54 protein-coding genes, 1 tRNA gene and 1 pseudogene (2 of these 56 running past the window's edge) are annotated in these 55969 nt (G+C 72.1%); 39 read left to right on the top strand and 17 right to left on the bottom strand.

The features are described from left to right. Window positions 1-3497, top strand: partial view of a DNA polymerase III subunit alpha gene (dnaE, locus tag ACIP37_RS21875; protein ID WP_363582849.1) — the 3' portion only. The gene continues 37 nt to the left of window position 1, outside the view; the window shows 3497 of its 3534 coding nt (coding positions 38-3534); the start codon falls outside the window, past its left edge; it ends in the stop codon at window positions 3495-3497. A 38-nt stretch (window positions 3498-3535) separates the two neighbouring features. On the opposite strand, the gene ACIP37_RS21870 is transcribed toward dnaE, so the two are convergent. Further along, entirely contained in the window at window positions 3536-4423 is an 888-nt protein-coding gene (locus tag ACIP37_RS21870; RefSeq protein ID WP_350885762.1) for a LysR family transcriptional regulator, read from the bottom strand. 72 nt (window positions 4424-4495) lie between these two features. On the opposite strand from ACIP37_RS21870, the gene ACIP37_RS21865 reads away from it, so the two are divergent. From ACIP37_RS21865 to ACIP37_RS21840, 6 genes are all read left to right on the top strand, one after another. Beyond that, a complete protein-coding gene (locus ACIP37_RS21865) occupies window positions 4496-5386 on the top strand; it encodes a dihydrodipicolinate synthase family protein (RefSeq protein WP_363582847.1) in 891 nt (296 codons plus the stop codon). A gap of 101 nt (window positions 5387-5487) precedes the next feature. Continuing rightward, entirely contained in the window at window positions 5488-6534 is a 1047-nt protein-coding gene (locus ACIP37_RS21860) for an aspartate-semialdehyde dehydrogenase (protein ID WP_363582845.1), read from the top strand. Between the two features lie 296 nt (window positions 6535-6830). Next, complete coding sequence (locus ACIP37_RS21855; protein ID WP_400811965.1) at window positions 6831-8303, top strand: NYN domain-containing protein; 1473 nt, start codon at window positions 6831-6833, stop codon at window positions 8301-8303. Window positions 8304-8415: 112 nt separating this feature from the next. Next, on the top strand, window positions 8416-9414 hold the full coding sequence (locus tag ACIP37_RS21850; RefSeq protein ID WP_400811967.1) for an ABC transporter ATP-binding protein: 999 nt from the start codon (window positions 8416-8418) through the stop codon (window positions 9412-9414). After that, window positions 9411-10226, top strand: coding sequence for an ABC transporter permease (locus ACIP37_RS21845; protein ID WP_400811969.1), 816 nt, complete (start codon window positions 9411-9413; stop codon window positions 10224-10226). Before ACIP37_RS21850 ends, ACIP37_RS21845 begins: the two co-directional genes overlap by 4 nt. A 154-nt stretch (window positions 10227-10380) precedes the next feature. After that, the gene (locus tag ACIP37_RS21840; protein ID WP_400811970.1) at window positions 10381-11220 is read left to right on the top strand and encodes a hypothetical protein; all 840 of its coding nucleotides are present in this window, start codon (window positions 10381-10383) and stop codon (window positions 11218-11220) included. A gap of 86 nt (window positions 11221-11306) precedes the next feature. Here the strand turns inward: ACIP37_RS21840 and ybaK are convergent, their stop codons facing one another. From ybaK to ACIP37_RS21825, 3 genes are all read right to left on the bottom strand, one after another. Beyond that, on the bottom strand, window positions 11307-11801 hold the full coding sequence (ybaK, locus tag ACIP37_RS21835) for a Cys-tRNA(Pro) deacylase (protein ID WP_063347187.1): 495 nt from the start codon (window positions 11799-11801) through the stop codon (window positions 11307-11309). Between the two features lie 77 nt (window positions 11802-11878). After that, window positions 11879-12607, bottom strand: coding sequence for an LON peptidase substrate-binding domain-containing protein (locus ACIP37_RS21830; RefSeq protein ID WP_363582835.1), 729 nt, complete (start codon window positions 12605-12607; stop codon window positions 11879-11881). Window positions 12608-12679: 72 nt separating this feature from the next. Next, window positions 12680-14257, bottom strand: a complete 1578-nt coding sequence (locus ACIP37_RS21825) for an oxidoreductase (RefSeq protein WP_400811971.1) — start codon at window positions 14255-14257, stop codon at window positions 12680-12682. A gap of 91 nt (window positions 14258-14348) precedes the next feature. Between ACIP37_RS21825 and hisD the strand changes: the two genes are divergently transcribed. Genes hisD through hisF form a run of 8 tightly spaced genes read left to right on the top strand, consistent with a single transcriptional unit; the run spans window position 14349 to window position 20152 of the window. After that, window positions 14349-15656 (top strand): histidinol dehydrogenase, encoded by a 1308-nt coding sequence (hisD, locus tag ACIP37_RS21820; RefSeq protein ID WP_400811973.1) that lies wholly within the window; start codon window positions 14349-14351, stop codon window positions 15654-15656. 41 nt (window positions 15657-15697) lie between these two features. After that, window positions 15698-16798, top strand: coding sequence for a histidinol-phosphate transaminase (locus ACIP37_RS21815; RefSeq protein WP_363582829.1), 1101 nt, complete (start codon window positions 15698-15700; stop codon window positions 16796-16798). A gap of 5 nt (window positions 16799-16803) precedes the next feature. After that, window positions 16804-17397 carry an imidazoleglycerol-phosphate dehydratase HisB gene (gene hisB / locus ACIP37_RS21810; protein WP_063347182.1) on the top strand — a complete coding sequence of 198 codons (594 nt, stop codon included), beginning with the start codon at window positions 16804-16806 and terminating at the stop codon, window positions 17395-17397. Beyond that, complete coding sequence (locus ACIP37_RS21805) at window positions 17394-17546, top strand: hypothetical protein (RefSeq protein WP_350885740.1); 153 nt, start codon at window positions 17394-17396, stop codon at window positions 17544-17546. Before hisB ends, ACIP37_RS21805 begins: the two co-directional genes overlap by 4 nt. A 30-nt stretch (window positions 17547-17576) precedes the next feature. After that, window positions 17577-18212, top strand: coding sequence for an imidazole glycerol phosphate synthase subunit HisH (gene hisH / locus ACIP37_RS21800; RefSeq protein ID WP_063347181.1), 636 nt, complete (start codon window positions 17577-17579; stop codon window positions 18210-18212). A 19-nt stretch (window positions 18213-18231) separates the two neighbouring features. Next, complete coding sequence (gene priA, locus ACIP37_RS21795; protein WP_350885736.1) at window positions 18232-18957, top strand: bifunctional 1-(5-phosphoribosyl)-5-((5-phosphoribosylamino)methylideneamino)imidazole-4-carboxamide isomerase/phosphoribosylanthranilate isomerase PriA; 726 nt, start codon at window positions 18232-18234, stop codon at window positions 18955-18957. Continuing rightward, complete coding sequence (locus tag ACIP37_RS21790; protein ID WP_363582826.1) at window positions 18954-19385, top strand: RidA family protein; 432 nt, start codon at window positions 18954-18956, stop codon at window positions 19383-19385. The genes priA and ACIP37_RS21790 overlap by 4 nt, the downstream gene beginning before the upstream one ends. Continuing rightward, complete coding sequence (gene hisF, locus ACIP37_RS21785) at window positions 19382-20152, top strand: imidazole glycerol phosphate synthase subunit HisF (protein ID WP_363582824.1); 771 nt, start codon at window positions 19382-19384, stop codon at window positions 20150-20152. Before ACIP37_RS21790 ends, hisF begins: the two co-directional genes overlap by 4 nt. 60 nt (window positions 20153-20212) lie before the next feature. On the opposite strand, the gene ACIP37_RS21780 is transcribed toward hisF, so the two are convergent. From ACIP37_RS21780 to ACIP37_RS21770, 3 genes are all read right to left on the bottom strand, one after another. Beyond that, window positions 20213-20998 (bottom strand): VOC family protein, encoded by a 786-nt coding sequence (locus ACIP37_RS21780; protein ID WP_400811977.1) that lies wholly within the window; start codon window positions 20996-20998, stop codon window positions 20213-20215. 132 nt (window positions 20999-21130) lie between these two features. Then, the gene (locus tag ACIP37_RS21775) at window positions 21131-21940 is read right to left on the bottom strand and encodes an aminoglycoside phosphotransferase (protein WP_400811979.1); all 810 of its coding nucleotides are present in this window, start codon (window positions 21938-21940) and stop codon (window positions 21131-21133) included. 151 nt (window positions 21941-22091) lie between these two features. Beyond that, window positions 22092-22505: a GNAT family N-acetyltransferase gene (locus tag ACIP37_RS21770; RefSeq protein WP_400811981.1), complete on the bottom strand. Its 414-nt coding sequence runs from the start codon at window positions 22503-22505 to the stop codon at window positions 22092-22094. Between the two features lie 83 nt (window positions 22506-22588). Between ACIP37_RS21770 and ACIP37_RS21765 the strand changes: the two genes are divergently transcribed. Beyond that, window positions 22589-22909: a hypothetical protein gene (locus ACIP37_RS21765; protein WP_400811983.1), complete on the top strand. Its 321-nt coding sequence runs from the start codon at window positions 22589-22591 to the stop codon at window positions 22907-22909. Here ACIP37_RS21765 and ACIP37_RS21760 read toward each other — a convergent pair. From ACIP37_RS21760 to ACIP37_RS21750, 3 genes and pseudogenes are all read right to left on the bottom strand, one after another. After that, a pseudogene (locus ACIP37_RS21760) lies at window positions 22910-23442 on the bottom strand (NUDIX domain-containing protein). Between the two features lie 267 nt (window positions 23443-23709). Next, entirely contained in the window at window positions 23710-24354 is a 645-nt protein-coding gene (locus ACIP37_RS21755) for a TIGR03085 family metal-binding protein (RefSeq protein ID WP_400811985.1), read from the bottom strand. A gap of 19 nt (window positions 24355-24373) precedes the next feature. After that, window positions 24374-24943 carry a hypothetical protein gene (locus ACIP37_RS21750; protein WP_400811987.1) on the bottom strand — a complete coding sequence of 190 codons (570 nt, stop codon included), beginning with the start codon at window positions 24941-24943 and terminating at the stop codon, window positions 24374-24376. Window positions 24944-25159: 216 nt separating this feature from the next. On the opposite strand from ACIP37_RS21750, the gene hisI reads away from it, so the two are divergent. The 19 genes from hisI (at window position 25160) to ACIP37_RS21655 (ending at window position 46299) form a co-directional block, all read left to right on the top strand. Further along, a complete protein-coding gene (gene hisI, locus ACIP37_RS21745; RefSeq protein WP_063347172.1) occupies window positions 25160-25531 on the top strand; it encodes a phosphoribosyl-AMP cyclohydrolase in 372 nt (123 codons plus the stop codon). A gap of 48 nt (window positions 25532-25579) precedes the next feature. Then, a complete protein-coding gene (locus tag ACIP37_RS21740; protein WP_363582808.1) occupies window positions 25580-27103 on the top strand; it encodes an anthranilate synthase component I in 1524 nt (507 codons plus the stop codon). A gap of 52 nt (window positions 27104-27155) precedes the next feature. Further along, window positions 27156-27656, top strand: coding sequence for a Uma2 family endonuclease (locus ACIP37_RS21735; RefSeq protein WP_363582806.1), 501 nt, complete (start codon window positions 27156-27158; stop codon window positions 27654-27656). After that, window positions 27653-28255, top strand: coding sequence for a TIGR02234 family membrane protein (locus ACIP37_RS21730; protein WP_363582804.1), 603 nt, complete (start codon window positions 27653-27655; stop codon window positions 28253-28255). The genes ACIP37_RS21735 and ACIP37_RS21730 overlap by 4 nt, the downstream gene beginning before the upstream one ends. 235 nt (window positions 28256-28490) lie before the next feature. Then, window positions 28491-28745 (top strand): HGxxPAAW family protein, encoded by a 255-nt coding sequence (locus ACIP37_RS21725; RefSeq protein WP_063347169.1) that lies wholly within the window; start codon window positions 28491-28493, stop codon window positions 28743-28745. A gap of 105 nt (window positions 28746-28850) precedes the next feature. Further along, complete coding sequence (locus ACIP37_RS21720) at window positions 28851-29294, top strand: DUF2752 domain-containing protein (RefSeq protein ID WP_363582802.1); 444 nt, start codon at window positions 28851-28853, stop codon at window positions 29292-29294. A 347-nt stretch (window positions 29295-29641) separates the two neighbouring features. Then, entirely contained in the window at window positions 29642-30448 is an 807-nt protein-coding gene (trpC, locus tag ACIP37_RS21715; protein ID WP_400811990.1) for an indole-3-glycerol phosphate synthase TrpC, read from the top strand. A 9-nt stretch (window positions 30449-30457) separates the two neighbouring features. Beyond that, window positions 30458-30607 carry a tryptophan biosynthesis modulator TrpM gene (gene trpM, locus ACIP37_RS21710; protein WP_167745855.1) on the top strand — a complete coding sequence of 50 codons (150 nt, stop codon included), beginning with the start codon at window positions 30458-30460 and terminating at the stop codon, window positions 30605-30607. 47 nt (window positions 30608-30654) lie between these two features. After that, window positions 30655-31926 (top strand): tryptophan synthase subunit beta, encoded by a 1272-nt coding sequence (trpB, locus tag ACIP37_RS21705; protein ID WP_363582798.1) that lies wholly within the window; start codon window positions 30655-30657, stop codon window positions 31924-31926. Window positions 31927-31928: 2 nt separating this feature from the next. After that, window positions 31929-32738, top strand: coding sequence for a tryptophan synthase subunit alpha (trpA, locus tag ACIP37_RS21700; protein ID WP_400811993.1), 810 nt, complete (start codon window positions 31929-31931; stop codon window positions 32736-32738). Between the two features lie 215 nt (window positions 32739-32953). Then, the gene (locus ACIP37_RS21695; protein ID WP_350885697.1) at window positions 32954-33202 is read left to right on the top strand and encodes a hypothetical protein; all 249 of its coding nucleotides are present in this window, start codon (window positions 32954-32956) and stop codon (window positions 33200-33202) included. Between the two features lie 224 nt (window positions 33203-33426). Further along, window positions 33427-33945, top strand: a complete 519-nt coding sequence (locus ACIP37_RS21690; RefSeq protein ID WP_363582794.1) for a MauE/DoxX family redox-associated membrane protein — start codon at window positions 33427-33429, stop codon at window positions 33943-33945. 67 nt (window positions 33946-34012) lie between these two features. After that, window positions 34013-34876 carry a thioredoxin domain-containing protein gene (locus ACIP37_RS21685; protein ID WP_363582792.1) on the top strand — a complete coding sequence of 288 codons (864 nt, stop codon included), beginning with the start codon at window positions 34013-34015 and terminating at the stop codon, window positions 34874-34876. Between the two features lie 143 nt (window positions 34877-35019). After that, complete coding sequence (lgt, locus tag ACIP37_RS21680) at window positions 35020-36129, top strand: prolipoprotein diacylglyceryl transferase (RefSeq protein ID WP_400811996.1); 1110 nt, start codon at window positions 35020-35022, stop codon at window positions 36127-36129. A 160-nt stretch (window positions 36130-36289) separates the two neighbouring features. Beyond that, window positions 36290-37012 carry a VIT1/CCC1 transporter family protein gene (locus ACIP37_RS21675; RefSeq protein WP_363583022.1) on the top strand — a complete coding sequence of 241 codons (723 nt, stop codon included), beginning with the start codon at window positions 36290-36292 and terminating at the stop codon, window positions 37010-37012. A gap of 450 nt (window positions 37013-37462) precedes the next feature. Further along, the gene (gene gltB / locus ACIP37_RS21670) at window positions 37463-42064 is read left to right on the top strand and encodes a glutamate synthase large subunit (protein WP_400812013.1); all 4602 of its coding nucleotides are present in this window, start codon (window positions 37463-37465) and stop codon (window positions 42062-42064) included. Then, entirely contained in the window at window positions 42057-43535 is a 1479-nt protein-coding gene (locus ACIP37_RS21665) for a glutamate synthase subunit beta (protein WP_363582788.1), read from the top strand. The genes gltB and ACIP37_RS21665 overlap by 8 nt, the downstream gene beginning before the upstream one ends. 355 nt (window positions 43536-43890) lie before the next feature. Then, window positions 43891-44757 (top strand): helix-turn-helix transcriptional regulator, encoded by an 867-nt coding sequence (locus ACIP37_RS21660; RefSeq protein WP_363368552.1) that lies wholly within the window; start codon window positions 43891-43893, stop codon window positions 44755-44757. Window positions 44758-44841: 84 nt separating this feature from the next. After that, window positions 44842-46299, top strand: a complete 1458-nt coding sequence (locus ACIP37_RS21655) for an aldehyde dehydrogenase family protein (protein ID WP_363582786.1) — start codon at window positions 44842-44844, stop codon at window positions 46297-46299. 103 nt (window positions 46300-46402) lie between these two features. Here the strand turns inward: ACIP37_RS21655 and ACIP37_RS21650 are convergent, their stop codons facing one another. From ACIP37_RS21650 to ACIP37_RS21630, 5 genes are all read right to left on the bottom strand, one after another. Further along, window positions 46403-46972, bottom strand: a complete 570-nt coding sequence (locus ACIP37_RS21650) for a Uma2 family endonuclease (RefSeq protein ID WP_363633378.1) — start codon at window positions 46970-46972, stop codon at window positions 46403-46405. An 84-nt stretch (window positions 46973-47056) separates the two neighbouring features. Then, window positions 47057-48889 (bottom strand): 5'-nucleotidase C-terminal domain-containing protein, encoded by a 1833-nt coding sequence (locus ACIP37_RS21645; RefSeq protein ID WP_363588921.1) that lies wholly within the window; start codon window positions 48887-48889, stop codon window positions 47057-47059. 267 nt (window positions 48890-49156) lie between these two features. Then, the gene (locus tag ACIP37_RS21640) at window positions 49157-49750 is read right to left on the bottom strand and encodes a hypothetical protein (protein ID WP_400812000.1); all 594 of its coding nucleotides are present in this window, start codon (window positions 49748-49750) and stop codon (window positions 49157-49159) included. Continuing rightward, entirely contained in the window at window positions 49737-51368 is a 1632-nt protein-coding gene (locus tag ACIP37_RS21635; protein ID WP_400812002.1) for a VWA domain-containing protein, read from the bottom strand. Before ACIP37_RS21635 ends, ACIP37_RS21640 begins: the two co-directional genes overlap by 14 nt. Before the next feature lie 8 nt (window positions 51369-51376). After that, a complete protein-coding gene (locus tag ACIP37_RS21630; RefSeq protein ID WP_063347154.1) occupies window positions 51377-52453 on the bottom strand; it encodes a hypothetical protein in 1077 nt (358 codons plus the stop codon). Window positions 52454-52734: 281 nt separating this feature from the next. On the opposite strand from ACIP37_RS21630, the gene pyk reads away from it, so the two are divergent. From pyk to ACIP37_RS21615, 3 genes are all read left to right on the top strand, one after another. Beyond that, a complete protein-coding gene (gene pyk / locus ACIP37_RS21625; RefSeq protein ID WP_363588915.1) occupies window positions 52735-54165 on the top strand; it encodes a pyruvate kinase in 1431 nt (476 codons plus the stop codon). Window positions 54166-54275: 110 nt separating this feature from the next. Then, window positions 54276-54635, top strand: a complete 360-nt coding sequence (locus ACIP37_RS21620; protein WP_363588913.1) for a type II toxin-antitoxin system RelE/ParE family toxin — start codon at window positions 54276-54278, stop codon at window positions 54633-54635. Then, a complete protein-coding gene (locus ACIP37_RS21615) occupies window positions 54632-54931 on the top strand; it encodes a helix-turn-helix transcriptional regulator (RefSeq protein ID WP_350881736.1) in 300 nt (99 codons plus the stop codon). The genes ACIP37_RS21620 and ACIP37_RS21615 overlap by 4 nt, the downstream gene beginning before the upstream one ends. Window positions 54932-55013: 82 nt before the next feature. Here the strand turns inward: ACIP37_RS21615 and ACIP37_RS21610 are convergent. Continuing rightward, window positions 55014-55096: transfer RNA gene (locus tag ACIP37_RS21610), tRNA-Leu, on the bottom strand. Between the two features lie 94 nt (window positions 55097-55190). On the opposite strand from ACIP37_RS21610, the gene ACIP37_RS21605 reads away from it, so the two are divergent. Then, on the top strand, window positions 55191-55847 hold the full coding sequence (locus tag ACIP37_RS21605; protein WP_063347151.1) for an ANTAR domain-containing response regulator: 657 nt from the start codon (window positions 55191-55193) through the stop codon (window positions 55845-55847). A 66-nt stretch (window positions 55848-55913) separates the two neighbouring features. On the opposite strand, the gene ACIP37_RS21600 is transcribed toward ACIP37_RS21605, so the two are convergent. Next, window positions 55914-55969 carry the 3' portion of an ABC transporter ATP-binding protein gene (locus tag ACIP37_RS21600; protein ID WP_350881732.1) on the bottom strand. The gene runs 661 nt beyond the window's last position, so the window shows 56 of its 717 coding nt (coding positions 662-717); its start codon lies beyond the right edge, outside the window; the stop codon is at window positions 55914-55916.

The raw sequence follows: 55969 nt of genomic DNA, 5'->3' as shown, positions 1-55969 counted from the left end.
CCGAGTACTCGATGCTGGACGGTGCCGCCCGGCTGAAGCAGATGTTCAAGGAGGTCGAGCGGCTGGGCCAGACCCACGTCGCGATGACCGACCACGGGAACATGTACGGCGCCGCCGAGTTCCACAAGCAGGCGACCGCCGCCGGGATCACCCCGGTGATCGGCATCGAGGCGTACGTCGCGCCGGAGTCCCGCTCCAACACCAAGCGCATCCTGTGGGGCCAGCCGCACCAGAAGCGGGACGACGTCTCCGCCTCCGGCGCCTACACCCACAAGACCATCTGGGCCCGTAACAAGGAGGGCCTGCACAACCTCTTCAAGCTGACCTCGCGCTCCTACGCCGAGGGCTGGCTGGTGAAGTGGCCCCGGATGGACAAGGAGCTGATCTCCGACCTGTCCGGCGGCCTGATGGCCACCACCGGCTGCCCGTCCGGCGAGGTGCAGACCCGGCTGCGCCTGGGCCAGTTCGACGAGGCGGTGAAGTCGGCCGCCGACTACCAGGACATCTTCGGCAAGGAGAACTACTTCCTGGAGCTGATGGACCACGGCCTCGACATCGAGAAGCGGGTCCGCGACGGGCTGCTGGAGATCAGCAAGAAGCTGAACATCCCCCCGGTCGTCACCAACGACTCGCACTACACCACCGAGGCCGACGCCGGGGCGCACGACCTGCTGCTCTGCGTGCAGACCGGCAAGAACCTCTCCGACCCGGACCGCTTCCGCTTCGACGGCACCGGCTACTACATCAAGTCGGCCGCCGAGATGTACGCCCTGGACTCCTCGGACGCCTGGCAGGAGGGCTGCCGCAACAGCCAGCTCCTCGTCGCCTCCCGGGTCGACACCGAGGGCATGTTCAAGTTCCGCAACCTCATGCCGCGCTTCCCGATCCCGGAGGGCTTCGAGTCCGAGGCGGACTTCTTCAAGTCCCAGGTGTGGAAGGGCATGGACTGGCGCTTCCCGGGCGGGTACGACGAGGAGCACAAGAAGCTCGCCGAGTACGAGATGGACACCATCATCCAGATGGGGTTCCCGGCGTACTTCCTCGTGGTCGCCGACTTCATCATGTGGGCCAAGGAGCAGGGCATCGCGGTGGGCCCCGGCCGTGGTTCGGCGGCCGGCTCGCTGGTCGCGTACGCGATGGGCATCACCGACCTCGACCCCATCCCGCACGGCCTGATCTTCGAGCGCTTCCTCAACCCCGAGCGCATCTCCATGCCCGATGTCGACATCGACTTCGACGAGCGCCGGCGCGGTGACGTGATCCGGTACGTGACCGAGAAGTGGGGATCCGACAAGGTCGCCATGATCGTCACGTACGGCACCATCAAGGCGAAGGCCGCCATCAAGGACTCCTCGCGCGTCCTCGGTTACCCGTACGCGATGGGCGACCGGATCACCAAGGCGATGCCGCCGGACGTGATGGGCAAGGGCATCCCGCTGTCCGGCATCACGGACAGCAGCCACCCGCGCTACAGCGAGGCCGGCGAGATCCGGGGGCTGTACGAGACCGACCCGGACGTGAAGAAGGTCATCGACACCGCGCGCGGCATCGAGGGCCTGATCCGCCAGCCCGGCGTGCACGCGGCCGGCGTCATCATGTCCGCCGAGCCGCTGACCGACCACATCCCGGTCTGGACCCGGCACACCGACGGCGTCACCATCACGCAGTTCGACTACCCCACCTGCGAGGGCCTCGGCCTTCTCAAGATGGACTTCCTCGGCCTGCGCAACCTGACGATCATGGACGACGCCGTCAAGGCGATCGAGAAGAACAAGGGCATCAAGATCAACCTGCTTGATCTGCCCCTGGACGACAAGCCGACCTACGAACTGCTGGCGCGCGGCGACACGCTCGGCGTCTTCCAGCTCGACGGCGGCCCCATGCGCTCGCTGCTGCGGCTGATGAAGCCCGACAACTTCGAAGACATCTCCGCCGTCCTCGCGCTGTACCGACCGGGCCCGATGGGCGTCAACTCGCACACCAACTACGCGCTGCGCAAGAACGGCCAGCAGGAGATCACCCCGATCCACCCGGAGCTGGAGAAGCCCCTGGAGGAGATCCTCAAGCCGACGTACGGCCTGATCGTCTACCAGGAGCAGGTGCAGAAGGCCGCCCAGATCCTCGCCGGCTACTCGCTCGGCCAGGCCGACCTGCTGCGCCGGGCCATGGGCAAGAAGAAGAAGGAGATCCTGGAGGCCGAGTTCGTGCCCTTCCAGAAGGGCTGCCGGGACCACGGCTACTCGGACGCGGCGATCCAGGCGGTGTGGGACGTCCTGGTCCCCTTCTCCGGCTACGCGTTCAACAAGGCGCACACCGCCGGGTACGGGCTGGTCTCGTACTGGACGGCCTACCTCAAGGCGAACTACCCGGCCGAGTACATGTCCGGCCTGCTGACGTCCGTCAAGGACGACAAGGACAAGTCGGCGATCTACCTCAACGAGTGCCGCAAGATGGGCATCCAGGTGCTGCCGCCGGACGTCAACGAGTCGGACTCGGACTTCACCCCGCACGGTGACACGCTCGTCCGGTTCGGCCTCACCGCGATCCGCAACGTCGGCGGCCCCGTCGTCGACTCGATGATCCGCACCCGCAAGTCGAAGGGGAAGTTCAGCTCCTTCCCGGACTTCCTCGACAAGGTGGAGTCGGTGGTCTGCAACAAGCGGACCGTCGAATCGCTGATCAAGGCGGGCTCCTTCGACTCGCTCGGGCACACCCGCAAGGGCCTCAGCGCGCAGTTCGAGCCGATGATCGACAACGTCGTCGGGGTCAAGCGCAAGGAGGCCGAGGGCCAGTTCGACCTGTTCGGCGGGGACGCCGTCTCCGACGAGCCCAGCTTCGGCCTCGACGTCGTCTTCTCCGAGGAGGAGTGGGAGAAGTCCTTCCTGCTCACCCAGGAGCGCGAGATGCTCGGCCTGTACGTCTCCTCGCACCCGCTGCACGGCATCGAGCACGTGCTCGCCGACAAGGCGGACTGCGCGGTGGCCGACCTCGCCGAACGGCCCGACGGCACCATCGTCACCATCGGCGGCATCATCTCGGGCCTCCAGCGCAAGATGACCAAGCAGGGCAACGCCTGGGCGATCGCGACCGTCGAGGACCTCGCGGGCTCGATCGACTGCATGTTCTTCCCCGCCAGCTACCAGCTGGTCTCGGCCCAACTCGTCGAGGACGCCGTGGTGTTCGTGCGCGGCAAGCTGGACAAGCGGGAGGACGTGCCGCGACTGATGGGGATGGAGCTGTCCGTCCCGGACCTGTCGAACGCGCACGCCGAGGCGCCGATCGTCATCAACATCCCGAGCGTGAAGATCACCCCGCCGCTGATCGCCCGGCTCGGCGAGGTGCTGGGCAGCCACCGGGGCACTACGGAGGTCCGGGTGCGGCTGGAGGGCCGGAACAAGACGACCGTGCTGCGGCTGGACCGGCACCGGGTGAAGTCGGACCCGGCGCTGTTCGGGGACCTCAAGCAGCTGCTCGGGCCGAGCTGCCTGGCGGGCTGAGCCGGTGACCGATCCCCCGGGGGTGCGCCCCCGGGGGATCAGCCGTGCCCGCCCAGGCCCGGGGGGACGGCCGTGTGCAGGGCGGAGACGAAGGCCGAGATGGCCGGGTGCGAGCCGGCGCCCGCGCGGAAGGCGGCCCGGGTGCGGCGGTACATCGGCAGCCGGGTGAGGACCACGCCGGGCGGGGGCTGCGCGGCGCCCAGCTGCGGGACCAGGGCCACGCCCTGGCCGGCCGCCACCAGGGCCAGGACGGTCGCGAAGTCGTCGATCTGGTGCCGGATCCGGGGCGCGAACCCGGCGGACTCGCAGGCCCGGACGGCCATGCTGTGGCAGAGCGTGCCCGGCGGGGCCATGATCCACGGCGCGCCGCGCTGCTCGGCGACGGTGCCCGGGGCGCGGGCCGCCAGGTACATCGGCTCGGTGAACACCGGACGGGTCACCGCCAGGCCCGGCTCCGGATCGGCCGGGACCAGGTCGTACTCGTGGACCAGGGCGACGTCCAGCTCGCCCGCGCGCAGCGCCGCCGCGACGCCCGCCGGATCCACCTCGGTCACCATCGGCTCCAGGCCCGGATGCCAGGCGGCCAGCTCGCCCAGCACCGCCGGGATGATCGCGCGGGCCGCCGACGGATAGGTGCCGATCCGCAGGGGGCCGGCCAAGCCCCGCCGGGCATGGGCGAGTTCGGCGCCCGCCTGCTCCAGCAGGGCGAGCACCGCCTCGGCGTGCCGGACGAGGTTGCGCCCGGCCGGAGTGAGCGCGACCCGCCGCCCGGTGCGCTCCAGCAGCGGGACGCCCGCCTCCTTCTCCAGGACGGACAGCTGCTGGGACACCGCCGAAGGGCTGAAGGAGAGCGCCTCGGCGACGGCGGCGATGGTGCCGAGGTGGGCGAGTTCGCGCAGCAGGCGCAGGCGTCGGACGTCGAGCATCGGCTCAGCTTACGAGAAGCATCACGAATGTGAACTGGACCTGGGCGATCGGCGGGCCGCAGGATCGTGGCCATGGAACTCACCGGCATCCACGTCCCCCTGATCACGCCCTTCGCCGCGGACGGCACGGTCGCGCTGGACGCCCTCGCCGTGCTCGCCGCCGAACTGCTGGAGGCCGGCGCGGCCGGGCTGGTCGCCCTCGGGACCACCGGCGAGCCCGCCGCGCTGAGCGAGGACGAGCGCTGGGCCGTGGTCGAGACCGCCGCGGCCGCCTGCGCCGCCCGCGGGGCCCTCCTGACCGTCGGCGCGCACGGCGGCGACACCCGCTCCACCGCCGAGTCGCTGGCCGCGCTCGGCAAGCGGGTGCCGCAGGCCGCGGCCGCGCTGGTCACCGTCCCGGCGTTCCTGCGGCCGGGAGAGGCCGGGACGGTCGCGCACTTCCGGGCGCTCGCCGGGAGCAGCCCGCTGCCGCTGGTCGTCTACCACATCCCGTACCGCACCGGGCAGCAGCTGTCCGCCGCCGCGCTGCTCGAACTCGCCGCGCTGGACGGCGTGGCGGGCGTCAAGTACGCGACCGGGGGAGTGGACCAGACGGCGGTGGAACTGCTCGCCGCTGCCCCCGCCGACTTCGCGGTGCTGACCGGGGAGGACGCCTTCCTGTCGCCGTTGCTGGCGCTCGGCGCGGCCGGCGGCATCCTCGCCTCCGCCCATCTGGCCACCGCCCGGTTCGTCGAGCTGACGCGGGCCTGGCAGGCCGGGGACGCCGCCCGGGCCCGGGCGCTCGGGCACCGGCTCACCGGGCTGGCGCTGGCCGCCTTCGCCGCGCCGAACCCGACGGTGATCAAGGGCGTGCTGCACGCCCAGGGCCGGATCCCCACCCCGGACGTCCGGCTGCCGCTGCTGCCGGCCGGGGAGGCGGAGGTCGAGGCGGCGCTGAAGCTGGTGAGTGGTCTGGACCACTAGCCCTCTCTCATAGCGTGGAACACCAGGCCGCCGCACCCGCGTGACAAGGCATGATGGGCAGAGTGCGGCTGTAGACAGCACCATCCAGAGGAGTAGTCGGAATGAAGATCGGCATTGTCGGGGCCACCGGCCAGGTCGGCGGAGTGGTCCGCGAGATCCTGGCGGAGCGCGCTGGTCGTGAAGGCGGACTGGGCCCGGTCGAGCAGCTGCGGCTGTTCGCCTCGGCCCGCTCGGCCGGACGCACCCTGCCGTGGCAGGGCACCGAGGTCACCGTCGAGGACGCGGCCACGGCCGACTACACGGGCCTGGACATCGTGATCTTCTCGGCCGGCGGCTCCACCTCCAAGGCCCTCGCCCCCAAGGCCGCCGCGGCCGGCGCCGTCGTCATCGACAACTCCTCCGCCTGGCGCCGCGACCCCGACGTCCCGCTGGTCGTCTCCGAGGTCAACCCCGGCGCCATCGCCGACCGGCCCAAGGGCATCATCGCCAACCCGAACTGCACCACCATGGCCGCCATGCCCGTGCTGCGCCCGCTGCACGAGGAGGCCGGCCTCGCCGCGCTCGTCGTCTCCACCTACCAGGCCGTCTCCGGCAGCGGCGTGGCCGGCGTGGCCGAACTCCAGGACCAGGCCGCCAAGGTCGTCGACGGCGCCGCCGCGCTCGCCCACGACGGCTCCGCCGTCGAGTTCCCCGAGCCCAAGGTCTACCAGCGCCCGATCGCCTTCAACGTGGTGCCGCTGGCCGGCTCCATCGTCGAGGACGGCTCCAACGAGACCGACGAGGAGCAGAAGCTCCGCCACGAGAGCCGCAAGATCCTCGGCATCCCGGACCTCAAGGTCGCCGGCACCTGCGTGCGCGTCCCGGTCTTCTCCGGCCACTCGCTCCAGATCAACGCCCGCTTCGAGCGCCCGATCAGCCCCGAGCGCGCCGCCGAACTGCTCGCCGCCGCCCCCGGCGTCGAGCTGTCCGACATCCCCACCCCGCTCCAGGCCGCCGGCCGGGACCCGAGCTACGTCGGCCGCATCCGGGCCGACGAGACCGTCGAGCACGGCCTGTCGCTGTTCGTGTCCAACGACAACCTGCGCAAGGGCGCCGCGCTCAACGCCGTCCAGCTGGCCGAGCTGGTCGCCGCCGAGCTCAAGGGCTGACACCCGGCCCCGCCGGGCCGCGGGCGCTCGCACCCCGCGGCGAGCGCCCGCTCGCACCCCCCGGCGTGACCAAGGGCGGGCCCCGTCGTTGAACGGGGCCCGCCTTTGCGTTCCGTTGGGCTTGCCGTTGCGGTACCGCGACATCCGTCGAGGTTCGGCGCGCGAACCAGGGGGAAAAGGTGACCCAACGATCGGGCGGCCACGGGGGCCCCTCACCCCACCACGCCCGGACGACGGGCGGATCCGCGCCCACCCGGCCCGACCCCCACACGAGGGCGAGTGGAAAGAGGTGCGCGATGGACCGCTGTGTCGTCCTGGTGGATGCCGGATACCTGCTGGGCGCCGCCGCCAGCCTGCTCGCCGGTGACCCGTCCCGTTCCAGAGTCACCGTCGACCACACCGCGCTGATCACCGCGCTGCGCGAACGCGCCGAGGCCGAGACCGGACTGCCGCTGCTGCGCATCTACTGGTTCGACGCCGCCCCCGACCGGCGCCCGATGCCCGAACACCGCCGGCTGCGCGTCCTGCCCCGCGTCACCGTGCGGCTCGGCGCCCTCACCCGCGCCGAAGGGCGCTGGGTGCAGAAGGGCGTCGACGCCGCCATGCACGCCGAACTCTCCGAACTCGCCCGCAACCGGGCCTGCGCCGACGTCGTCCTGATCACCGGCGACGGCGACCTGCTGCCCGGCATGATGACCGCCAAGGAACACGGCGTGGCCGTCCACCTGTGGGCGCTCCAGGCCGCCGACGGCGACTTCAACCAGTCCGAGGACCTGGTCGGCGAGGCCGACGAGCGAAGAGTGCTCGACCGCGAGTGGATCGAGGGCTCCTTCAGTCTCCGGGAGAACGCCAGCGTCTTCCCCGCGCCCGGCGCCCGCCAGGAGATCGCCAAGATCCTCGCCGCCCCGCCCGTCGGCCCGCCCGTGGTGGCACCCGCCGCGGCGCCGGTCGTGGCGCCCCCGGTCGTCCAGCCGGCCGCCGTGCCCGCTGCCGCCGTGCCCGCTGCCGTCGGGGCCTCCGCCGTCGGGGCCGTCCCGGGCGCCGTCCCGGGCGCCGTACCAGGGGCGGTTCCAGGGGCGGTTCCAGCGGCGGGGCGGCCCCAGTCGGCCGCCGCGCTCAAGGTCGTCCCCACCCCCAAGGACCTCGCCGGGCGCACCCCCGCCGTCGCCTCGGCCGTCAACGGGCACGGCGGCACCGGACTCGCGAACGGCCACGGCGGCACCGGGCTCGTCAACGGGCACGGCGCCAACGGACAGGGCGCCAACGGGCTCCTGAACGGGCAGGCGAACGGGCACGGCACCAACGGACAGGCCGTCGGCTCGACGGGCGCCGCCGGACAGGCCGGCCCCGTCCTGCGCTGGTCCTCCGACCGCGGCTGGGTCGACCGCCCCGCCCCCGAACCCGCCGTCACCGCCGGCGACAGCCTCCCCACCCTCGCCCACCTCACCACCGCCGAACAGCGCTGGGCCGACCGCGAGGAGGACATCACCTCCATCGGCGGCGACGCCCACGAAGTCGGCCAGGTCTTCGCCCGCCGCTGGAGCGAACGGTTGGGCGACGTCGAACGGCTCACCGTGCTCTGGCCCGACTACCCCCGCATCCCGCACCGGGTCGACGGCGAACTCCTCCGCTACGCCGCCCGCTTCGGACTGCTCGCGCACAAGGACGACCAGATCGACGAACACGACCGCTACGCCATCCGGGCCGGATTCTGGAAGGAACTGGCGGTGCGGGTGCCCGGCGGATCGATGGTGGTCGTGGACGACTGACGGGCGCACGGCCCGGGTTGGACCCGGCGGGACCCGCCGGGCCGCGCGCCGGTTTTCGGTGATCAGGCCCCCTTGTCCGGTTCGCCCGTGCGAACGCGTAAAGTCTTCGGTCGTGAACGAGTCGGCAGGGCGAGCACCCCAGAACACCCCGCCGTGCGTCGCCGTGCGCGACCTCGTGAGGACCTATCGCACCGGGCGCGGAGCCGGCGCCACCGAGATCCGGGCCAACGACGGAATCAGCCTCACCGTCCGCCAGGGCGAGATCTTCGGACTGCTCGGACCCAACGGGGCCGGCAAGTCCACCCTCGTCCGCCAGCTCACCGGCCTGCTGCGGCCGGACTCCGGATCCGTCGAACTCCTCGGCCACGACATCGTCCGCCACCCCGAACGGGCCGCCCGGCTGCTCGGCTACCTCGGCCAGGAATCCAGCGCCCTCGACGAGCTGACCGTCGCGCTCGCCGCCGAGACCACCGGACGGCTGCGCGGCCTCACCCGGGCCCAGGCCCGCGCCGAAAGCGCCGACGTCCTCACCGAACTCGGGCTCGAACCCCTCGCCCAGAGGCCGCTCGCCAAGCTCTCCGGCGGTCAGCGCCGGCTCGCCTGCGTCGCTGCGGCCCTCGTCGGGGAACGGCCGCTGCTCGTCCTCGACGAACCCACCACCGGCATGGACCCCGTCGCCCGGCGGGCCGTCTGGACCGCCGTCGACCGGCGCCGCACCGAACGCGGCGCCACCGTCCTGCTGGTCACCCACAACGTCATCGAGGCCGAGACCGTGCTCGACCGGGTCGCCGTCATCGACGACGGGCAGGTCATCGCCTGCGACACCCCCGGCGGACTCAAGGCCCTCGTCGACGGCGACGTCCGGCTCGACCTGGTCTGGCGGGACGAGGCGCCGCTCGCCGTCCCCGCCGTCGCCGAACTCGCCGAACGGGCCGAACGCACCGGCCGCCGCTGGACCGTCCGCACCACCCCCGAACAGGCCCGCGAACTGGTCGCCGCCGTCACCACCGGCCCGGCCTTCGCCGCCCTCGACGACTTCACCCTCGCCACCCCGAGCCTTGAGGACGCCTACCTCAAGCTCGGGGGCCGCCACGGAGGACTGGCCAAGTGACGCTGCTCTCGGTGCCGCCGCAGGCCACCGCCCCCGCGACCGGCGGCACCCCCGCCCCGCTCGCCCCCGCGGCCCGGCTGCTGCCCGCCCTCGCCGCCGTCTACCGGGCCCAGCTCGCCCGGGCCCGGGTGGCGCGGATCCCGCTGCTGTTCGTCGCCACCTTCCAGTCCGTCGGCATCCTCGTGATGATGCGGGGCGTGGTGGACGCCGGGCAGACCTCGGCCGCGCGGTCCGTGGTCGCCGGGTCCAGCGTGCTGGTGGTGGCGTTCGTCGCCCTCAACCTGCTCGCCCAGTACTTCGGGAAGCTGCGGGCCACCGGCGGACTCGACCACTACGCGACGCTGCCCGTACCCGCCGCCTCCGTGGTGCTCGGCGCGGCCGGCGCCTACGCCTCGTTCACGCTGCCCGGGACGGTCCTCACCGCGGCCTTCGGCGCCGTGATGTTCGGGCTGCCGCTCGGGCAGCTGTGGGTGCTGCTGGCCGTCGTCCCGCTCGCCGGAGCCGCCCTGTCCGGGCTCGGGGCCGCCTGCGGGCTGCTCGCGCCCCGCCAGGAGATCGCCACCATGCTCGGGCAGCTCGGCATGTCGGCGGCCCTGCTGCTCGGCGTGCTGCCCGTCGACCACCTCCCGCAGCCCGTCCTGTGGCTGCGCGACCTGCTGCCCTCCACGTACGGCGTCGAGGCCTTCGCCCGGACCTTCGAACCCGACCCGGACTGGGCGCTGATCGCGGGCGACCTCGCCGTCTGCGCGGGCGTCGGCGTGGTGTCGCTGGCGATCGCCACCTGGGCCTACCGGCGGGCCGTCTCCCGGTAGGGGGTGTCCCGGCGTGTCCCGGGGGCCGGCTCCGGGAGGTGCGGGGCTCGGACTCCGCGCGGTGCGGGGGCCGGCTCCGCGAGGTGCGGGGTTCAGGTTCCGCCAGGTACGGGCGACGGCTCGTCCCGGCCGCGATCGTGAAACGATGGGGTCCGTGACCGTACCGAACACGCCTCCGGACCCCACCCGCGCCGCCGCGGACGCGGTGCCGGACATCACCCCCGATCCGTACGCGCCGCCGCCCGCCCCCGACGCCGGGACCCCGCCGCCGGACGGCCTCGCGGTCGCGCAGTCGCCGGGCCCCACGCTCAAGGAGCGGCTGCTGCCCGAGCTGCGGCTCGGCGCGGGCACGGTACTGGCCTGCATCGTGGTCGGACTGGTGATGGCGGGGCTGTGGGTCTGGCTCGCGCCCAAGGTGCCGCTGGTCGTCGACGGCGACCGCATCCTCTACGCCGACCCCGAGGGCGAACAGCGGGCGGGGGCCGACGCGGTCTTCGCCCTGATCGCGCTCGGCGCCGGCCTCCTGACCGCGCTCGGGGCCTTCCTGGCCACCCGGCAGCGCGGCGGCGGCATCGCGGTCGCGCTCGGACTGGTGGTCGGCGGACTGCTCGGCTCGGTCGGCGCCTGGCGGCTCGGGCGGTGGCTCGGCCCCAGCAACGACCTGATCGCCGAAGCCCGGCGGGTCGGCAACGGCGGGCACTTCGACGCGAGCATCGACCTCGGCGCGCTGGGGGCGCTGCTGGTGTGGCCGATGGCGGCGATGGTGGTGCTGCTGGCGCTGTCGGCGGCGTTCGGCAAGCGCGAGGAGGACCCGCCGCCGTACTGGGCCGGGCCGTACGGGGTGGCCGCGCCGCAGGCCCCTGCGGACGGCGCGGCGCGGCCGCAGGACGCCGTGCGGGCGGACGACGGTGCTCGGCCGGACGGCGCTGCGCGGCCGAACGACGGTGCTCGGCCGGAGGACGCCGCGCGGCCGGGGGAGCGCGGGCAGGGCTGACCGCGTGGGCCCGGGCCCATCTGCGGGTGGGCCCGTCGGCCGGGGTCAGCGGGGGGGCAGCGGGGGTCAGCCGGGGTCAGCCGGGGTCAGCGGGCGATCGGTGCGGTGCGGGCACCGGTCAGGGTGACCAGGTCGGCCGGGGCGAGTTCGACCTCCAGGCCGCGGCGCCCGCCGGAGACGTAGACGGTGGGGTGGGTGAGCGCGCTGGCGTCGACCACGGTCCGCAGCGGGCGGCGCTGGCCGAGCGGGGAGATGCCGCCGAGGACGTAGCCGCTGCTGCGCTCGGCGGCGGCCGGGTCGGCCATGGCGGCGCGCTTGCCGCCGACGGCGGCGGCGAGGGCCTTGAGGTCGAGCTGCCCGGCGACCGGGACCACGCCGACGGTGAGCACGCCGTCCACGTCGGCGACCAGGGTCTTGAAGACCCGCTCGGCGGCGACGCCCAGGACCTCGGCGGCCTCGCCGCCGTAGGAGGCGGCGGCCGGGTCGTGCTCGTAGGCGTGCACGGTGAACGGGACGGCGGCGGTCTCCAGGGCGACGGTGGCGGGGGTGCCCTGCCCGCCCTTCTTCGGCTTCTTCGCCATGTGGGGCTCCTTCTTCGCCGTGCGGGTTCCCCCGGACTTACGTGCGGGTGTCCCGGATTACGTGCGGGTTTTCCGGATCAGTTGGGGCTGAACGACTGGCGGGTGAGGTCGACGGCGGGCAGCGACGGCAGCCAGCTGAGCACGGAGCTCTCGCGGCGCAGCAGGTCGAGTTCGGTGCGCAGCCGCTGGGCGGTGTCGGGGCAGGCCAGCAGCTGCTGCTTGACCGGGGTCTCGAACACCGAGGCGGCGGCGACCAGGTAGGAGAGCACCTGCGGGTCGTCCGGGAGCTCCTGGCGCCCGACGGTGCTGGCCTCGCGGGCCCCGGCGAGGCGCTTCTGGTAGACCCGGAAGGCCCGCTCGACCTCGGCGGCGAGGGCGCCGGAGCCTTCGCCGGGCTGTTCCTCGACGAGTTCGGCCTCGCCGGTCAGGTACGGGCCGGAGACGTCCGCCGAGCGGAGCCGGAACCGGGTGGTGCCGGTGACCAGCAGCTCGTAGCGGCCGTCCGGCTGCTCCTGGACGGAGGCGACGTCGGCGACGCAGCCGATGTGGAACATCGCCTCCAGCGGGTCCCCGGTGGCGGTGCCGAGGCCGTCGAGCGGCCCGGCCGGGCCCTCATCGGGGCGGACCGGGGCGACCTCGCGGCCGTCCTTGATGGCGAGCACGCCGAAGCGGCGCGGCGTGTCGGCCGGTAGTTGGAGCAGGTCGGCGACGAGACGGCGGTAGCGCTCCTCGAAGACGTTCAGGGGCAGCACGAGGCCCGGGTAGAGCACGTTGTTCAGCGGGAAGAGCGGCAGCCGTTCTGTCACGGCGGACAGCGTAGTTCCCCGCGCGGTCGCGGCGCGTCGGGGTTGTGCCCGCGGGCGGGCCCGCCGGGTCGGTCAGCCCCGTTGCAGCATGCGGGTGGCGCCGGCCACGACGGTGGTGGCGAGCAGCCAGCCGACGATCACCAGCCCGGCGGAGACGTACTGGCTGAGGCCCCCGGGGTTCCAGCCCTGCTGGCCGAGTTCGACGACCGGGACCAGCTGGCTGAGCGTGTACAGCACCGGGTTCCAGTGCGGGTGCTCGTCGGCCTTCAGCGGCTCCAGCGGGTGGGTGGCGAACCACACGCTGCCCAGTGCCCAGGCGAGCAGCAGCCACAGGCCGGCCCGGCCGGGGCGGTAGCCGTAGCCGACGGTGGCGTCCTGGACCCGGCCCCAGATCCGGGCGGGCAGCGGGAGGGTCCGGTGGCGGCGGCGCTGCTTGGCGTACAGCACCTCGCGGGCGTCGTCGTCGGCGCCGTCGCGGCGCAGGGCGGCGGCGAGCTGCTCGTAGGACTCGGGCTGGAAGTCCACCGAGGAGCCCTCCAGCCAGGCGATCCGCTGCTGGACGCTGAAGGGGCCGACCGGGCGCAGCACCTCGTAGACGAAGCCGGTCAGGCCCAGGTGGCGCCCGCGCGGCCAGGCGTCCGGGGTGTCGACGAGGTTGCCGACCCGGGCGCGGGAGAGCGAGACGGTGCCGGTGGGGCGGATCCGGCAGGTGAACCGCAGCTCGGGGGTGTGGATGCGGCGCAGCGAGAGCTCGTCGTCACCCTCCAGGTGGAACTCGCCGGAGATCAGGCAGGCGCTCTCGAAGCGGGCGTCGGAGAGCCGGACCCGGCCGTAGGCGCGGAACGGGGTGCTGGGGGCGCCGGGCGGCGGGTTCTGGCCGTAGCCGGAGCCGTAGTAGCTGCGGGAGCCGAACCAGCCGCCGTCGGCGGAGCTGGTCAGGTAGAGGGTGTGGCCGACGGTGAGCCGGACGGCGTTGAGGCAGGTGCGGTTCTGCGGGACGGCGTGCAGCTGGGCGCCGCGCAGCGACAGCCGCCCGCCTATCCGCGCCGTGCGCAGGCTCAACTCGCCCTCCACGTCCACGCGTTCGGCCTCGAAGTCCTGGTGGACGGCCAGGCCGTCGGCGGACAGCGCGCGGCCGTAGCGGTCGCCGCCCAGGACGGTCTGGTTGAGCAGCAGGTCGGTGCCGACCTTGGCGTCGGTGAGCCGTACGCCCTCGGGTATCCGGCAGCGGGCCAGGTGGAGGTCGCCGGTGGTGGTGAGCCGGGAGGCCTCCAGGCGGGGGATCAGGCAGGTGACGAAGCGCAGCGTCGAGGCCGAGGCCTCCGAGATGAGGATCTTGCGCTCGAAACGGCACTCGCGGAGTTCGACGTAGTGGCCGATGGCGCCGCCGGCCAGGTTGAGCGCGCCGGTGACCAGCACGCCGTTGAGCCGCAGCGAGGCGACCCGCCCGGTGGCGGCGGCCGGGCCGGCCAGCAGCAGATGGGCGAGCACCCTGGCCCGGACGGTGCGCCCGGGGCCCCAGGCGGCGTCCCCGAAGGGGTCGTCGGTGGCGGCGTCGCCACTCCGCCGGTCGAAGACGTTGCCGCGACGGAAGGCCTCCCAGAGCTCACGCTCCGTGTCGGTCCAGCCCTCCGGGGCGTGCTCCAGCATGGTTTTCCCCGTCCCCCCGGTCGTCTCGCCTTTCGTATCACGGACTGAAATGCGGGGCCAGGGGTTCCGGCCACTCCTTACACTGGGTGGCGTGATCTCTCGAATCGACCTCCGCGGCTCGCTGGACGACCCGCGTGACCTGCTGCCCCGTGCCGAGTTCGACGTGGCGGCCGCCCTGGAGAAGGTGCGGCCGATCGCCGAGGACGTACGCCATCGCGGGGTCGCGGCCGTGATCGAGATCACCGAGCGCTTCGACGGCGTCCGGCTGGAGTCGACCCGCGTCCCGGCCGAGCAGCTGACCGAGGCCCTGGAGACGCTGGACCCGAAGGTGCGGGCCGCGCTGGAGGAGTCGATCCGCCGGGCCCGCGCCGTGCACGCCGACCAGCGCCGCACCGAGCACACCACCCGGGTGGTGCCGGGCGGCACCGTCACCCAGCGCTGGGTGCCCGTGGAGCGCGTCGGCCTCTACGTGCCGGGCGGGCTGGCGGTCTACCCGTCCTCCGTGGTGATGAACGTGGTGCCGGCCCAGGAGGCGGGCGTCCAGGGCATCGCGGTGACGTCCCCGCCGCAGAAGGAGTTCGACGGCCGCGTCCACCCGACCATCCTGGCGGCCTGCGCGCTGCTCGGCGTGGACGAGGTGTACTCCGTCGGCGGCGCCCAGGCCGTGGCGATGTTCGCGCTGGGCACCGAGGAGTGCGCGCCGGTCAACATGGTCACCGGCCCCGGCAACATCTACGTGGCCGCCGCCAAGCGCCTGTTCGCCGGCCGGATCGGCATCGACTCGGAGGCCGGCCCGACCGAGATCGCCGTCCTCGCCGACGACAGCGCGCTGCCGTCCGACGTGGCCGCCGACCTGATCAGCCAGGCCGAGCACGGACCGACCTCCGGCTCGGTGCTCGTCACCGACTCGCCGGCGCTGGCCGAAGCGGTCGAGGCGGAACTCGCCGTCCAGGTCGCCAGGACCAAGCACAGCGAGCGGGTCGCCGAGGCACTGGGCGGCCGGCAGTCCGGGATCATCCTGGTCGACGACCTGGAGCAGGGCCTCGCCGTGGTCAACGCCTACGCGGCCGAGCACCTGGAGATCCAGACCCGGGACCCGCACGCGGCGGCCGCCAAGGTCGTCAACGCGGGCGCCGTCTTCATCGGCCGCTGGACGCCGGTCTCGCTGGGCGACTACGCGGCCGGCTCCAACCACGTGCTGCCCACCGGCGGCTGCGCCTGCCACTCCTCCGGCCTGTCCGTGCAGACCTTCCTGCGCGGCGTCCAGGTCGTCGAGTACGACCGGGACGCGCTCGCGGACGTCGCCGCGCACGTGGTCAACCTCGCCAACGCGGAGGACCTGCCCGGGCACGGCGACGCGATCAAGGCGCGCTTCGACTGGACGGTGCCGGGATCGTGACTCCTGTGACTCCTGTTACTTCTGAGGTGGGTGCGACGCGGGTGACTCGGATCGACGACCTCCCCATCCGCGACGAGCTGCGCGGCCAGTCCCCGTACGGCGCGCCGCAGCTGGACGTGCCCGTCCAGCTGAACACCAACGAGAACCCGTACCCGCTCCCCGAGGAGCTGGTCGCCCGGATCGCCGAGCGCGTCGCCGAGGCCGCCCGCAACCTCAACCGCTACCCCGACCGGGACGCCGTCGAACTGCGCGAAGGCCTCGCCGCGTACCTCGGCCGGACCACCGGCTTCGCCGTCACCCGGCAGCAGGTCTGGGCCGCCAACGGCTCCAACGAGGTGCTCCAGCAGCTGCTGCAGACCTTCGGCGGCCCCGGCCGCAGCGCGCTCGGCTTCGAGCCCTCCTACTCGATGCACGCGCTGATCTCCCGGGGCACCGGCACCGAGTGGATCTCCGGCCCGCGCAACGACGACTTCACCATCGACCTGGACGCCGCCCTCGGCGCGATCGCCGAGCACCGGCCGAACGTGGTCTTCATCTGCTCGCCGAACAACCCGACCGGCACCGCCGTCGCCGCCGACACCGTGCTGCGGCTGTACGAGGCCGCGCAGGCCGCCGGGCCCAGCCTGGTCGTCGTCGACGAGGCCTACGTCGAGTTCTCGCACAGGGCCTCGCTGCTGCCGCTCATCGAGGGCCGCCCCAACCTGGTGGTCTCCCGCACCATGTCCAAGGCCTTCGGCGCGGCCGGGCTGCGCCTGGGCTACCTGGCCGCCGACCCGGCCGTGGTGGACGCGGTGCAGCTGGTCCGCCTGCCGTACCACCTGTCGTCCGTCACCCAGGCCACCGCGCTGGCCTGCCTGGAGCACACCGACACCCTGCTCGGGTACGTCGGCCGGCTCAAGGAGGAGCGCGACCGGCTGGTCGACGCGCTGCGCGGGCTCGGCCTGGAGGTCACCGACTCGGACGCCAACTTCGTCCAGTTCGGCCGCTTCGCCGACACCCACGCCGTCTGGCAGGCCATCCTCGACCAGGGCGTCCTGGTCCGTGACAACGGCGTCCCCGGGTGGCTGCGCGTCACCGCCGGCACGCCCGCAGAGAACGACGCCTTCCTGGACGCCGTTCGAACAGTGATCAAGGAGCTGTAACCCGTATGTCCCGCATCGGACGCGTCGAACGCACCACCAAGGAGACCGCGGTCCTGGTCGAGATCGACCTCGACGGCACCGGGAAGACCGACATCTCCACGGGCGTCGGGTTCTACGACCACATGCTCGACCAGCTCGGCCGCCACGGTCTCTTCGACCTCACCGTCAAGACCGACGGCGACCTGCACATCGACACCCACCACACCATCGAGGACACCGCCCTCGCGCTCGGCGCCGCCTTCAAGCAGGCGCTCGGCGACAAGGTCGGCATCTACCGCTTCGGCAACTGCACGGTGCCGCTGGACGAATCGCTCGCCCAGGTCACCGTGGACCTCTCCGGCCGGCCGTACCTGGTGCACACCGAGCCCGAGCACATGGCGCCGATGATCGGCTCGTACGACACCACGATGACCCGGCACATCCTGGAGTCCTTCGTGGCCCAGGCGCAGGTCGCCCTGCACGTCCACGTGCCGTACGGGCGCAACGCCCACCACATCGTGGAATGCCAGTTCAAGGCGCTGGCCCGAGCCCTGCGCTACGCCGCCGAGCGCGACCCGCGCGCGGCCGGAATCCTCCCCTCGACCAAGGGTGCACTGTGAGCAAGGCGGCCCTCGCCCTCATCTTCGTCGGCCTCTTCCTGGCCGGCGGCGTGATCTCGTTCTGGAAGCAGAAGCTGCCCAAGGGCGTCATCCTGGTGCTCGCGTTCGGCTCGGTCATGTGCCTGGCCTCCGGCATCATGCGTCTGTAGACCCGCAGTAGAGAGACTGGACACCTGAACATGGGCAAGAACGTCGTCGTCCTCGACTACGGGTCGGGCAACCTCCGCTCCGCGCAGCGCGCGCTCGAACGGACCGGGGCGGACGTCACCGTCACCTCCGACTACGACACCGCGATGAACGCGGACGGCCTGCTCGTCCCCGGCGTCGGCGCCTTCGAGGCCTGCATGCGCGGCCTGAAGTCCGTCCGGGGCGACTGGATCATCGGCCGCCGGCTCGCCGGGGGCCGCCCCGTCATGGGCATCTGCGTCGGCATGCAGATCCTCTTCGAGAAGGGGGTCGAGCACGGCGTGGAGACGGCCGGCTGCGACGAGTGGCCCGGCGTCGTCGAGCCGCTGGACGCCCCCGTCATCCCGCACATGGGCTGGAACACCGTGGACGTGCCCGAGGGCAGCCGGATGTTCGCCGGCCTCGACCCGCAGAGCCGCTTCTACTTCGTGCACTCCTACGGCGTGCGGCACTGGGAGCTGGAGACCCACAGCGCACGGATCCACGCCCCGCTCGTCACCTGGGCCACCCACGGGCAGCCCTTCGTCGCCGCCATCGAGAACGGCCCGCTCTGGGCCACCCAGTTCCACCCCGAGAAGTCCGGCGACGCCGGCGCCGCCCTCCTGACCAACTGGGTCAACACCCTCTGAGCTTGGAAGAGTTGTGACTATGAGCCGCCTCGAACTGCTTCCCGCCGTCGACGTCCGGGACGGCCAGGCCGTCCGCCTGGTCAAGGGCGCGTCCGGCACCGAGACCTCCTTCGGTGAACCCCTCGCCGCCGCCCTCGCCTGGCAGAACGCCGGCGCCGAGTGGCTGCACCTGGTCGACCTCGACGCCGCCTTCGGCACCGGCACCAACTACGAGCTGCTGCGCGAGGTCACCGGCCGCCTCGACATCAAGGTCGAGCTGTCCGGCGGCATCCGCGACGACGAGTCGCTCGCCAACGCGCTCGCCACCGGCTGCACCCGGGTCAACCTCGGCACCGCCGCCCTGGAAGCCCCCGAGTGGGTCGCCAAGGCCATCGCCGAGCACGGAGACAAGATCGCCGTCGGCCTGGACGTCGTCGGCACCACCCTGCGCGGCCGCGGCTGGACCCGCGACGGCGGCCAGCTCTTCGAGGTGCTGGAGCGGCTCAACCAGGAGGGCTGCGCCCGCTACGTCGTCACCGACGTCAACCGGGACGGCACCCTGACCGGCCCCAACCTGCAGCTGCTGCGCGACGTCTGCGCCGCCACCGACCGCCCCGTCGTCGCCTCCGGCGGCGTCTCCTCGCTCGACGACCTGCGCGCCATCGCCGGCCTGGTCGGTGCGGGTGTCGAGGGCGCCATCGTGGGCAAGGCACTCTACGAGCAGAAGTTCACCCTCGAAGAGGCCCTGGAGGCGGTTTCAGGATGACGGAACGTCGGATCGTGCGTGGCAGGGTCGGCGGATTCTCCCCCTGGGAGGACCAGTTCGGCTACTCGCGGGCGGTCGCCGCGGGAGACCACGTGCACGTGGCCGGCTCCACCGCCTGGGTGAACGGCCGGATCGAGCACGAGGGCGACCCCTACCGGCAGACCCTCGCCGCGTTCGGCGTCGGCCTCAGCGCCCTCGCCGCGTACGGTCTGACGGCGGACGACGTGGTCCGCACCCGGATGTACATCACCCACGCCCGCGACGCCGACGAGGTGGGCCGCGCCCACCACCAACTCTTCGACGCCGCCCGCCCGGCGGCCACCATGGTGGTGGTCGACGGGCTGATCGACTCCCGGATGATGGTCGAGGTCGAGCTCGACGCCTATCGTGCCGGGCTGGCAAAGACCCTGGAAGGCAACCAGCCGTGACCCTCGCCGTACGTGTCATCCCCTGCCTGGACGTCGACGCCGGGCGGGTGGTCAAGGGCGTCAACTTCCAGAACCTGCGCGACGCCGGCGACCCGGTCGAGATGGCCAAGCTCTACGATGCCGAGGGCGCCGACGAGTTGACCTTCCTCGACATCACCGCCTCCTCCGGCGACCGGGAAACCACCTACGACGTGGTCCGCCGCACCGCCGAACAGGTCTTCATTCCGCTCACCGTCGGCGGCGGAATCCGCGCCGTCGAGGATGTCGACAAGCTGCTGCGGGCCGGCGCCGACAAGGTCGGCGTCAACACCGCCGCCATCGCCCGGCCGGAACTGGTCCGCGAGATCGCCCAGCGGTTCGGGCGGCAGGTCCTGGTGCTGTCCGTGGACGCCCGGCGCTGCCCTCCCGGCACCGAGACCGCGTCCGGCTACGAGGTCACCACCCACGGCGGGCGCAAGGGCACCGGCCTCGACGCCGTCGAATGGGCCGGGCGCGCGGCCGAACTCGGCGCCGGCGAGATCCTGCTCAACTCGATGGACGCCGACGGCACCAAGGACGGGTACGACCTGGAGATGATCCGGGCCGTCCGCAAGGCCGTCTCCGTGCCCGTCATCGCCTCCGGCGGCGCCGGCAAGCTCGCCGACTTCGCGCCGGCCGTCGAGGCGGGTGCGGACGCGGTGCTCGCCGCGAGCGTCTTCCACTTCGGGGACCTGCGGATCGGGCAGGTCAAGGACGCGCTGCGGGAGGCCGGGCACCCGGTGCGGTGACCGTCCGTACTACCGCGAGAGGGCCCGCTGCGCACCGGCGCAGCGGGCCCTCTCGCGTGCTCAGGACTGTTCGCGGGGCTCGCCCTTGATCAGCGCGAACGGCGTGCCGTGCGGGTCCACGATCCAGGCGATCCGGCCGACGTTCGGCACGTCCTCGGGCCCCATCACCACCGTGCCGCCGGCAGCCTTCGCCTTCGCGATCAGCGCGTCCACGTCGCCGGCGGCGAAGTACGGCGTCCAGGCGGAGGGCTCCTGCGGGGACATGGTCGGGGCGATGCCGCCGAAGGCCGTGGCCTGCTGGTCGCCCTCGGAGGTCGAGATCACCCGGTAGTCCATGCCCGGAGCCGGCTCGAACTTCTCCACCCGCCAGCCGAACAGCGCCTGGTAGAAGCCGAACCCGGCGCTCTGGTCCGAAGTGTGCAGCTCGGACCAGACCAGCGCGCCGTCCTCCGACACCACGTCCAGACCGGTGGTCGTGCCCGGTTGCCAGACCGCGAACCTGGCCCCCTGCGGGTCGGCGAACTGGGCGAACCACCCCTCGCCCATGACGTCCATCGGCGGGACCAGGACCGAACCGCCCGCCTGCTCGGCGGCCTGCGCGGTGGCGTTCACGTCGGCCGTACGGAAGTACGTCGTCCAGGTCGGCTGGTCACCCTCGTCGAGCGGGCCGACGGCGCCTACCGTCCTGCCGCCCAACTGGAAGAAGCCGTAGCCGCCCGCCTCCGGGCCGCCGGACCGGAACGTCCAGCCGAAGACCTTGCCGTAGAACTCGGCCGTGGCGGGGATGTCCGGGCTGCCGAGGTCGATCCAGCAGGGCGCGCCGGCCGGAAAGTCGGTGGTGAGCATGAGGTGGTGCCCCTTCGACGGAAGACGTGACCGGGCCGGTTCCGTCGGGCGCGCGCACGCACCCTCCCCGGCCCTCTGCGAGTCTGCACCCGCCCACTGACATCCGCAGCCGGGGAGCGCGGCCGGGAGACCTCAGCCACGCCCCCGGAAACGGGCCCATCGCTGAGCTGCCCGGTTCAGCCGATCGGTCCACGGGTCCGGATCGTCTCCGGCGATCTCGGCCCACATCCGGGCCTGAGCCTGCGCGAAGACGTCCACCACCGCCGGATCGCCGGGCCGCCACGCCGGGACCCTGGCGGCCCACGCTTCCGCCGCAGCCGGGCTGTGGCCGCCCGCAGCGATCAACCAGATCACCCACAGGGCCGGGTCGATCCAGGGCGCTCCCCGGGTGGCCCACGCCCAGTCGACCAGCAGCGCATGGTCTTCGCGGATCAGGACGTTCTCGTTGTTCAGGTCCGTGTGCAGCAGATAGCCGCCGGCGAGGCGGGACAGCACCTCGGGATCGTCCACGTAGGCGGCCCATCGCTGCTCGGCCCGGCGTAGCTCGATCGGCGGACACGGGACGCGGCCGAGTCGGCTGAGGACGTCGACCATCAGCTCCAAGTCCCCGGTTTCCCGGTAGTCGGCGTGGCGGGCTTCGACGTGCTCGAACGCGACAAGGCTCCAGCCGTCGACGTCGAGGTGCCAGAGGACGGTGGGGGCGAGGCCTTCCACGTAGGGGTTGACCTCCCTCTCACGTCGCTGTGTCCACACGCGTGGGTGACTCAGCCGCATCCCCTTGACGAAGACAGCGCCCCTGGCGGTGCTGAGCTTGGCGGCGATCTCCGAGTTGAAACCGGCCGAGACGGTCTGCGCGGCAAGGACCGGCGTCCCGAGGCAGGCGGCGACGGCCCGGTGCACGGAGTCGGGCAGGTCTGCCCAGTGAATGCGGGTGGTGGTCACGGCCCACAGGTTCCCAGCTCCAGCCCGCAGGCCGACGGCACCGCAGCGAGGGCAACGATGGTGAGCGCGCCGTCTGAGCGTTCGGTGTGGCCTGTGAGGATGCGGTCCACGGCGGCGTGGATGCGCTGGCGTTCGCGACTGAGCTGTGGGTTCAGACGCCAGAGGTGCAGACGAACCCAAGGTCGATCAGCCCCTCACTCTGGCAGAGCTGGTCAGACGCGCCGCCGACGGTGGTCTGCAGCAACTGGTAGTCGGCATCGTGCTCCTGGCCCCAGTGCATGGTGGCCCGCCACAGTCGGCGCCCGAGCCCGAGGCCTCGATACTCCGGTAGGACTCCGAAGTACTGGGGTAGGAGCCGGACGCGCCCGATCGGGTCGGGCATCGTTTCCATCGGGCCGATGGCACCGGCCACCTGCCCGTTCCGCACCGCGACCAGGACGGGGCCGACGGCATCGAGCCTGGAGTTCAGGAAGGCGAACCCCTCGCCGGCCAGCTTCGTGGAAAAGGCCTTGAAGGTCTCCGCAACCTCTGGGGGCGTCTCGGAAAGAGCGTCGATCCCGTCCACGGCGGGAGTAGCACTTCGAGCGCATCACCGAGGGCGACGACGACCCGGCGTGGGTTCAGTACTTCGATCACACCAAGCTCACCGTGGATACCGGAATCGCCCTTGGCCAAATGGGGGAAGCCATCGCTGCCGAACCCCTCATCGCCGAAGCGCTGCGGGCCGAGTCAACGACGAACCTTAGAGGACGCGCGTTCCACACCTTCTGGCTCGCGCGGACCCAACTCCAACGACGGGAGGTCGAGTTGGCTTGCGCCACTGCTACAAAAGCTCTCGACCTCGCGGCGGTTGTTGAGTCTCCCCGGGTGGTTGCCCATCTCCAGGAGTTCCGTCGACTCCTAGGGCCCTACCGCGGCAGCGCCTCGGTCGTGGATCTGGTCGACCGGATCACCGGCATGGCCAGGTGATCAGAGACCGGCCTCGTCCAGCAGCAGGTAGAGCACGCCCACGAGCGTGCCGCTGCTGACGATCTCGCGGCGGTCGACCATGCCGCGCAGCGCGGACAGGGGAATCCATTCGATCCGGTCGGACTCGTTGCGCTCGGTGGGCGGCCCCGTGTACTCGACCGCATCGGCCCGGAAGACGAAGTGCTCGGAGTCCGTGATGCCGTTCGCCGGCTGGGCGTAGATCAGCGGTTTGACCTCGCCGACCTCCCAGCCGGTCTCCTCCAGCGCCTCCCGGGCTGCTGCCTCCGCCGGGGTCTCGTCGGGCTCGATCAGCCCCATCGGGAGCTCCCAGGCCCAGGTGTCGGTGATGAAGCGGTGCCGCCACATCATGAGGACCTGCTTCTCGCTGTTCACGACGGCGGCCACCGCGAGGTGCCGCAGCTTGACCACATGGTGTTCCCAGCGGCGTCCGTCGGGCTGCTCGACGTCGGCGAGCCACAGGTTCACCCAGGGGTTCTCGTAGACCGGACGTTCCCGTGGATCTTCCACTGCATCGCTGAGGCCCCTTTCGACGGAACGACAGCATCTCAGAAGCCGGGTGGATGGTGTGGGTCCTGGCTCGTCGAGCGCTCGGTCTCGATCAGCCCCGCGCCTGCACGGCGCTGATCGAGAATGCACGTGCTCGAAGGGTGCCCTCTGCTGGGGTCGGCTGATGTTTTCGTTGCGGTGCCCCCTTGGCCTTCCAAGGGGGCACCGCTGTTGACCGAATCCGGTGCCGCTCCACCTGGTGAAGGAGGGGCGGCACACCATTTCTCTCTTTTTTACTTCGCGGGTAGTGGCAGGACGTGGCGGAGGGCTTCGATGGCGTCCGGGGGGCCGTCGACGGTGAGGGTGGTGTGGGCGCCGCGGCCGTAGGTGAAGAGGATCAGTTCGCCCGGGTCGCCGGTGAGTTGGACGGTGGGGGAGCCGGTGGGGCCGACGGTGAGGGACTGGCCGTCGGGGCGGCTCAGCACCAGCCGGACGGGGGAGCGGCGGCCGGCTTCCAGGCGGGCCAGCAGGGGCAGTCGGCGCCACAGGGCTTCGGCGCGGCCGGCGGGGACCGGGGCGGGGGTCCAGTCGTCGGCGGCCCGCAGGACGTCCTCGGCGTGCACGTAGTACTCGACGGTGTTCGCGGCCTCGTCGGCGCCGGGCAGGGCGAACGGGGAGAGCACCGGCGGGCCGGAGCGGAAGAGCTTCAGCAGCTCCTCGTACGGGCGCTCGGCGTACGCGGACTGCACCCGGCGGGCCCGGTCGGCGAGGGCGCCGATCAGCAGTCCGGCCGCCGCGTCCGGGCGGTGCTCGCGGACCACCAGGTGGGCGGCGAGGTCGCGGGTGGTCCACCCGGCGCAGAGGGTGGGGGCGTCCGGCCCGGCGGCGGCCAGGAGTGCGGCGAGGCGGTGGCGTTCGGCGAGGGCGTGGTTCGACATGGCGCCACGATAGAGGCTGTCAGCGCAGGTTGCCGGTGAGCTTGGGGCCGCCCTGCTTGTTGCCGGCGGTCAGGGTGCAGGTGTAGTCCCGCCAGCCCTGCTGGTAGTTGGCCTGGGCAGGGCCGAACTGGCGGCCGTAGTACGTCTTCCCGTCGTTCTGGCGGGCCTTGGCGGCGGCCTCGGCCTCCTTGCAGCCCTCGCGCATGGCGAGCGCGATCGGGATCTCGCCGGTCAGGCCGTCGGCCAGTTTCAGGTCGGCGATCACCTGGCCGTCGTGCTCGCCGGTGCAGGGGCGCTCCTCGGCCTTGGTGATCACCGGGCTGAGCTGCGGGTGGTCGAAGCAGGCGCCGACCGGGAAGAAGGCGTACGGCGGGGTCCTGGTCGGGGTGGGTGTCGGCGTGGGCGTCGGGGTCGGGGTGGCCGTGGGGGTGGGCGGGGGCGGTGCGGCGGCGGGCTTGCGCTCCTCCGGCCAGAGCAGGACGGTGGCCACCACCGCGAGCAGCACGGCCAGGACGGCCACGACGGCGAGGACCAGGCCCCGGGACGGGCGGGAGTCGGCGGCTGCGGGCGGCTGCTGCTCGGAGGTCATGGCCATGAGGATGGCCCACGCGGGGCCCGCCCGGCAGGCGGTTGGCCGAAATCACCCCTTTACGGCGATGTTCGGGGTGGGGCCGGAGAGGCTCCCCGGCGGCGCGGATCCGGTCCAGCGGTTGTGCCTGCACCGGGTAGGGCCCACCGCACAAGGCACAGGGCACAGGGCACAGGGCGCATCCGGGGCGGCGGGCCGGACTGCAACAATGGCCCCATGTCCACCACACCCGCCACCCCCGGCACCACCGCCCTGGCCCCCGAGATCGCCGCGCGCCTCAAGCGCACCGAGGACGGCCTGCTCCCGGCGATCGCGCAGCAGTACGACACCGGCGAGGTGCTGATGCTGGGCTGGATGGACGACGAGGCGCTGCACCGCACGCTCACCACCGGCCGCTGCACCTACTGGAGCCGCAGCCGCCGCGAGTACTGGGTGAAGGGCGACACCTCCGGCCACGCCCAGGCGGTCAAGTCGGTGGCGCTGGACTGCGACGGCGACACCCTGCTGGTGAAGGTCGACCAGACCGGTGCCGCCTGCCACACCGGCGACCGCACCTGCTTCGACGCCGACGTGCTCCCGCTCGCCTGACCCCTCCGCCCACTCCTCCTGCCGGAACTCCAGAAGGTGCCGCTCGCCATGGATCTCGAAGCCTTCCGCAAGCTCGCCGTCGACACCCGGGTCATCCCGGTCACCCGCAGGCTCCTCGCGGACGGTCTCACCCCGATCGGCCTGTACCGCAGCCTCGCCGAGGAGCGGCCCGGCACCTTCCTGCTGGAGTCCGCCGAGCAGGGCCGCAGCTGGTCGCGCTACTCCTTCGTCGGCGTCCGCAGCGCCGCCGTCCTCACCGTCGGGGAGGACGGCGAGGCCCGCTGGCTGGGCACCCCGCCGGTCGGCATCCCGACCGGCGGCGACCCCTTGCAGGTGCTGCGCGCCGCGCTGGAGGCGCTGCACACCCCGCGCCGCGACGACGACGGCCTGCCGCCGCTCACCGGCGGCCTGGTCGGCTACCTGGGCTACGACGTCGTCCGCCGGCTGGAGAAGCTGCCCGACCTCAACCCGGACGACCTGCGGCTGCCCGAGCTGACCATGCTGCTCGCCACCGACCTCGCCGTGCTCGACCACGTCGACGGCACGGTGCTGCTGATCGCCAACGCCGTCAACCACAACGACCTCGCCAGCGGCGTGGACGAGGCCTACGCGGACGCGGTGGCCCGGCTGGACGCCATGGAGGCCGACCTGCTCAAGCCGGTCGACCCGGGCCTGGCCACCTTCACCCCGGCCGGGCCGGGCGAGGCCCGCTCCCCGTTCGGCGGCGCGCCGTACCGGGCGGCGGTGGAGGTGGTCAAGGAGCGGATCCGGGCCGGCGAGGCCTTCCAGGTCGTCCCTTCGCAGCGCTTCGAGGCGCCCTGCCCGGCCTCGGCGCTGGACGTGTACCGCGTGCTGCGCACCACCAACCCCAGCCCGTATATGTACCTGTTCCGCTTCCCGGGGCCGGACGGCACCGCCGAGGGCGGCTTCGACGTGGTCGGCTCCAGCCCGGAGGCGCTGGTCAAGGTGACCGGCGGCGAGGCGATGGTGCACCCGATCGCCGGGACGAGGCACCGCGGCGCCACCCCGCACGAGGACGCGGCGCTGGCCGCCGAGCTGCTCGCCGACCCCAAGGAGCGGGCCGAGCACCTGATGCTGGTCGACCTGGGCCGCAACGACCTGGGCCGGGTCTGCGAGCCGGGCAGCGTGGAGGTGGTCGACTTCATGCACATCGAGCGCTACAGCCACGTGATGCACATCGTCTCCACCGTCACCGGCCGGGTGGCGCCCGGGCGGACCGCCTTCGACGTGCTGACCGCCTGCTTCCCGGCCGGTACCCTCTCCGGCGCGCCCAAGCCCCGCGCGATGCGGATCATCGAGGAGCTGGAGCCCACCCGCCGCGGCCTGTACGGCGGCTGCGTCGGCTACCTGGACTTCGCCGGGGACTCCGACACCGCGATCGCGATCCGCACCGCCGTGCTGCGCGACGGCACCGCCTTCGTGCAGGCCGGCGCGGGCGTGGTCGCGGACTCCGACCCGCACGGGGAGGACACCGAGTGCCGCAACAAGGCGGCCGCCGTGCTGCGGGCCGTCGCCACCGCCAATACGCTGCGGACGCCGGAACTGTCGTGAGTCACCAGTCGTAAGTCGTCAGTGTCGTCAGTCGTCGAGGGAGGCGGCCGGGATGTCCGAGGTGTCGCCCGACGAACTGCGGCGGGTGGTGGTGCTCGATGCGGCCGCCCAGATCGAGGACCAGTTGGGCGGGCACGGCCGGGTGCTGTCCGGCGCCGTGATCGACGCCCCGGCCGGGGCCCCCGACCTGATCCCCGACCTGACGGTGACCGCCCCGGGGGCGGAGCCCGACGGCCGGGGCCGGTACCCCCAGGGCGCCGTCGAGGCCGTCCTGGAGGTGGCCCGGTCGCACCTGGCCGCGGCGGCGCTGGCGTACGCGCGCAGCGGGATCCCGCTGTACGTGGTGGTCGACCCGGCGGCGGCGGCCTGCACCGTGCACACCGCGCCGTCCGTCGACGACGGGTACCGGGAGGCGGAGCGGGTGCCGTTCGGCAACGATCTCTTCCTGCCGCTCGCCGGGCGGACGCTGGTGCTGCGGACGGACGAGTTCCCGGCCGGGCCGCCCACCCCGGGTGCGGGGCCGGACGCCGGGCGGGGGATAGTGGACGGGTGAGCGCACCTGACCAGACCCCCGTACCCGCCCCGCCGGCCCCCGCGTCGGGCCGCCGGACGCTCGGCGTGATGCTCCTGCTGACCGTGCTGAGCGCCGTGCTGGTGCTGACCGCCGTCGGCCGGGTCTGGTCCGAGGGCCGGGCCGGCACCCTGGCGGTGTCCGTCTCCGGCGGCGCGATCTCCGAACTCCCGGGCGGGCTCGCCCTGGTGGGGCTCGCGGCGGCCGTCGCGGTGTTCGCGGTGCGCGGCGCGGGCCGGCTCGCGGTCGGCGCGCTGACCCTGCTGGCAGGCCTCGGCGCGGCCGCCGCCTCGGCCGCGGGCGCCGGGGACACCGCCGCGCTGGACGCCGAGGCGGCCCGCAAGCTGGCGCTGTCCGGCTCGGCGGCCACCGAGGTCGGCCACACCGGCTGGCCCTGGGTGGCGCTGGCCGGCGGGCTGCTGCTGGCCGTCGCCGGGCTGCTCACCCTCCGCTACGGCCGGAGCTGGCCGGCCATGGGCAGCCGCTACGAGGCGCCCACCCGCAAGGCCCCGGCGAAGAGCGACACCCCGGCCGACCTGTGGAAGGCGCTGGACCGGGGCGAGGACCCGACCACGGTCTGAGCGCGGGGTCTGGGCGCCGGCCTTGAGCGCCGGGCCCGGGCGGGCCCAGGCTTCGGGCCCCAGCGGGCCTCAGCGGGCCTCAGCAGCCCTCAAGGGGCCCCGGCGCCGGTGTGACGCGATAGACCCGCCACCCGCTTTGGGCCGCCGGTGTGTGGCCCGGCACAATGGAACCCGTCAACCCGCCGGCGGCCCCGCAGGCCCGGCCGGGCCCCGAGAGGCTAGGAGCACCACTCAGATGGCAGCAGCAGCACACGGTCACACCACCGCCGCCTGGACCGGCGTGACCATCACGTTCATCGGTTTCGGGATCGCGGGGGTCGCGATGATCCTCCCGTCGGTGATGCTGGTCTGGGCCGGCATCGCGGTCATCCTGGCCGGCGGTGTGGTCGGCAAGGCCATGTCGATGGCGGGCATGGGCCAGCAGCCGAGCGCCAACGTGTACGCCTCGCACGAGGAGCAGCGCGCGGCCCGGGCCGCCGTCGCCGCCTGACGACGGACTCCTCGCAGTAGATACGACTCGTAGCAGTACCGAACGGCGGGCGCGCCACGCCCGCCGTTTCGTTCTGTCCGGGCCCGGCCCGGGCAGAATCGGGGCGTGACCTCCGCCTCCACCACCTCCGCCCTGCCGCCCGTCCTGCGCCGGCTGGGGCCGCCGCTGGCCGCGCTGGCGGCGGTGGCCGTTCCCGCCGTCTACGTCGCCGCGGTGGACCCGAACACCCCCGGGCACTACCCCGACTGCCCCTTCCTGGCCGCCACCGGCTGGTGGTGCCCCGGCTGCGGGGGGCTGCGCTGCGTCCACGCGCTGGCCCACGGGGACTTCACCGGCGCCCTGCACGACAACGCCGCGGCCGTCCTGCTGTTCGGCGTCCTGGCGCTGCTGTGGCTGCGCTGGGCCTGGGCCGCGCTGACCGGCGCCGGTCAGCGGCCCAGGCCCCCGCTCGGGGCCCGGCGCTGGGTGCTGGTCCTCCTGCTGCTGCTGGTGTTCACGGTGGTGCGCAACCTGCCCGTCGGGGCGGGGCTGGCGCCCCTGCTGGTTTGATCGCCCACGCCGACGGGTAGCGACCCGCGCAGGCTCGCGCACCGGTCCACACCGGGGTCCGTACATCGGTCCACTTGGTCCGCACCGCGCGTTCGGGCGCCGCCGGAGAACCGGTGAAACCGCAGTTGGGAGCTGCCCAGGGGGGCGTCCGGCACGCGAGACGCACACCGGGCGGATGCGCCCCGCGCCCCCGGGTGCCGATACCATCGAAGTGCCGCCGGGCCACCGCCCGGACGGCTCGTCGCCGGCGAACGAACAGAAATGTTGGGGGCACTTCGCGTGAGCGAGCGAACCATTGACAGGTGCGTGTTGCGCGCAGCGCCTGCTGAGCGAAGCGAGGTGTGCGCATGAGTGTGCTCGACACGATCATCGAGGGGGTCCGCGAGGACCTCGCCGAACGACAGGCCCGGGTCTCCCTGGACCAGCTGAAGGAACTCGCCGCCAAGGCCCCCGAGGCCAAGGACGGCGTCGCCGCGCTCAAGGGCGACGGGGTCCGGGTGATCTGCGAGGTGAAGCGCTCCAGCCCGTCCAAGGGCGCGCTGGCCGCGATCGCCGACCCGGCCGCCCTGGCGGGCGACTACGCGGCCGGCGGCGCCGCCGCGATCAGCGTGCTCACCGAGCAGCGCCGTTTCGGCGGCTCGCTGGCCGACCTGGACGCCGTCCGCGCGGCGGTGGACACCCCGCTGCTGCGCAAGGACTTCATCGTCACCGCCTACCAGTTGTGGGAGGCCCGCGCGCACGGCGCCGACCTCGCGCTGCTGATCGTCGCCGCCCTCGACCAGTCGGCCCTGGTGTCGCTGATCGAGCGGGCCGAGTCGATCGGCCTCACCCCGCTGGTCGAGGTGCACGACGAGGAGGAGATCAAGCGCGCGGTGGACGCCGGGGCGCGGATCATCGGCGTCAACGCCCGCAACCTCAAGACCCTCGAGGTGGACCGCAACACCTTCGGCAACGTCGTCCACGCCATCCCGGACAACGTCGTCAAGATCGCCGAGTCCGGCGTGCGCGGCCCGCTGGACGTGATCTCCTACGCCAACCTGGGCGCCGACGCCGTCCTGGTCGGCGAGTCCCTGGTGACCGGCAAGGACCCGCGCGCCGCGGTCGCCGACCTGGTCGCGGCCGGCGCCCACCCCGCCGTCCGGCACAAGGACTGACCCGCCGACATGAAGATCGCCACCCGCCTCGCCCCCGGTTGCCGCCCGCGCGGCTGCCGCGCGCCCGCACGCCGGGTGCTGGGGCGGCGGGTGCGCTACGTGATCGGCTGCGAGCCCGGGCAGGTGCCGGGCCGCCGATGGCGACGGACATCCGGCTGAGCCCAGCCACGAGACGTCCCTGTCGTCATCTCCCAAAGGACTCCACCATGTCCGAAAAGTCCGCGAAGGACTACCTGCCCGGCGCCCAGGTGCCGGACGCCCGAGGCTACTTCGGTGCCTACGGCGGCCGCTTCATCCCCGAGGCGCTGGTCGCCGCCGTCGAGCAGGTCGCCGAGGAGTACGAGAAGGCCAAGGCCGACCCGGCCTTCGCCGCCGAACTCGACGGCCTGCTCAAGGACTACACCGGCCGCCCGAGCCCGCTGACCGACGTGCACCGCTTCTCCGCCGAGGCGGGCGGCGCGCGCGTCCTGCTCAAGCGCGAGGACCTCAACCACACCGGCTCGCACAAGATCAACAACGTGCTGGGCCAGGCCCTGCTCACCCGGCGGATGGGCAAGACCCGGATCATCGCCGAGACCGGCGCCGGCCAGCACGGCGTGGCCACCGCCACCGCCTGCGCCCTGTTCGGCTTCGACTGCACCATCTACATGGGCGAGGTCGACACCCAGCGCCAGGCGCTGAACGTCGCCCGGATGCGGATGCTCGGCGCCGAGGTGGTGTCCGTCACCTCCGGCAGCCGCACCCTCAAGGACGCCATCAACGAGGCGTTCCGCGACTGGGTCGCCAACGTGGACTCCACCCACTACCTGTTCGGCACCGTGGCCGGCCCGCACCCCTTCCCGATGATGGTCCGCGACTTCCACCGGGTCATCGGCGTCGAGGCCCGCCAGCAGGTGCTCGACCGCACCGGGCGGCTGCCCGACGCCGTCGTCGCCTGCGTCGGCGGCGGCTCCAACGCGATGGGCATCTTCCACGAGTTCATCCCCGACGCCGGCGTGCGCCTGATCGGCTGCGAGGCCGCCGGCGAGGGCGCCGACACTCCCAAGCACGCCGCCACCCTCACCAAGGGCGACCCCGGCGTGCTGCACGGCTCGCGCACCTACGTCCTCCAGGACGAGGACGGCCAGACCATCGAGTCGCACTCCATCTCCGCCGGCCTCGACTACCCGGGCGTCGGCCCGGAGCACGCCTGGCTGAAGGACACCGGACGGGCCGAGTACCGCCCCGTCACCGACGACGCCGCCATGCAGGCGCTGCGGCTGCTGTCCCGCACCGAGGGCATCATCCCGGCCATCGAGAGCGCCCACGCGCTGGCCGGCGCCCTGGAGCTGGGCCGCGAGCTCGGGCCCGAGGCCACCATCCTGGTCTCGCTCTCCGGGCGCGGCGACAAGGACATGCACACCGCGGCCGAGTACTTCGGCCTGTACGACGAGCCGGCCGGCGGTTCGGCCCACGACGCGGCCCACGGGGGTAAGTGACCATGGCATCGAAGCTCAGTGGCATCCTGGCGGCAGCCAAGGCCGAGGACCGCGCCGCGCTGATCGGCTACCTGCCGGGCGGCTTCCCGACCGTCGACGGCGGCATCCGGGCGATCAACGCGCTGATCGAGGGCGGCTGCGACATCGTCGAGGTCGGCCTGCCGCACTCCGACCCGGTCCTGGACGGCGCCGTCATCCAGACCGCCGACGACATCGCGCTGCGCGGCGGCGTGCGGATCAAGGACGTGCTGCGCACCGTCCAGGAGGTCGCCACCGCGCACCCCGAGGCGGCGGTGCTGGTGATGACGTACTGGAACCCGGTCGACCGCTACGGCACCGCGCGCTTCGCCGCCGACCTCGCGGCCGCGGGCGGCGCCGGCTGCATCCTGCCGGACCTGCCGGTGGAGGAGTCCGAGGAGTGGCGCAAGGCGGCGGACGAGCACGGGCTGGACACCGTGTTCGTGGTCGCCCCCAGCAGCAAGGACCCGCGCCTGGCCGAGGTCACCGCGGCCGGCAGCGGCTTCGTCTACGCGGCCGCCGTGATGGGCGTGACCGGGACCCGCGCCCAGGTCGGTTCGCTTGCCGAGGACCTGGTCGCCCGCACCCGGGCCACCACCGGCCTGCCGGTCTGCGTCGGCCTCGGCGTCTCCACCCCCGAGCAGGCCGCCGAGGTGGCGGGCTTCGCCGACGGCGTGATCGTGGGCTCCGCGTTCGTGAAGCGGATCCTGGAGGCCGGCGACGACGAGGCGGCCGCGCTGGACGCGGTGCGCGCCCTGGCCGGCGAGCTGGCGGCGGGCGTCCGTCGGCGCTGACCCTCGTACCACCTGACGGCCCGTCGCTCCCTCCGGGGGCGGCGGGCCGTCGCGCTTGTGTGCGCCCGGCTCGCCGGGCGGCGGCGCTCGCGCGGCCCCGAACGGGTGAACAGCTACGGGCACACGCATCAGGCGGGGTTGACCGGCGTTGAGTGGAGGGACGAGTGCACGAACGAGGTGCACGGGGGTTGCCGAGCGAGCGAAGGAGTGAGCCGGTGCCGGGTCTCCATCGGGCCGTTCTGCTGCGGGCGGCCGCCGCCGCGCTGGCGCTCGGCGCCGCCGTCGGAGCGCACACCGAGGTGGGGCAGGCGCTGGCCAAGCGCGGTGCCGAGCGGGCCGTGCGGGACGCGTACGCCTGCGCCGAGGCGGCCCGCTGGGACGCCGCCGAGCGGGCAGCCCACCCGCACCACGAGGGCCGCGCCGACCTGTTCGACCCCGGCCGCCCGCCCGGCTGCCGCTCCTGAGGGCCGCGCCGACCTGATCGACCAGGGGCGCCCGCCCGGCCTCCCGCCCGGCCTCCCACCCGGTCACCCGCCCGGGCACCCGCCCCTGAACGGACGTTCGCCGGATTCGGACACACCATCACCAGACGTCACCCATCCGGCTTAATTCCTGAATATGGAGGAACCGCCCTTCATCCCTTACGGTTCATCAGGAAGTGAACGAGTTTCCCGAGGGGGGTTCCCTGATGGCCGGCCCGGCAGCGCAGCCCGGTGACACGGCGCCCGCGCCGCCCGCCCGGCGGCCGGTGCAGGCCTGGAGTCCGTGGCTGGGCACCGTCGTCCGGCTCGGCCTCGCGGTGGTCTGGGGCTGGGCCGGCCTGGCCAAGATCGCCGACCCGGCGGAGGCCGCCCAGGCCGTCCGCGCCTACGAGATCCTGCCCGAGGGCCTGGTCAAGCCGGTCGGCTACGCCCTGCCCTTCCTGGAGCTGGCGCTCGCCCTGCTGCTGGTGATCGGCCTCGGCGTCCGGATCGTCGCCGGCGTCTCCGCGCTGCTGCTGCTCACCTTCATCGCCGGGATCGCCACCGCCTGGGCGCGCGGCATCTCGATCGACTGCGGCTGCTTCGGCGGCGGCGGGCACGTCGACGCCTCGCAGACCGAGTACCTCCAGGAGATCCTGCGCGACACCGGGTTCCTCCTGCTGGCCGGGTGGCTGCTGTGGCGGCCCCGCACCAGGTTCTCGGCGGACGGCTGGCTGGCGAGCTGACCGGCTGGCCCCGCCGCACCCCCACCCCACCCCACGAAGGCCCTCCCCGATTGTGGATGTCAAGGCAATGAGCGAGAAGAACCGAGAAGGCAAGCGCACCGCCCGCGAGCGGATGCTGGAGCAGCGGGCGGCCGACGAGGCCACGTCCAGGCGCAGGAAGAAGCTGTTGGTGGGCGGCGCGGTGCTCGTGGTGATCGCCGCCGCCGTGGTCACCGGCGTCGTGGTGCAGAACCAGCGCTCCAAGCCGGAGACCCCGGTCGCCGCCCCCGCCGGGACGATCGGCGACAAGAACCTGGTCATCCCGGCCGGCTCGGCCAACGCCCCGGCCGTCCTCACCGTCTACGAGGACCCGCGCTGCCCGGCCTGCGGGATCTTCGAGCGCGAGTTCTCCTCGACCGTCGACCAGCTGGAAGACGCCGGCAAGATCTACACCAACTACCACATCGTGTCGTTCATCGACCGGGCCGTCCCGGGCAAGGGCTCCAAGGCCGGCGCCAACGCGCTGGCCTGCGCCCAGGACGCCGGGCACTTCCGGGACTTCCACGACGTGCTGTACCGCAACCAGCCGGACGAGACCAGCGACGCCTTCGGCGACAAGGCCGTCCTGATCAACCTCGCCAAGCAGGTCAACGGTCTCGACACGCCCGCCTTCCAGGCCTGCGTCAACGACAACAAGTACGGCGGATGGGTGTCGTCCGTGCAGCAGGACTTCGACAAGTCCAGCTACAAGTCCACCCCGACCGTGCTGCTCAACGGCCAGCCGATCTACCCCAAGAACGGCGCCGAGGAGATCACCCCGGCGAACCTGGTGAAGTGGGTCGACGCCGCCAACCAGGGCAAGCAGCTGGGCACCGCGGGCTCCAACGGGCAGACCCCGGCGCCCACCAGCACCGCCTCGGAGGCCAACAACCCGTCGCCGACCGCGGGCTGAGCCCCGCACACCGCCGGGTGACCGCCGCCGTCTCCTCCCCGTCCGGAGGGGGCGGCGGCGCCGTTCCCGGTGCCCGTTGTTCGGTATCTGTGACCCCGGGGGTGCCCAGCAGGGGCCGCAGACCCTGTAGCGTCGGAACCGCCATGGATATCGCCTACATTCCCAGCCCGTCGCGGGGCGTCCTGTACCTCGGACCGGTCCCGCTGCGCGCCTACGCCTTCTGCATCATCCTCGGTGTCGTCGTGGCCGTCTGGCTCGGCAGCAAGCGCTGGGTCGCCCGGGGCGGTGCCAAGCACACGGTCGGCGACATCGCCGTCTGGGCCGTGCCCTTCGGCCTGGTCGGCGGCCGGCTGTACCACGTGATCACCGACCACCAGCTGTACTTCGGGGCCGGCAAGAACCCCTGGAACGCCTTCAAGATCTGGGAGGGCGGCCTCGGCATCTGGGGCGCCGTCGCGCTCGGCGCGGTCGGGGCCTGGATCGGCTGCCGCCGCCGGGGCGTGCCGCTGCCCGCGTACGCGGACGCCATCGCGCCGGGCATCGCGCTCGCGCAGGCGATGGGCCGCTGGGGCAACTACTTCAACCAGGAGCTGTACGGCCGGCCGACCACGCTGCCGTGGGGCCTGGAGATCGACAAGACGCTGCCGGGCGGCGAGGTCGTCAAGGGCGTCTACCACCCGACCTTCCTGTACGAGTCGATCTGGTGCGTCGGGGTCGCGCTGCTGGTCATCTGGGCCGACCGCCGCTTCAAGCTGGGGCACGGCCGGGCCTTCGCGCTGTACGTGGCCGCGTACACGGTGGGCCGGTTCTGGACCGAGTGGCTGCGGATCGACGAGGCGCACGTCTACTTCGGCCTGCGGCTGAACGACTGGACGTCGATCGTGGTGTTCATCGGAGCCGTGGTCTACCTGGTGGTCGTCGGCAAGAAGCGGCCCGGCCGGGAGGACCCGGCGAGCATCGACCCGCTGGCCGACGAGGAGGGCGAGGCGCAGGGCCCGTCCGACAAGGCGGCGGCGTCCGAGAAGGCCGCGGTGTCCGGCAAGGCCGCGGTGTCCGAGAAGTCGGGCAGGGCCGAGAAGGCCGGCAAGGCGGCTTCGGCGGAGAAAGCCGCCGGGAAGCCCGCGCCGTCCGAGAAGGTCGCCGGGGCCGGTGAGACCGCCGAACTGTCTCAGTCCGCGGACGAAAAGGCGGACGCGGAGGCAGCCTCCGAAGCCGTCGAGAGCGCCGACAACAGTGCCAAGAACCTGACCTGACCTGGGAGTTACCCCCGCTTCGGCCGCCCGCGCGATGCTCGCGCAGGGCGGCCGAAGCGCTGTTCGGACAGCCTTACTTTGCTGGAAATGCGCAGGTCAGACGGTCTACGGTCGGGGCAGACGAATCGAACGGAGGGGAACTGCCGTGAGCGCGACCACCCTGGAGCCCGAGGCCGGGCACCACCCCCGCATACCCGCTGCCGGGCACCACCGGGACGTGAACGGAGGCTGGCTGCGGCCCGCCGTGTTCGGGGCGATGGACGGCCTGGTCTCCAACTTCGCGCTGATGACCGGTGTGGTCGGCGGCTCGGTGTCCAGCGGCACGGTGGTGCTGACCGGGCTCGCCGGGCTGGCGGCCGGCGCCTGCTCGATGGCGGCGGGGGAGTACACCTCGGTGGCCTCGCAGGCCGAGCTGGTGCAGGCCGAGATCGAGGCCGAGCGGCTGGAGCTGAGCCGCAACCCGCACGGCGAGCTGGCCGAGCTGGCGCAGCTGTACATCGCCCGCGGGGTGGAGCCGGACCTCGCCCACGAGGTGGCCCGGCAGCTGTCCGCCAATCCGGACCAGGCCCTGGAGATCCACGCCCGGGAGGAGCTGGGCATCGACCCGAACGACCTGCCGTCACCGTGGGTGGCCGCCGGGTCGTCCTTCGTCTGCTTCGCGGTGGGCGCGCTGCTGCCGCTGCTGCCGTACCTGCTGGGGGCGACCTCGCTGGTGCCGGCGCTGCTGCTGTCGGTGGTGGGGCTGTTCCTGTGCGGCGCGGTGGTGGCGCGGGTGACGGCGCGCAGCTGGTGGTTCAGCGGGCTGCGGCAGCTGGTGCTGGGCGGGGCGGCGGCCGGGGTGACGTACCTGCTGGGGTGGCTGATCGGCGGGCACGTCGGCTAGGCACCGGGGCGCCTGGGCCGTCGGTCGGCGTGTGTGACGACCCGGAGGAGTGCATGACTATGCCGGGAAGTGCGTGACGTTCCGCACACGGCTGCCGGGTGGTGCCTGGCCTAGTCTCACCATTCGGGCCTCGGGGCCGAGGATTCGCATCCGTGGGTGATCCCTCGGGATCGATTCACAGGCGTCCTTGATCGTCCCGTGTGGCGATCGGGTTTCGCCCCTGTTTCAGGCGGCCGACCGCCGGGCACAATCGAGGGGACGCGCATTGTGGCGCGTCCTCTCATTCCCCCCTTGACCTGCGGATCAGTCCGCCATGTGGACGAGATATTCCACTTCCCGGGATCTTGGGCATCATGTAACTTGCACGAAATCGCATCAGGGCCAACGTCGTCCCTCCTTGCACCACACAGCCGAAAGACGACGACGGGAGAGCCGATGCTGCCTGCATCCATGCACTCCGCCAACGAGCCCCAGGCCGGCGCAGCCCGCCAGCCGTACGCGCTCGTTCCGGATGCGCGACCTACCGCTCAGGGCCTGTACGACCCGCGAAACGAGCACGACGCCTGCGGCGTCGGTTTCGTCGCCACGCTGACCGGCATCGCCGACCACACCATCGTCGAACAGGCGCTGACCGTCCTGCGCAACCTGGAGCACCGCGGCGCCACCGGCGCCGAGCCGGACTCCGGTGACGGCGCCGGCATCCTCACCCAGATCCCGGACGCCTTCCTGCGCGGCAAGGTCGACTTCGAGCTCCCCGCCGCCGGCTCCTACGCGGTCGGCATCGCCTTCCTGCCCGACGAGGACGCCGCCGACGCGGACGCCGTCGCCCGGATCGAGGCCATCGCGGCCGAGGAGGACCTCACCGTCCTCGGCTGGCGCGACGTCCCCGTCACCCCGGACCTGCTCGGCGCCACCGCCCGCGGCGTCATGCCGCGCTTCCGGCAGCTCTTCCTCGCCAAGGAGGGCCTGGCCGGGATCGAGCTCGACCGGACCGCCTTCGTCGTCCGCAAGCGCTCCGAGCGCGAGGTCGGGGTCTACTTCCCGTCGCTGTCCGCGCGCACCATCGTCTACAAGGGCATGCTGACCACCGGCCAGCTGGAGCCCTTCTTCCCCGACCTGTCGGACCGCTCCTACGCCTCCGCCGTCGGCCTGGTGCACTCGCGCTTCTCCACCAACACCTTCCCGAGCTGGCCGCTCGCCCACCCGTACCGCTTCGTCGCCCACAACGGCGAGATCAACACGGTCAAGGGCAACCGCAACTGGATGAGCGCCCGCGAGTCCCAGCTCGCCACCGACCTCATCCCCGCCGACCGCAACGGCCGGGGCCTGGAGCGGATCTTCCCGGTCTGCACCCCGGAGCACTCCGACTCCGCCTCCTTCGACGAGGTCCTGGAGCTGCTCCACCTCGGCGGCCGCTCGCTGCCGCACTCGGTGCTGATGATGATCCCGGAGGCGTGGGAGAACCACGCCACCATGGACCCGGCCCGCCGCGCCTTCTACCAGTACCACTCCAACCTGATGGAGCCCTGGGACGGCCCGGCCTGCGTCACCTTCACCGACGGCACCCAGATCGGCGCCGTGCTCGACCGCAACGGCCTGCGCCCGGCCCGCTACTGGATCACCGAGGACGGCCTCGTCGTCCTCTCCTCCGAGGTCGGCGTGCTCGACATCGACCAGGAGAAGGTCGCCAAGAAGGGCCGCCTCCAGCCCGGCCGGATGTTCCTCGTCGACACCGCCGAGGGCCGCATCGTCGGGGACGAGGAGATCAAGTCCTCCCTCGCCGCCGAGCACCCCTACGCGGAGTGGGTCGCCGCCGGGCAGATCCAGCTCGCCAAGCTGCCCGAGCGCGAGCACATCTTCCACACCCACGCCTCGGTCACCCGCCGCCAGCAGACCTTCGGCTACACCGAGGAGGAGCTGCGGGTCATCCTCGCGCCGATGGCCAAGACCGGCGGCGAGGCGCTCGGCTCGATGGGCACCGACTCGCCGATCGCCGCGCTCAGCGAGAAGCCGCGCCTGCTCTTCGACTACTTCGTCCAGCTCTTCGCGCAGGTCACCAACCCGCCGCTGGACGCCATCCGCGAGGAGCTCGTCACCTCGCTGCTCAGCAACCTCGGCCCCGAGGGCAACCTGCTGGCCGCCGAGGCCGCCGCCTGCCGCTCGGTCGGCATCACCTTCCCGGTGATCGACAACGACGAGCTGGCCAAGCTCGTCCACATCAACCACGACGGCGACCAGCCCGGCCTCAAGGCCGTCACGCTCTCCGGCCTCTACAAGGTCGCCGCCGGCGGCCAGGGCCTGGCCGCCCGGCTGGCCGAGATCGCCGCCGAGGCCGACGCCGCGATCGCCGACGGCGCCCGGATCGTCGTGCTCTCCGACCGGCACTCCGACGCCGAGCACGCCCCGATCCCCTCGCTGCTGCTCACCTCCGCGATCCACCACCACCTCATCCGCACCAAGCAGCGCACCCAGGTGTCGCTGCTGGTCGAGGCCGGCGACGTCCGCGAGGTGCACCACGTCGCGCTGCTGATCGGCTACGGCGCCGGCGCCGTCAACCCGTACCTGGCCATGGAGTCCGTCGAGGACCTCGTCGCCCAGAAGGTGTTCATCCAGGGCGTCGAGCCCGAGAAGGCCATCAAGAACCTGATCAAGGCGCTCGGCAAGGGCGTGCTCAAGGTCATGTCCAAGATGGGCATCTCGACCGTCGCCTCCTACCGCGGCGCCCAGGTCTTCGAGGCCATCGGCCTCTCCCAGGAGCTGGTCGACGGCTACTTCGCCGGCACCACCACCAAGCTCGGCGGCATCGGCCTGGAGGAGCTCGCCAAGGAGACCGCCGCCCGCCACGCCAAGGCCTACCCGGCCTCCGGCATCCCGGCCGCGCACCGCGCGCTGGAGATCGGCGGCGAGTACCAGTGGCGCCGCGAGGGCGAACCGCACCTGTTCGACCCGGACACCGTCTTCCGGCTCCAGCACTCCACCCGCAACCGCCGGTACGACATCTTCAAGCAGTACACGGACCGGGTGAACGAGCAGTCCACCCGCCTGATGACGCTGCGCGGCCTGTTCCAGCTGGACGCCCTCGGCCGGACCCCGATCCCGGTCGAGGAGGTCGAGCCGGTCTCCGAGATCGTCAAGCGCTTCTCCACCGGCGCCATGTCGTACGGCTCCATCTCCCTGGAGGCGCACGAGACCCTCGCCATCGCGATGAACCGCCTCGGCGGCAAGTCCAACACCGGCGAGGGCGGCGAGGACCCGGACCGCCTGTACGACCCGCAGCGCCGCTCGGCCATCAAGCAGGTCGCCTCCGGCCGCTTCGGCGTCACCTCCGAGTACCTGGTCAACGCCGACGACATCCAGATCAAGATGGCCCAGGGCGCCAAGCCCGGCGAGGGCGGCCAGCTGCCCGGCCACAAGGTCTACCCGTGGGTCGCCAAGACCCGGCACTCCACCCCGGGTGTCGGCCTGATCTCGCCGCCGCCGCACCACGACATCTACTCGATCGAGGACCTGGCGCAGCTCATCCACGACCTCAAGAACGCCAACCCGGCCGCCCGCATCCACGTGAAGCTGGTGTCCGAGGTCGGCGTCGGCACGGTCGCCGCGGGCGTCTCCAAGGCGCACGCCGACGTGGTGCTGGTCTCCGGGCACGACGGCGGTACCGGCGCCTCCCCGCTGACCTCGCTGAAGCACGCGGGCGGCCCCTGGGAGCTCGGCCTCGCCGAGACCCAGCAGACCCTGCTGCTCAACGGCCTGCGCGACCGCATCGTCGTGCAGACCGACGGCCAGCTCAAGACCGGCCGCGACGTCGTCATCGCCGCGCTGCTCGGCGCCGAGGAGTTCGGCTTCGCCACCGCGCCGCTGGTCGTCTCCGGCTGCATCATGATGCGCGTCTGCCACCTGGACACCTGCCCGGTCGGCGTCGCCACCCAGAACCCGGTGCTGCGCGAGCGCTTCTCCGGCAAGCCCGAGTTCGTGGTCAACTTCTTCGAGTTCATCGCCGAGGAGGTTCGGGAGATCCTCGCCGAGCTGGGCTTCCGCACGATCGAGGAGGCCGTCGGCCACGCCGAGCACATCAACGCCGCCGCCGCCGTCGACCACTGGAAGGCCGCCGGGCTCGACCTGGCCCCGCTCTTCCACGTCCCGCAGCTGCCCGAGGGCGCGGCCCGCCACCGCACCACCTCCCAGGACCACGCGCTCGACAAGGCCCTGGACAACCAGCTGATCACGCTCGCCGAGGACGCCCTGGAGCGCGGCGAGACCGTCCGCATCCAGCTGCCGATCCGCAACGTCAACCGCACCGTCGGCACCATGCTCGGCCACGAGGTGACCAAGCGCTACCGCGGCGAGGGCCTGCCCGAGGGCACCATCGACGTCACCTTCACCGGCTCCGCCGGGCAGTCCTTCGGCGCCTTCGTGCCGCGCGGCGTGACCCTGCGGCTGGAGGGCGACGCCAACGACTACGTCGGCAAGGGCCTCTCCGGCGGTGTCGTGATCGTCCGCCCGGCCCGCGACGCCGCGGCCATCGGCAACGACGCGCAGAACCACGTCATCGCCGGCAACACCATCGGCTACGGCGCCACCTCCGGCCGGATCCACCTGCGCGGCAAGGCCGGCGAGCGCTTCGCCGTCCGCAACTCCGGCGCCACCCTGGTCGTCGAGGGCGTGGGCGACCACGGCCTGGAGTACATGACCGGCGGCCGGGTCGTCATCCTCGGCGAGACCGGGCGCAACCTGGCGGCCGGCATGTCCGGCGGCATCGCCTACGTCCTGGACCTGCGTCCCGCGAACGTCAACGACGGCCTGGTGGGCATCGAGGCCCCCTCCGCCGCCGACCGCGACTGGCTGCGCGAGACCGTGCAGCAGCACTACGAGGAGACCGGCTCCACCGTCGCCGCCGAACTCCTGGCCGACTGGGGCAGCGGGGTCTCCCGCTTCTCCACGATCATGCCGACCGACTACAAGGCAGTGCTCGCCGCCAAGGACGCCGCTGAGCGCGATGGCCTCTCCGAGGCCGAGACCACTCGCAAGATGATGGAGGCGGCTAATGGCTGACCCCAAGGGCTTCCTGACCACGCCCAAGCAGCTGGCCGAGCGGCGCCCCGTCGACGTGCGCCTGCGGGACTGGAACGAGGTCTACGTCGAGCGCAGCCTCCTGCCGATCATCACCGAGCAGGCCGGCCGCTGCATGGACTGCGGCATCCCGTTCTGCCACAACGGCTGCCCGCTCGGGAACCTCATCCCCGAGTGGAACGACCTCGCCTACCGGGACGACTTCGTCGGCGCGATCGAGCGGCTGCACGCGACCAACAACTTCCCGGAGTTCACCGGCCGCCTCTGCCCGGCGCCCTGCGAGTCGGCCTGCGTGCTCGGCATCAACCAGGACGCGGTGACCATCAAGAACGTCGAGGTCACCATCATCGACAAGGCCTGGGACCGCGGCGGCGTCACGCCGCAGGTCCCGGAGCGGCTGTCCGGCAAGACCGTCGCCGTCGTCGGCTCCGGCCCGGCCGGCCTGGCCGTCGCCCAGCAGCTCACCCGGGCCGGGCACACCGTCGTCGTGTACGAGCGCGCCGACCGCGTCGGCGGCCTGCTGCGCTACGGCATCCCCGAGTTCAAGATGGAGAAGCGCCACATCAACCGCCGCGTCGAGCAGATGCGCGCGGAGGGCACCCGCTTCCGCACCGGCGTGCACGTCGGCGAGGACATCACCGGCCAGCAGCTGCGCGAGCGCTTCGACGCCGTCGTCGTCGCCGCCGGCGCCACCACCGCGCGCGACCTGGCGGTGCCCGGGCGCGAGCTCAAGGGCGTCCACCAGGCCATGGAGTACCTGCCGCTGGCCAACAAGGTGCAGGAGGGCGACTTCGTCGAGTCGCCGATCAGCGCCAAGGGCAAGCACGTCGTCGTCATCGGCGGCGGCGACACCGGCGCCGACTGCGTCGGCACCGCCCACCGCCAGGGCGCGGCCTCCGTCACCCAGCTGGAGATCATGCCGCGGCCCTCCGAGGAGCGCCCCGGCCACCAGCCCTGGCCGACCATGCCGATGACCTACAAGGTCACCTCCGCGCACGAGGAGGGCGGCGAGCGGATCTACTCCGTGAACACCACCCACTTCACCGGCTCCGCCCCCGAAGAGGGACAGACGGTCGGCAACGTCCAGGAGCTGCACCTCGTCGAGGTCGAGTTCAAGGACGGCCGCTTCGAGCCCGTCCCCGGCACCGAGCGGGCCATCCCGGCGCAGCTCGTCACCCTGGCCATGGGCTTCACCGGCACCGACGTCCGCAACGGCCTGGTCGAGCAGCTCGGCGTGGACCTGGACGCGCGCGGTAACATTGGCCGCGACGGCCGGTTCGCCACCAATGTCGATGGCGTGTACGTCTGCGGAGACGCCGGCCGCGGTCAGTCGCTGATCGTCTGGGCCATCGCGGAAGGCCGCTCGGCCGCAGCCGCGGTGGACAAGTACCTCGGCGGCAAGACCCCACTGCCGGCCCCGATCCGTCCCACCGACCGCCCGCTGGTCGTCTGACGGGCCGACCGGCCCCCCTGAACCCCCGGTGCCGCATCGCCGGGAGCTCAACCCGCTGCCCCCGCCAGCGTCGCCGGGCCAACGCGGTCTCCTGGCGCCTGCCCTCTTCCCCGACCAGTTGGAGGGCGGGCGCCGTCGCGTTCCCCCGGGCGGTCCGCCGCCTTACCCCGAAGATGGCAGGCCCGTCAAGGGCCGTGTCAACTCTCAGACATTTCCCAGGACTTGGGTCTACCGTAGGCCCGTTCCGGACGCCGCGTGGGAGGGCCTGACCGGACGGACTGTTGTTCGTCGGTACCAGGTGGCAGACTGCCGCCGACGGCCGGGGGGCTGCTGCGCGAGTGCGGAGGTTGACGCGATGAGCACGACTCAGACAAGCGGAGGCGCCACGGTACGGCGACTGCTGCTCGGCACCCAGCTGCGCAAGCTCCGCGAGGCCAGGGGCGTCAGTCGCGAGGAGGCCGGCTACTCGATCCGCGCCTCCGAGTCCAAGATCAGCCGGATGGAACTCGGCCGGGTCGGCTTCAAGGAACGCGACGTCGCCGACCTGCTCACCCTGTACGGCGTCGAGGCCGAGCAGGAGCGCGCCACCGTCCTCGGACTCGTCCGGGACGCCAACGCCACCTCCTGGTGGCACGAGTACGGCGACGTGCTGCCCGCCTGGTTCCAGAACTACGTCGGCCTGGAAGAAGCCGTCGCCGAGATCCGCAGCTACGAGGTCCAGTTCGTCCACGGGCTGCTCCAGACCGCCGACTACGCCCGCGCCGTCATCGCCGCCGGCGGCCACGTCACCGACCCCGGCGAGATCGAACGCCGCGTCGAGGTCCGGCTCAAACGCCAGGCCCTGCTCACCGCCGAGAGCGGCCCCCGCCTGCTCGCGATCCTCGACGAGGCCGCGCTGCGCCGCCCCTGGGGCGGCCCCGAGCTGATGCGCAACCAGATCGACCGGCTGCTGGAACTCGGCGAACTGCCCAACGTCCGGCTCCGGGTGCTGCCGCTGGGCTGCGCCGGACTGAGCGCCGAGAGCGGCGCCTTCACCGTGCTCGGCTTCGCCGAACCCGAACTCGCCGACGTCGTCTACGTCGAACAGTTCACCACCGCGCTCTACCTCGACAAGCCGGCCGAGGTCGCCGAGTACCGCCACGCCATGGAAGGGCTGCTCGCCGACAGCCTCGACCCCGAACAGACCCGGCAGCTCCTGTACTCCGTACGCCAAGAGCTCTGAGACGTCAGTACGATGATGCCCAATCAGACCGGGCCGTAGCGGCTCGCCCGCCGACGTTCCCCGAACCGGCACGAGAGGGATCAGATGTCGTACTTCTCCGAGTTGGCGCTGCAGTACATCGACGGCGAATGGTGCAGCGGCAGCGGCTCCTGGGACATCGTCGACGTCGACCCCTACACCGGCGACAAGCTCGCCACCATCACCGTCGCCACCATCGCCGAGGTCGACCGGGCCTACCGGGCCGCCGAGCGGGCCCAGAAGCAGTGGGCCGCCACCACCCCCTACGCCCGCCGGCTCGTCTTCGAACGCGTGCTGCGCCTGATCGAGGAACGCGAGGAGGAGATCACCCGCGCCATCATGGCCGAGCTCGGCGGCACCGCGCTCAAGGCCGCCTTCGAGCTCTCCCTGGTCAAGGACATGCTGCGGGACTGCCTGCGGGTGTCCCTGGGCCTGGAGGGCCGGCTGCTGCCCTCGATCACGCAGGGCCAGGAGAACCGCCTCTACCGGCTGCCGGTCGGCGTCGTCGGCGTGATCAGCCCGTTCAACTTCCCGCTGTACCTCTCGATCAAGGCCGTCGCCCCCGCCCTCGCACTCGGCAACGGCGTGGTGCTCAAGCCGCACCAGGAGACCCCGATCGTCGGCGGCACCCTGATCGCCCGGCTCTTCGAGGAGGCGGGCCTGCCGGCCGGGCTGTTCAACGTCGTGGTCACCGACATCGCCGAGATCGGCGACGCCTTCATCGAGCACCCGGTGCCCAAGGTCATCGCCTTCACCGGCTCCGACCGGATCGGCCGGCACGTCGCCACCGTCGCCGCCGCCAACTTCAAGCGCACCGTGCTCGAACTCGGCGGCAACAGCGCGCTGATCGTGCTCGACGACGCCGACCTCGACTACGCCGTGGACGCCGCCGTGTTCAGCCGCTTCGCCCACCAGGGCCAGGTCTGCATGGCCGCCAACCGCATCCTCGTCGACCGCTCCGTCGAGGCCGAGTTCACCGCCAAGTTCGTCGCGAAGGTCTCCTCGCTCACCGTCGGCGACCCCAAGGACCCGGCCACCCAGATCGGCCCGCTGATCAACCCCGTCCAGGCCGACACCATCACCGCCCAGGTCGACCAGGCCATCGCCGCCGGCGCCACCGCACTGCTGCGCGGCACCACGGTCGGCAGCCTGATGGAGCCCGTCGTCCTCACCGGGCTGGCCGAGGACGCGCCGATCCTCCAACGCGAACTCTTCGGCCCGGTCGTCCTCGTGGTGCCCTTCGACGGCGAGGACGAGGCCGTCCGGCTCGCCAACGACAGCCCCTTCGGGCTCAGCGGCGCGGTGCACACCGGCGACGTCGAGCGCGGCGTCCGGGTCGCGCACCGGATCGAGACCGGCATGATCCACGTCAACGGCGGGACCATCGCCGACGAGCCGGCGGTGCCGTTCGGCGGGGAGAAGAACTCCGGCATCGGGCGGCTCAACGGGGAGTCCACGGTGGACGCGTTCACCACCGTGAAGTGGATCTCCGTCCAGCACGGGCGCACCGCCTTCCCGTTCTGAGCGGTGCCGTTCCGGGCGTTTCTGTTCCGGGTGTTTCTGTTCTGACGGTGCCGCCTCGGGCGGTGCGGGTCGCCCGGCGGCAGCCGCCGGGCGACCTGATCGGTCAGGCCGGGTAACGGATGAGACCGTCGGTGGCGAGCTCGAAGCCGAAGGGGGCGGGGATCGGCACCCGGTCGCCGAAGCTGCCGGTCCAGCGTTGGCGGTAGGCGCCGTCGGAGGGCTCGGAGTAGAGGGTGATGTCGCCCTTGCGCGGATCGATCAGCAGGTACAGCGGGATCCGCATCTGCGGGTAGTCGCGCACCTTGCCGACCAGGTCGTTCTCCGGGTTCGACGGCGAGACGATCTCCACCGCGATCGCCGCCTCCTCGGCCGGCACCTCGTTGCCGCCCAGTTCGACGACCGAGATCGGGATGTAGGTCAGGTCGGGGTTGCGCAGCTTGCCCACGTTCGGCGACGCCAGATCGGTGTTCTCGCTCGGCATCAGGTCGGACGGGCGGCGCGCGTCGAACTGCTCGCGGATGAGCAGCAGGTTGCGCTGGTGGATCACCGATGGGCCGGCCATCATGATGATCTCGTCGCCGGAGATCTCGATCTTCCACCCGGCCGGAGGCGTCAGGCTCTGCGCGTAGGCCAGCAGCCGCGCGTGGCGCTCTGGGATCTGGAACTCGCTCATGGCCCCATTCTTCCACTGCGAACAGCACGAAGGCCGTCGGCGCGGGACGGTTCGTCCCGCGCCGACGGCCTTCGGATGAGGTGCTCAGAACACCGGCTGGCCGGCGCGCACCAGGCGCCAGGAGTCGGTGAAGAAGTCTGCCGGGTCGATGACGCCCTTGGCCTTCACCCAGGCGATCATCGTGTTGCGGATCTCGTCCGAGTTCGACCAGACCAGCTTGGCCTGCGCCACGTGCGGGAAGTTGCCGCCGCCGTTGGCACGGTAGTTGTTGACCGCCAGGACGAACTGCGCGGCCGGGTCGATCGGCTTGCCCTGGAACGACAGGTTGACGATCCGCTGCCCCTTCGGCTGCGCGATGTCGATGTCGTAGCTCAGCCCGTACAGCGAGTCGTAGTTGTAGTCCGGCGTGGTCTCCGCGCCGGTCAGCGCGTCCTTGTCGACCGGCGCGCCCGGGGCCAGCTGGTTGTAGTACTTGGCCGAGAACTCCAGGTAGTCCTTCAGCTGCGCGCCCGTCAGGACGCGTGCCTCCAGCGTGTTCTCGTAGATGTACAGACCCGCCGCGTCGCGCAGCTTCACCTGGCCCGCCGGGATCAGCGCCGTCCGGTTGAACGGCGCCGCCTGCGCCAGCACCGGCAGGTTGGCGTACTGCCCGCCCGCCAGCGCCGCCTTCACCGCGTCCGCCTGCACCCGGCCGATCAGGTCGATGATCGGGGTCGCCCGGAACCGCGCCTCGGCGATCGACAGATCCGTCTTGCAGGTGCCGATCTGCTGGTTGACGTACGCCACGACCTTCTTGTGCTGCTCGGTCAGCGCGTCCACGATCTCCGGGTTCTCCGGCACGGTGTTGGAGTTCAGCACCCGCGAGGACACCGAGAGGACCTTCCACGCGCCGTCGGCGAACTCGACGTCGAAGTCGAAGCAGCTCAGGCGCTGGCCCCAGCACAGCGGCTCGGAGAGCACCACGGTCCTGCCGGTCTTCTTGTTGACGATCAGCCGCTGCGCCACCTCCTTGTGGGTGTGGCCCACCAGCACCGCGTCGATGCCCGGAACGGTCTCGGCCATCTCGCCGGAGGCGTCCTCGGGCCAGGGCAGCTGGTCGCCGTAGGTGGTCGGCTCGTCGATGCCGGAGTGGGCGGAGACGACGATGACGTCCGCGCCCGCGGCCTTCATCCGGGGCACGTACTTGGCGGCCGTCTCGACGATGCCCGGGAAGACCATCTTGCCGGTGACGTTGGCCTTGTCCCAGATCGCGATGCCCGGGTTGGTGAGGCCGAGGATGCCGACCTTCAGAGGGGTGTCCTCGTCCAGCCACACCTCCTTGATCACGTACGGCTTGAAGGCCGGCTTCTCGTTCTTCGCGTGCAGCGCGTTGGCGCCCAGCAGCGGGAACTCCAGCTGGTCCTCGAAGGCCTTCACGGTGGGGATGCCGTAGTTGAACTCGTGGTTGCCGAGCGCGGCGGCGTCGTAGCCCATGAGGTTCATGGCGACGGCCATGGGGTGGTCGGGCACGTTGTCGCCGTCGGTGGCGATCGGCTCGATCCGGGCGTAGTAGTAGGTCAGCTGGGTGCCCTGGATGATGTCGCCGGAGTCGATCAGCAGGCAGCGGTCCCAGCCCTTCTCCTCGCGGACCTGGTTGGCCAGGGTGGAGATCTTGGCGAGGCCGACGTCGTTGTGCGCCTTGTCGGCGTACACGGCGTCGGTGAAGTAGTCCCAGTTGAGCACCCGGCCGTGCAGGTCGGTGGTGCCCATGACGGTGAAGGCCTGCTTGCGGCCCTTGCGCTTGCCCTTGGCGGCCGCCGGAGCCGGCTCGGCGGCCACGGCGGCGGGGGCGGCGGCGACGACTGCTCCGCCGGTCAGGGCGGCGCCGGCTGCGGTGGCGGCGGACCGGGTGACGAAGTCACGGCGGTTCAGGGGCATGGACGACTCTCCCGGGTGGGGACTGACGGGCCGATGGTCCGTCAACTGGTGTTCGGGTGGCGTGCCGAAGCGCATCGACGCGCGTAGAAGGACGCGCGTAGAAGTGTGCCGTGCGGGCCCGGCCGGTGGATAGCCCTCCGACGTTTCCAGCAGGTGAGATCTTGGCGACTCGTTCGTGACGGGGGTGCGCGGAGGGCGGGGTGGTAAGGGGACCCGGCCGGGCCCTGTCCGGTTTCCTCGGGGGCAGGACCCTCGGGGGCAGGACGCTCAGTTCAGGTCCGCGACCAGTCGGCGCACCTCGCGGCCGAGCTCCGCCTCCGGATCCGGGGCGGCCGGCCCCGCCCACGGCCGCCAGGTCAGCGCCCGCAGGTAGCCGGCCACCGCCACCGGCAGCCGGTGCCGCACGATCTCCTCGGGCACCGGCCCCGGCTCCGCCGAGCGCAGCGCCGCCAGCAGGCCCGCCACACCGGCCGAATCCGGCAGCGGCACCGTGGCCAGGTAGTCGGCCAGCGCGGCGAGCTCGGGATCGGGTCGCGGTGCGGGCTCCGGCGCGGGCTCCGGGTCCGGCCTGGGCGTCGACGTGGAAGCCGTCGACGGCCCCGACGGCCCCGACGGCAGCGGCGGCACCAGCGGATCGACGGGCAGGACGACGGGCGGCACGACGGGCGGGTCCGTCCGCGCGCCCGGCGTCAGCAGCGCGCCCGCCCCGTACAGCCCCGCCACCACCGCCGGCCACCACGCCCCGCCCAGCCCGGCGAAGTGCAGCCCCAGTCCCACCGCGCCGCCCCCGCAGCCGACCAGGTTCCGGGCCGACTCCAGGTACCGCAGCACCCGCCGGCCGAACCCGTCACTGGTAGCCACGAATCTCCTCGAACACCCCGTCCAGCGAACCCGACCCGTCGAACAGCTTGCCGCCGCTCACGTCCGCGATCCCCTGCAGCTGGCTCACCGCCGCCTCCCCGAACTTGATCGGGAACACCGGGATCGACTTCTGCCCGGCCGGCAGCCCGTCGTGGAACCGCTTGAAGTCGCCGTCCGAAGCCCCCTCGTTGCTCTCCCCGTCGGTCATCAGCACGATCGACGTGAACCGGTCGTCCCCCGCCGCCGACTGCTGCCGGTCGATCACCCGGTACGCCTCCTCCAGCGAGTCGTACAGCGCCGTACCCCCCGACGCCGCCAGCGACTGCACGTCCGCGTCGATCGACGCCAGCTCCGTCTCCGGGCCCGGCTTGCTCCCCGAGGCCGGCACCGCGTGCGTCCTCGCCCACTTCACCTTCGACGCGAAGGAGATCAGCGTCACCTCCTCGCGGTCCCGGAACCGGCGCACCGCCCGGGTGTCGTCCGCCCCCGTCAACCGGCCCAGCGCCGACTTCAGCGCCGAGATCCGCGAACCCTCCATCGACCCCGAGGTGTCCAGCACGTACACCGTCCGCGACGGCCGCCGCAGCTCGTTCTGGTACGAGGCCAGCAGCCCGTCCGCCACCGCCCGGCTCCCCGGGAACGGCAGCTCCCGGCGCCGGTCCGCCGGCAGCCCGGCCGCCGGCGACACCCCCGGCGCCACCGGGCGGCGCAGCGTCACCTCGGAGATCCGTTTCTGCACGTCCTCCTTCAACAGGTACGCCGTCAACCGCTGGAAGGAGTCCCGCTCCCGCTGCGCGGACGAGGACAGCAGCGACAGCGGATAGTCCGCCGACACCACCCCGTCCACCGGGCGGATCACCGTCAACTGCTGGTCCGCCGCCAGCGACTTGTTCATCGACAGCAGCACCGACTCGTAGTTCACCAGCGCCCCGACCTTGCCCGGCTCCGCCCGGGTGTAGGCCTGCGCCAGCCAGCCCGAGGAGCCCGACGTCAGCTTCTGGCCGGTGAAGAACTGCTTCAACTGCGGCGCCGCCTTCTGCACGTCCCCCTCGGTCAGCGCCGCCCCCGCACCCGAGAACGCCGAGGCCACCGCCACCAGCGTCGAGAAGCCCGAGTTCGACCGGGACGGGTCCGCCATCCCGTACGCCAGCTTCCCGGCCGACGCCGCATCCCCGACCTGCGCCCAGGAGACCTTCGAACCGTCCCCCCAGCCGAGCTCGTTGAGGACCGAGGACCGCACCCCCACCGCCACCGGCGACACCATCACCGGCGTCTCCGACAGCACCTTCGACTTCCCCGCGTCATCCAGTCGCAGGTACTGGTTGGACGGGAACCACACCGCGTCGTACTTGCCGTCCGCCCGGCCCGAGGACACCGCGTCCGCGCCGTCCAGCGAGCCCGTCCAGGAGAACTGCACCGTCACCCCGGTCGCCTTCCTGGCGTCCTCCAGGATCGGCGCCAGGTCCTGCAACTCGCTGCCGGCCAGCACCCGCAGCACCCCCGGCTGCGCCGTCGTGGCCGGCGGGTCGGACGGCTTCGGGCCCGGCGGGGTGGAGGTGCAGGCGGCGGCCGCCAGCAGGGTCGCCAGCGCGGCGACCGGCCAACTGTGCTTATTCATCCGGGAGTTCACTGAGCCTTCCCCTTGGCGGCCTTGATCAGCCTGGTCAGGATGTCGGGCACGGGAATCTGCGGCTGGTTGACCTTCGCCGCCGCGAGATTGGGCGCCAGGACCGGGGTCTTGCCCTTCACCAGCGCGGCGAAGGCGTCCGGGTCGTCCTGCGGGCGGAAGCCGAACTTCGCCTCCAGCCGACGAAGTTCGGCGTTGTCGTGCAGCTGGGCGGCCAGCCGCCGGCCGTTCGGCGTGCGGCCGACGATGGTGTGGTCGGTGTAGATGGTGGTGTCCGGGTACAGCACCACCATGTCGCCGGTCGACTCGCCCTTCAGCACCATCGCGGCGGCCTGCGACTCGTACGCGAGCACCAGCGGATTGCCGACCCCGGCCAGGAAGGCCTTGAACGGCTCGTCGCTGCTGCTCTTCTGGCCGCCCTGGATCGCCGTCGCCGTGCGCAGCACGTCCTTGGTGGCGTCGATCCCGGCCTGGTCGTAGACCACCTGGCGGTTGTTCAGCAGGTACGACAGCAGGGCGATGTGCAGCGCCCCCGAGGAGGACGTCTCAGGGTCGGTGGTGGTGAGGAACACCGGGCCCTTCAACTCCGCGTGCTCGGTCGCGCCCGCGAGGTCCGGCCAGGTGCGGCCGGCCTTCAGCGCGGCCAGGTAGGCGTCCATCCGGAACGTCCACAGCCCGGTGGAATGGTCCAGGGTGGCCAGGCCGTTGCCCATCAGGACGTCCGCCACCGGGCGGTGCGCGAGGATCACCAGCGGCGAGTAGAACGGCTGGACCGGGACCTCCTTGATGTTCCAGTCCACGCGCAGCTTGTCGGCCGGTGGCTGACTGGCCGGGAACGCGAAGTCCTTCGCGTCGCCGTCCATCAGCCAGGAGCCGATGCTCTCCGCGTTCACCTTCATGCCCTGCTTGGCCAACTCGGCGACGACCTGCGGATCCTGGAAGAAGTCGCGCTTCTCCGAACCGATCAGGCCGGAGACGGTGACGATGTCGCCGCCCGGGTCGTCCTGCGGGATCAGCGCGTACGTCACCCCGCCCAGCAGGGCCAACGCCGCCAACACCCCCAGAGTGCGTCTCATGCCGAACGCCTCCCCCTCGTCCGCTACGTCGTCCGGGTGGTCACCCGGGGGTGACGAGCGTCCCGCCGGGCGGGGAGCGGCGGCCGAACCGACGGTGAACCAAGGGTGAACACCCCTTCACGGGTTCGCATCGGAAGGCCGGACGGCGACGGCACCCGGGCAGCTGCTCGCACACCGGTCCGAGGATGTGTCAGATTGTTCAACTCGCCTTACGGCAAAGGTCATCCCGCCGTCCGGACCCGCGTCGTGGTTACGCGCCGGTAATGCCTACCCTCAGCAGTATGCGCCGAGCAAAAATCGTCTGCACCCTCGGGCCGGCCACCGACTCGTACGACCAGATCAAATCCCTGGTCGACGCCGGAATGGACATCGCCCGTTTCAACCTCAGCCACGGAACCCACGACGAGCACGAGGAACGCTACCGCCGCGTCCGCAAGGCCGCCGACGAGAGCGGCCGCAGCGTCGGCATCCTCGTCGACCTTCAAGGCCCGAAGATCCGGCTCGACACCTTCGCCCACGGCCCCGTACTTCTCGAACGCGGCGACGAGTTCACCATCTCCACCGACAACGGCGTCGTCGGAGACAAGGACATCTGCGGCACCACCTACCCCGGCCTCGCCGCCGACGTCACCCGCGGCGAACGCATCCTCGTCGACGACGGCCGGGTCACCCTGGAGGTCGTCGAGGTCGACGGGCCGCGCGTGCGCTGCCTCGTCATCGAAGGCGGCCTCGTCTCCGACCACAAGGGCCTCAACCTCCCCGGCGTCGCCGTCTCCGTCCCCGCACTCAGCGACAAGGACGTCGCCGACCTGCGGTGGGGCCTGCGCACCGGCGCCGACCTGATCGCGCTCTCCTTCGTCCGCAGCGGCCGCGACATCGAGGACGTCCACCGGATCATGGCCGAGGAGGGGCGCCTCGTCCCCGTCATCGCCAAGATCGAGAAGCCGCAGGCGGTCGACAACCTGGAATCCATCGTCGACGCCTTCGACGGCATCATGGTGGCCCGCGGCGACCTGGGCGTGGAGATGCCCCTCGAACAGGTCCCGCTCGTCCAGAAGCGCGCCGTCAAACTCGCCAAGCGCAACGCCAAGCCGGTCATCGTCGCCACCCAGATGCTCGACTCGATGATCAACGCCTCCCGGCCCACCCGGGCCGAGGCCTCCGACGTCGCCAACGCCGTCCTCGACGGGACCGACGCCGTGATGCTCTCCGGCGAGACCTCCGTCGGCAAGTACCCCGTCGAGACCGTCAAGACCATGAGCCGCATCATCGAGGCCGCCGAAACCGACATCCTCGCCGCCGGACTGCCGCCCCTGACCACCGGCAACAAGCCGCGCACCCAGGGCGGCGCCGTCGCCCGCGCGGCCGCCGAGATCGGCGACTTCCTGCACGCCAAGTACCTCATCGCCTTCACCCAGTCCGGCGACACCGCACGCCGGCTGACCCGCTACCGCTCGCCCATCCCCGTCCTCGCCTTCACCTACGAACCCGCCGTCCGCAGCCAACTCGCCCTCACCTGGGGCGTCGAGACCTTCCTCGGACCCTTCGCCCCCACCACCGACCAGATGGTCGAACAGGTCGACGCGGCCCTCCTGTCGCTCGGCCGCTGCCAGAAGGGCGACATCGTCGTCATCACCGCCGGCTCCCCGCCCGGCCTCGCCGGCTCCACCAACCTCGTCCGCGTCCACCACGTGGGGACCCTGGACAACTGACCGGAGTCCGAACGGTCATTCGTGGGCGGCATCCCTCATCCGGAGGGATGTCGCCCGCCGGTCCTCGGATCCGGGCGAGGCGGCCCTGGCGGCTCCATAACATTCGTGTTATGACTTGGGGAGAGGTGGAGCTCGAGCCGGAGGTCCGGGACTGGATTCTCGGACTGGGCCACGACGGTCAGGAAACGGTGACGTTCTACGTCGACCTGCTCGCCGCCCGCGGCCCCCTGCTCGGGGAACCGCACACCAGGCAATTGGACGGCAAGCTCCGGGAGCTGCGCTTCCACCTGGACGAGCTGGACATGCGCATCACCTACTGGATCGCGTCCGGCAGGAGGATCATCCTGCTGACCGTGTTCCGTAAGACGCGGATGCGGGAGACGGCGGAGGTCGACCGGGCGAGGCGGGCGCTGCGTCGCTGCGTGGCCGAGCAGCACACGGCTGACGAGGACGAGGAGTGGGCGAGATGAGCGAACGCACGTCCTGGCGTGCTCTGCGCGAGGAGATCCTGAACCGACCGGGGGCGGGCGCGGCCTACGAGGCGGCCCGGATCCGATTCGAACTCGGGGAGGCCGTCCGCCTGCGCCGTGAGGCGCTCGGCATGACCCAGACCCAGTTGTCCGCGGCGGCTGGTATGCAGCAGCCTGCCGTGGCCCGCTTCGAGGCGGGCGGAACGATGCCGACCATCGTGGTGCTGGAACGGCTCGCGGCGGCGCTGGGCATGCGGCTCACTGTCGAGTTGGAGCCCTTGGAGAGGGCGAGCTGAGCCGGGTGCACGGGTGGAATGCAGGTGATTCCGGGAGTATCCGTCGTGATGAAGGCCGGACGAATGAGGGCGTTGCGTAGGGTGCCGGGTGCGGGATTCGAACCCGCAAGCCCTCTCGGGCAGATGTGTTTGAGACATCCGTGTATGCCGTTCCACCAACCCGGCGGGGCCAGTCCCGACAGAGCATACCGGCTGTGTGCGGGCAGCTGCTGCTAGGTACCCTCATTTATTGCAGTACCCCGCCGGAACTAGGAGCCCCGTGAGCACCGCCGACGAGCAGGCACAGCCGCTTGAGACCGATTCGCCCCAGATCACCCGGATTGTGATCGCCGAGGATGAGGCGCTGATCCGCCTCGACCTCAAGGAGATGCTCGAAGAGGAGGGGTACACCGTCGTCGGTGAGGCCGGGGACGGGGCCACGGCGGTGAAGCTGGTGGAGGAGCTTCGGCCGGACCTCGCGATCTTCGATGTGAAGATGCCGGTGCTGGACGGGCTCTCCGCCGCCGAGCAGATCCACGAGAAGCACCTGGCGCCGGTTCTGATGCTGACGGCGTTCTCGCAGCGGGAGCTGGTGGACCGGGCGCGGGACGCCGGGGCGATGGCGTACATCGTGAAGCCGTTCAGCAAGGCGGATCTGGTGCCGGCGATCGAGATGGCGGTGTCGCGGTACACCGAGATGCGGACGCTGGAGGAGGAGATCGCGGATCTCACCCAGCGGCTGGAGACCCGGAAGCTGGTGGACCGGGCGAAGGGCGTGCTGCAGACGAAGTTCGGGCTGAACGAGCCGGCGGCGTTCCGGTGGATCCAGAAGACGTCGATGGACCGTCGGATGACGATGGCCGCGGTGGCCGAGGCAGTCATCGAGGAGGGCGCGGCCCAGGACCGCAAGAAGGCGGACGAGGACGCGTCCGAGTAGACGGACGCGAGGAGGGCCCGGCGGATCTCGTCTGCCGGGCCCTCCGTGCGTGGAGGCGTGGAGGTATCAGTCCTCGCCGAGGTAGGCCTTGCGGACGGACTCGTCGTGCAGGAGGTCGGCGC

The organism is Kitasatospora sp. NPDC088861 (assembly GCF_044750105.1).
Taxonomy (GTDB): Bacteria; Actinomycetota; Actinomycetes; order Streptomycetales; family Streptomycetaceae; genus Kitasatospora.
The sequence above is the reverse complement of the archived record's forward strand: the minus strand, read 5'-3'. Positions and strand labels throughout refer to the sequence as shown.

Bases quoted from the DNA above. Each gene is read 5' to 3' on its own strand.
- ACIP37_RS21870 (WP_350885762.1), bottom strand. From the start codon at position 4,423: ATGCTCGACGTCCGACGCCTGCGCCTGCTGCGCGAACTCGCCCACCTC.
- ACIP37_RS21865 (WP_363582847.1), top strand. From the start codon at position 4,496: ATGGAACTCACCGGCATCCACGTCCCCCTGATCACGCCCTTCGCCGCG.
- ACIP37_RS21860 (WP_363582845.1), top strand. From the start codon at position 5,488: ATGAAGATCGGCATTGTCGGGGCCACCGGCCAGGTCGGCGGAGTGGTC.
- ACIP37_RS21855 (WP_400811965.1), top strand. From the start codon at position 6,831: ATGGACCGCTGTGTCGTCCTGGTGGATGCCGGATACCTGCTGGGCGCC.
- ybaK (WP_063347187.1), bottom strand. From the start codon at position 11,801: ATGGCGAAGAAGCCGAAGAAGGGCGGGCAGGGCACCCCCGCCACCGTC.
- ACIP37_RS21825 (WP_400811971.1), bottom strand. From the start codon at position 14,257: ATGCTGGAGCACGCCCCGGAGGGCTGGACCGACACGGAGCGTGAGCTC.
- hisB (WP_063347182.1), top strand. From the start codon at position 16,804: ATGTCCCGCATCGGACGCGTCGAACGCACCACCAAGGAGACCGCGGTC.
- hisH (WP_063347181.1), top strand. From the start codon at position 17,577: ATGGGCAAGAACGTCGTCGTCCTCGACTACGGGTCGGGCAACCTCCGC.
- priA (WP_350885736.1), top strand. From the start codon at position 18,232: ATGAGCCGCCTCGAACTGCTTCCCGCCGTCGACGTCCGGGACGGCCAG.
- ACIP37_RS21790 (WP_363582826.1), top strand. From the start codon at position 18,954: ATGACGGAACGTCGGATCGTGCGTGGCAGGGTCGGCGGATTCTCCCCC.
- ACIP37_RS21780 (WP_400811977.1), bottom strand. From the start codon at position 20,998: ATGCTCACCACCGACTTTCCGGCCGGCGCGCCCTGCTGGATCGACCTC.
- ACIP37_RS21755 (WP_400811985.1), bottom strand. From the start codon at position 24,354: ATGTCGAACCACGCCCTCGCCGAACGCCACCGCCTCGCCGCACTCCTG.
- ACIP37_RS21750 (WP_400811987.1), bottom strand. From the start codon at position 24,943: ATGACCTCCGAGCAGCAGCCGCCCGCAGCCGCCGACTCCCGCCCGTCC.
- hisI (WP_063347172.1), top strand. From the start codon at position 25,160: ATGTCCACCACACCCGCCACCCCCGGCACCACCGCCCTGGCCCCCGAG.
- ACIP37_RS21740 (WP_363582808.1), top strand. From the start codon at position 25,580: ATGGATCTCGAAGCCTTCCGCAAGCTCGCCGTCGACACCCGGGTCATC.
- ACIP37_RS21735 (WP_363582806.1), top strand. From the start codon at position 27,156: ATGTCCGAGGTGTCGCCCGACGAACTGCGGCGGGTGGTGGTGCTCGAT.
- ACIP37_RS21725 (WP_063347169.1), top strand. From the start codon at position 28,491: ATGGCAGCAGCAGCACACGGTCACACCACCGCCGCCTGGACCGGCGTG.
- trpC (WP_400811990.1), top strand. From the start codon at position 29,642: ATGAGTGTGCTCGACACGATCATCGAGGGGGTCCGCGAGGACCTCGCC.
- trpM (WP_167745855.1), top strand. From the start codon at position 30,458: ATGAAGATCGCCACCCGCCTCGCCCCCGGTTGCCGCCCGCGCGGCTGC.
- trpB (WP_363582798.1), top strand. From the start codon at position 30,655: ATGTCCGAAAAGTCCGCGAAGGACTACCTGCCCGGCGCCCAGGTGCCG.
- trpA (WP_400811993.1), top strand. From the start codon at position 31,929: ATGGCATCGAAGCTCAGTGGCATCCTGGCGGCAGCCAAGGCCGAGGAC.
- ACIP37_RS21690 (WP_363582794.1), top strand. From the start codon at position 33,427: ATGGCCGGCCCGGCAGCGCAGCCCGGTGACACGGCGCCCGCGCCGCCC.
- ACIP37_RS21685 (WP_363582792.1), top strand. From the start codon at position 34,013: ATGAGCGAGAAGAACCGAGAAGGCAAGCGCACCGCCCGCGAGCGGATG.
- lgt (WP_400811996.1), top strand. From the start codon at position 35,020: ATGGATATCGCCTACATTCCCAGCCCGTCGCGGGGCGTCCTGTACCTC.
- gltB (WP_400812013.1), top strand. From the start codon at position 37,463: ATGCACTCCGCCAACGAGCCCCAGGCCGGCGCAGCCCGCCAGCCGTAC.
- ACIP37_RS21665 (WP_363582788.1), top strand. From the start codon at position 42,057: ATGGCTGACCCCAAGGGCTTCCTGACCACGCCCAAGCAGCTGGCCGAG.
- ACIP37_RS21660 (WP_363368552.1), top strand. From the start codon at position 43,891: ATGAGCACGACTCAGACAAGCGGAGGCGCCACGGTACGGCGACTGCTG.
- ACIP37_RS21655 (WP_363582786.1), top strand. From the start codon at position 44,842: ATGTCGTACTTCTCCGAGTTGGCGCTGCAGTACATCGACGGCGAATGG.
- ACIP37_RS21650 (WP_363633378.1), bottom strand. From the start codon at position 46,972: ATGAGCGAGTTCCAGATCCCAGAGCGCCACGCGCGGCTGCTGGCCTAC.
- ACIP37_RS21645 (WP_363588921.1), bottom strand. From the start codon at position 48,889: ATGCCCCTGAACCGCCGTGACTTCGTCACCCGGTCCGCCGCCACCGCA.
- ACIP37_RS21635 (WP_400812002.1), bottom strand. From the start codon at position 51,368: ATGAATAAGCACAGTTGGCCGGTCGCCGCGCTGGCGACCCTGCTGGCG.
- ACIP37_RS21630 (WP_063347154.1), bottom strand. From the start codon at position 52,453: ATGAGACGCACTCTGGGGGTGTTGGCGGCGTTGGCCCTGCTGGGCGGG.
- pyk (WP_363588915.1), top strand. From the start codon at position 52,735: ATGCGCCGAGCAAAAATCGTCTGCACCCTCGGGCCGGCCACCGACTCG.
- ACIP37_RS21620 (WP_363588913.1), top strand. From the start codon at position 54,276: ATGACTTGGGGAGAGGTGGAGCTCGAGCCGGAGGTCCGGGACTGGATT.
- ACIP37_RS21615 (WP_350881736.1), top strand. From the start codon at position 54,632: ATGAGCGAACGCACGTCCTGGCGTGCTCTGCGCGAGGAGATCCTGAAC.